53 protein-coding genes and 1 pseudogene (1 of these 54 running past the window's edge) are annotated in these 57,671 nt (G+C 64.3%); 20 read left to right on the top strand and 34 right to left on the bottom strand.

Annotation, left to right across the window (positions count from 1 at the left end):
* On the bottom strand, positions 1–1,152 hold the 5' end (the start) of the coding sequence (locus tag CFR72_RS06125; protein WP_110913112.1) for a 2-oxoglutarate dehydrogenase E1 component. 1,713 nt of this gene lie to the left of the window's left edge; only the first 1,152 of its 2,865 coding nucleotides appear in the window; its start codon is at positions 1,150–1,152; the stop codon falls past the left edge of the window.
* A 379-nt stretch (positions 1,153–1,531) separates the two neighbouring features.
* Complete coding sequence (gene zapE / locus CFR72_RS06120; protein ID WP_110913111.1) at positions 1,532–2,743, bottom strand: cell division protein ZapE; 1,212 nt, start codon at positions 2,741–2,743, stop codon at positions 1,532–1,534.
* 284 nt (positions 2,744–3,027) lie between these two features.
* On the opposite strand from zapE, the gene CFR72_RS06115 reads away from it, so the two are divergent.
* The 3 genes from CFR72_RS06115 (at position 3,028) to CFR72_RS06105 (ending at position 4,710) form a co-directional block, all read left to right on the top strand.
* Complete coding sequence (locus tag CFR72_RS06115; protein WP_110913110.1) at positions 3,028–3,669, top strand: 2OG-Fe(II) oxygenase family protein; 642 nt, start codon at positions 3,028–3,030, stop codon at positions 3,667–3,669.
* 126 nt (positions 3,670–3,795) lie between these two features.
* Positions 3,796–4,137 carry a hypothetical protein gene (locus tag CFR72_RS06110; protein ID WP_110913109.1) on the top strand — a complete coding sequence of 114 codons (342 nt, stop codon included), beginning with the start codon at positions 3,796–3,798 and terminating at the stop codon, positions 4,135–4,137.
* Positions 4,138–4,197: 60 nt separating this feature from the next.
* Positions 4,198–4,710: a Spy/CpxP family protein refolding chaperone gene (locus CFR72_RS06105; RefSeq protein ID WP_110913108.1), complete on the top strand. Its 513-nt coding sequence runs from the start codon at positions 4,198–4,200 to the stop codon at positions 4,708–4,710.
* 228 nt (positions 4,711–4,938) lie between these two features.
* Here CFR72_RS06105 and zwf read toward each other — a convergent pair whose 3' ends face one another.
* On the bottom strand, positions 4,939–6,489 hold the full coding sequence (zwf, locus tag CFR72_RS06100) for a glucose-6-phosphate dehydrogenase (RefSeq protein WP_110913144.1): 1,551 nt from the start codon (positions 6,487–6,489) through the stop codon (positions 4,939–4,941).
* Positions 6,490–6,901: 412 nt separating this feature from the next.
* On the opposite strand from zwf, the gene CFR72_RS06095 reads away from it, so the two are divergent.
* The 6 genes from CFR72_RS06095 to CFR72_RS06070 all read left to right on the top strand — a co-directional run bounded on the left by CFR72_RS06095 (position 6,902) and on the right by CFR72_RS06070 (position 12,504).
* A complete protein-coding gene (locus CFR72_RS06095; protein ID WP_110913107.1) occupies positions 6,902–7,933 on the top strand; it encodes an aspartate-semialdehyde dehydrogenase in 1,032 nt (343 codons plus the stop codon).
* Between the two features lie 251 nt (positions 7,934–8,184).
* Entirely contained in the window at positions 8,185–8,577 is a 393-nt protein-coding gene (gene sdhC / locus CFR72_RS06090) for a succinate dehydrogenase, cytochrome b556 subunit (RefSeq protein WP_227744617.1), read from the top strand.
* Position 8,578: 1 nt separating this feature from the next.
* Entirely contained in the window at positions 8,579–9,007 is a 429-nt protein-coding gene (gene sdhD / locus CFR72_RS06085; RefSeq protein ID WP_110096199.1) for a succinate dehydrogenase, hydrophobic membrane anchor protein, read from the top strand.
* A gap of 100 nt (positions 9,008–9,107) precedes the next feature.
* Positions 9,108–10,919, top strand: a complete 1,812-nt coding sequence (gene sdhA, locus CFR72_RS06080) for a succinate dehydrogenase flavoprotein subunit (protein WP_110913106.1) — start codon at positions 9,108–9,110, stop codon at positions 10,917–10,919.
* A 26-nt stretch (positions 10,920–10,945) separates the two neighbouring features.
* A complete protein-coding gene (locus CFR72_RS06075) occupies positions 10,946–11,728 on the top strand; it encodes a succinate dehydrogenase iron-sulfur subunit (protein WP_110913105.1) in 783 nt (260 codons plus the stop codon).
* Between the two features lie 113 nt (positions 11,729–11,841).
* Complete coding sequence (locus CFR72_RS06070; RefSeq protein ID WP_110913104.1) at positions 11,842–12,504, top strand: tyrosine-protein phosphatase; 663 nt, start codon at positions 11,842–11,844, stop codon at positions 12,502–12,504.
* A 6-nt stretch (positions 12,505–12,510) separates the two neighbouring features.
* On the opposite strand, the gene CFR72_RS06065 is transcribed toward CFR72_RS06070, so the two are convergent.
* The 5 genes from CFR72_RS06065 to CFR72_RS06045 form a co-directional block, all read right to left on the bottom strand.
* Positions 12,511–12,996 (bottom strand): helix-turn-helix domain-containing protein, encoded by a 486-nt coding sequence (locus CFR72_RS06065; RefSeq protein ID WP_110913103.1) that lies wholly within the window; start codon positions 12,994–12,996, stop codon positions 12,511–12,513.
* Between the two features lie 307 nt (positions 12,997–13,303).
* Positions 13,304–14,869, bottom strand: a complete 1,566-nt coding sequence (lnt, locus tag CFR72_RS06060; RefSeq protein ID WP_110913102.1) for an apolipoprotein N-acyltransferase — start codon at positions 14,867–14,869, stop codon at positions 13,304–13,306.
* Positions 14,870–14,911: 42 nt separating this feature from the next.
* On the bottom strand, positions 14,912–15,757 hold the full coding sequence (locus CFR72_RS06055; RefSeq protein WP_110913101.1) for a GNAT family N-acetyltransferase: 846 nt from the start codon (positions 15,755–15,757) through the stop codon (positions 14,912–14,914).
* The gene (locus CFR72_RS06050) at positions 15,754–16,248 is read right to left on the bottom strand and encodes a Fur family transcriptional regulator (protein WP_227744618.1); all 495 of its coding nucleotides are present in this window, start codon (positions 16,246–16,248) and stop codon (positions 15,754–15,756) included. Before CFR72_RS06050 ends, CFR72_RS06055 begins: the two co-directional genes overlap by 4 nt.
* 53 nt (positions 16,249–16,301) lie before the next feature.
* Complete coding sequence (locus tag CFR72_RS06045; RefSeq protein WP_110913099.1) at positions 16,302–16,718, bottom strand: MucR family transcriptional regulator; 417 nt, start codon at positions 16,716–16,718, stop codon at positions 16,302–16,304.
* Positions 16,719–16,808: 90 nt separating this feature from the next.
* Between CFR72_RS06045 and CFR72_RS06040 the strand changes: the two genes are divergently transcribed.
* Positions 16,809–17,054, top strand: coding sequence for a sulfurtransferase TusA family protein (locus CFR72_RS06040; protein ID WP_110913098.1), 246 nt, complete (start codon positions 16,809–16,811; stop codon positions 17,052–17,054).
* Here CFR72_RS06040 and rimI read toward each other — a convergent pair.
* The 12 genes and pseudogenes from rimI to CFR72_RS05980 form a co-directional block, all read right to left on the bottom strand.
* Complete coding sequence (gene rimI / locus CFR72_RS06035) at positions 17,049–17,561, bottom strand: ribosomal protein S18-alanine N-acetyltransferase (protein WP_110913097.1); 513 nt, start codon at positions 17,559–17,561, stop codon at positions 17,049–17,051. The two genes, CFR72_RS06040 and rimI, sit on opposite strands and share 6 nt — an antisense overlap.
* Entirely contained in the window at positions 17,558–18,289 is a 732-nt protein-coding gene (gene tsaB / locus CFR72_RS06030) for a tRNA (adenosine(37)-N6)-threonylcarbamoyltransferase complex dimerization subunit type 1 TsaB (RefSeq protein WP_110913096.1), read from the bottom strand. Before tsaB ends, rimI begins: the two co-directional genes overlap by 4 nt.
* A gap of 3 nt (positions 18,290–18,292) precedes the next feature.
* Positions 18,293–18,877, bottom strand: coding sequence for a malonic semialdehyde reductase (locus CFR72_RS06025; RefSeq protein ID WP_110913095.1), 585 nt, complete (start codon positions 18,875–18,877; stop codon positions 18,293–18,295).
* A 22-nt stretch (positions 18,878–18,899) separates the two neighbouring features.
* Entirely contained in the window at positions 18,900–19,463 is a 564-nt protein-coding gene (locus CFR72_RS06020) for a NifU family protein (RefSeq protein WP_110913094.1), read from the bottom strand.
* A gap of 138 nt (positions 19,464–19,601) precedes the next feature.
* A complete protein-coding gene (locus CFR72_RS06015; protein ID WP_110913093.1) occupies positions 19,602–20,990 on the bottom strand; it encodes an ATP-binding protein in 1,389 nt (462 codons plus the stop codon).
* 174 nt (positions 20,991–21,164) lie between these two features.
* Complete coding sequence (locus CFR72_RS06010; RefSeq protein ID WP_110913092.1) at positions 21,165–21,854, bottom strand: response regulator transcription factor; 690 nt, start codon at positions 21,852–21,854, stop codon at positions 21,165–21,167.
* Positions 21,855–22,171: 317 nt separating this feature from the next.
* Positions 22,172–23,457, bottom strand: a pseudogene (locus tag CFR72_RS06005) (hypothetical protein).
* Positions 23,458–23,653: 196 nt separating this feature from the next.
* The gene (locus CFR72_RS06000; RefSeq protein ID WP_110913091.1) at positions 23,654–24,421 is read right to left on the bottom strand and encodes a MotA/TolQ/ExbB proton channel family protein; all 768 of its coding nucleotides are present in this window, start codon (positions 24,419–24,421) and stop codon (positions 23,654–23,656) included.
* Between the two features lie 103 nt (positions 24,422–24,524).
* On the bottom strand, positions 24,525–24,839 hold the full coding sequence (locus CFR72_RS05995; RefSeq protein WP_146220655.1) for a hypothetical protein: 315 nt from the start codon (positions 24,837–24,839) through the stop codon (positions 24,525–24,527).
* Between the two features lie 284 nt (positions 24,840–25,123).
* Positions 25,124–26,255 (bottom strand): peptide chain release factor 2 gene (gene prfB / locus CFR72_RS05990; RefSeq protein ID WP_110913089.1). Its coding sequence is split into 2 segments (ribosomal slippage): positions 25,124–26,185 and positions 26,187–26,255, totalling 1,131 coding nucleotides; the frame shifts between segments, so codons are not numbered across the junction.
* A gap of 80 nt (positions 26,256–26,335) precedes the next feature.
* The gene (locus CFR72_RS05985) at positions 26,336–29,017 is read right to left on the bottom strand and encodes a penicillin-binding protein 1A (RefSeq protein WP_110913088.1); all 2,682 of its coding nucleotides are present in this window, start codon (positions 29,015–29,017) and stop codon (positions 26,336–26,338) included.
* 105 nt (positions 29,018–29,122) lie between these two features.
* On the bottom strand, positions 29,123–30,007 hold the full coding sequence (locus CFR72_RS05980; protein WP_110913087.1) for an aldo/keto reductase: 885 nt from the start codon (positions 30,005–30,007) through the stop codon (positions 29,123–29,125).
* A gap of 83 nt (positions 30,008–30,090) precedes the next feature.
* Between CFR72_RS05980 and CFR72_RS18265 the strand changes: the two genes are divergently transcribed.
* On the top strand, positions 30,091–30,225 hold the full coding sequence (locus tag CFR72_RS18265) for a hypothetical protein (RefSeq protein WP_279629156.1): 135 nt from the start codon (positions 30,091–30,093) through the stop codon (positions 30,223–30,225).
* 2 nt (positions 30,226–30,227) lie between these two features.
* On the opposite strand, the gene hrcA is transcribed toward CFR72_RS18265, so the two are convergent.
* Entirely contained in the window at positions 30,228–31,298 is a 1,071-nt protein-coding gene (hrcA, locus tag CFR72_RS05970; protein WP_110913086.1) for a heat-inducible transcriptional repressor HrcA, read from the bottom strand.
* A 251-nt stretch (positions 31,299–31,549) separates the two neighbouring features.
* Between hrcA and rph the strand changes: the two genes are divergently transcribed.
* Together rph and rdgB are read left to right on the top strand one after the other, a co-directional pair.
* On the top strand, positions 31,550–32,278 hold the full coding sequence (gene rph / locus CFR72_RS05965) for a ribonuclease PH (RefSeq protein WP_110913085.1): 729 nt from the start codon (positions 31,550–31,552) through the stop codon (positions 32,276–32,278).
* The gene (gene rdgB, locus CFR72_RS05960) at positions 32,275–32,892 is read left to right on the top strand and encodes an RdgB/HAM1 family non-canonical purine NTP pyrophosphatase (RefSeq protein WP_110913084.1); all 618 of its coding nucleotides are present in this window, start codon (positions 32,275–32,277) and stop codon (positions 32,890–32,892) included. The genes rph and rdgB overlap by 4 nt, the downstream gene beginning before the upstream one ends.
* Positions 32,893–33,287: 395 nt before the next feature.
* On the opposite strand, the gene CFR72_RS05955 is transcribed toward rdgB, so the two are convergent.
* The 4 genes from CFR72_RS05955 to truB all read right to left on the bottom strand — a co-directional run bounded on the left by CFR72_RS05955 (position 33,288) and on the right by truB (position 38,482).
* Positions 33,288–34,706, bottom strand: coding sequence for an NAD(P)H-dependent flavin oxidoreductase (locus tag CFR72_RS05955; RefSeq protein WP_110913142.1), 1,419 nt, complete (start codon positions 34,704–34,706; stop codon positions 33,288–33,290).
* Positions 34,707–34,824: 118 nt separating this feature from the next.
* Complete coding sequence (gene pnp / locus CFR72_RS05950; protein ID WP_110913083.1) at positions 34,825–36,957, bottom strand: polyribonucleotide nucleotidyltransferase; 2,133 nt, start codon at positions 36,955–36,957, stop codon at positions 34,825–34,827.
* Positions 36,958–37,257: 300 nt separating this feature from the next.
* Entirely contained in the window at positions 37,258–37,527 is a 270-nt protein-coding gene (gene rpsO / locus CFR72_RS05945; protein WP_003617029.1) for a 30S ribosomal protein S15, read from the bottom strand.
* Between the two features lie 34 nt (positions 37,528–37,561).
* Entirely contained in the window at positions 37,562–38,482 is a 921-nt protein-coding gene (gene truB / locus CFR72_RS05940) for a tRNA pseudouridine(55) synthase TruB (RefSeq protein ID WP_110913141.1), read from the bottom strand.
* A 260-nt stretch (positions 38,483–38,742) separates the two neighbouring features.
* Between truB and CFR72_RS05935 the strand changes: the two genes are divergently transcribed.
* Complete coding sequence (locus CFR72_RS05935) at positions 38,743–39,711, top strand: MlaD family protein (RefSeq protein WP_110913082.1); 969 nt, start codon at positions 38,743–38,745, stop codon at positions 39,709–39,711.
* 239 nt (positions 39,712–39,950) lie between these two features.
* Here CFR72_RS05935 and rbfA read toward each other — a convergent pair whose 3' ends face one another.
* Genes rbfA through rimP form a run of 5 tightly spaced genes read right to left on the bottom strand, consistent with a single transcriptional unit; the run spans position 39,951 to position 45,933 of the window.
* Positions 39,951–40,391 carry a 30S ribosome-binding factor RbfA gene (gene rbfA, locus CFR72_RS05930; RefSeq protein ID WP_110913081.1) on the bottom strand — a complete coding sequence of 147 codons (441 nt, stop codon included), beginning with the start codon at positions 40,389–40,391 and terminating at the stop codon, positions 39,951–39,953.
* Positions 40,388–43,084, bottom strand: a complete 2,697-nt coding sequence (gene infB / locus CFR72_RS05925; protein ID WP_110913080.1) for a translation initiation factor IF-2 — start codon at positions 43,082–43,084, stop codon at positions 40,388–40,390. Before infB ends, rbfA begins: the two co-directional genes overlap by 4 nt.
* Positions 43,081–43,773 (bottom strand): RNA-binding protein, encoded by a 693-nt coding sequence (locus tag CFR72_RS05920; protein ID WP_244182188.1) that lies wholly within the window; start codon positions 43,771–43,773, stop codon positions 43,081–43,083. The genes infB and CFR72_RS05920 overlap by 4 nt, the downstream gene beginning before the upstream one ends.
* On the bottom strand, positions 43,736–45,286 hold the full coding sequence (gene nusA / locus CFR72_RS05915) for a transcription termination factor NusA (protein WP_110913079.1): 1,551 nt from the start codon (positions 45,284–45,286) through the stop codon (positions 43,736–43,738). Before nusA ends, CFR72_RS05920 begins: the two co-directional genes overlap by 38 nt.
* A gap of 20 nt (positions 45,287–45,306) precedes the next feature.
* Positions 45,307–45,933, bottom strand: a complete 627-nt coding sequence (gene rimP, locus CFR72_RS05910; RefSeq protein ID WP_110913078.1) for a ribosome maturation factor RimP — start codon at positions 45,931–45,933, stop codon at positions 45,307–45,309.
* 229 nt (positions 45,934–46,162) lie between these two features.
* Between rimP and CFR72_RS05905 the strand changes: the two genes are divergently transcribed.
* The 3 genes from CFR72_RS05905 to CFR72_RS05895 all read left to right on the top strand — a co-directional run bounded on the left by CFR72_RS05905 (position 46,163) and on the right by CFR72_RS05895 (position 49,166).
* Positions 46,163–46,801, top strand: a complete 639-nt coding sequence (locus CFR72_RS05905) for a hypothetical protein (RefSeq protein WP_110913077.1) — start codon at positions 46,163–46,165, stop codon at positions 46,799–46,801.
* The gene (locus CFR72_RS05900) at positions 46,798–48,066 is read left to right on the top strand and encodes an AAA family ATPase (RefSeq protein ID WP_110913076.1); all 1,269 of its coding nucleotides are present in this window, start codon (positions 46,798–46,800) and stop codon (positions 48,064–48,066) included. Before CFR72_RS05905 ends, CFR72_RS05900 begins: the two co-directional genes overlap by 4 nt.
* Before the next feature lie 161 nt (positions 48,067–48,227).
* Complete coding sequence (locus CFR72_RS05895; protein WP_208629973.1) at positions 48,228–49,166, top strand: hypothetical protein; 939 nt, start codon at positions 48,228–48,230, stop codon at positions 49,164–49,166.
* A 247-nt stretch (positions 49,167–49,413) separates the two neighbouring features.
* On the opposite strand, the gene CFR72_RS05890 is transcribed toward CFR72_RS05895, so the two are convergent.
* Together CFR72_RS05890 and acnA are read right to left on the bottom strand one after the other, a co-directional pair.
* On the bottom strand, positions 49,414–50,307 hold the full coding sequence (locus CFR72_RS05890; RefSeq protein ID WP_110913075.1) for a LysR family transcriptional regulator: 894 nt from the start codon (positions 50,305–50,307) through the stop codon (positions 49,414–49,416).
* Positions 50,308–50,574: 267 nt separating this feature from the next.
* Positions 50,575–53,268: an aconitate hydratase AcnA gene (acnA, locus tag CFR72_RS05885; RefSeq protein ID WP_110913074.1), complete on the bottom strand. Its 2,694-nt coding sequence runs from the start codon at positions 53,266–53,268 to the stop codon at positions 50,575–50,577.
* Between the two features lie 218 nt (positions 53,269–53,486).
* Here acnA and ccmA point away from each other — a divergent pair, with 218 nt between their 5' ends.
* Both ccmA and ccmB read left to right on the top strand, forming a co-directional pair.
* Entirely contained in the window at positions 53,487–54,185 is a 699-nt protein-coding gene (ccmA, locus tag CFR72_RS05880) for a heme ABC exporter ATP-binding protein CcmA (RefSeq protein WP_456303977.1), read from the top strand.
* Positions 54,182–54,862 (top strand): heme exporter protein CcmB, encoded by a 681-nt coding sequence (gene ccmB, locus CFR72_RS05875; protein WP_110095662.1) that lies wholly within the window; start codon positions 54,182–54,184, stop codon positions 54,860–54,862. The genes ccmA and ccmB overlap by 4 nt, the downstream gene beginning before the upstream one ends.
* Positions 54,863–55,045: 183 nt before the next feature.
* On the opposite strand, the gene CFR72_RS05870 is transcribed toward ccmB, so the two are convergent.
* A complete protein-coding gene (locus CFR72_RS05870) occupies positions 55,046–55,432 on the bottom strand; it encodes a copper resistance CopC family protein (RefSeq protein ID WP_110913073.1) in 387 nt (128 codons plus the stop codon).
* 226 nt (positions 55,433–55,658) lie between these two features.
* Entirely contained in the window at positions 55,659–56,789 is a 1,131-nt protein-coding gene (locus CFR72_RS05865) for a type III PLP-dependent enzyme (RefSeq protein WP_110913072.1), read from the bottom strand.
* A gap of 333 nt (positions 56,790–57,122) precedes the next feature.
* Between CFR72_RS05865 and CFR72_RS05855 the strand changes: the two genes are divergently transcribed.
* Positions 57,123–57,671, top strand: a 549-nt coding sequence (locus tag CFR72_RS05855; RefSeq protein WP_110913137.1) for an IS5 family transposase, incomplete at its 3' end; no start/stop codon positions are given.

Here is a 57,671-nt window from a genome sequence, read left to right as displayed (position 1 = left end):
CATCGCCAGCGTCTCGTAGACGATGCCCTGCCCCGCGAACGCCGCGTCGCCATGCAGCAGGATGCCCATGTGGCGGCCGCGCTGGTGCGGGTCGTCATCGTCCTGCGTCGCGCGCACCTTGCCGATCACCACGGGATCGACCGCCTCGAGGTGGGAGGGGTTGGGCTGGAGCGAGATGTGGACCGGCGTGCCGCCGATTTCCACATCGGTGGAGGTGCCCAGATGGTATTTCACATCCACCGATCCCTGCACGTCGTCCGGCTTGAACGACGCGCCGGCGAATTCGCTGAAGATCGCGGTATAGGGCTTGCGCACGATGTTGACGAGCGTGTTCAGGCGCCCGCGATGCGGCATGCCGATCGCAACCGAACGCACGCCGCCGCTGGCGGCCTGGTCGATCACGGCATGCAGCGCGGGGATGGTGACGTCCTCACCCTCAATCCCGAAGCGCTTGGTGCCGACATAGCGTTTCTGACAGAAAGATTCGAAACCTTCGGCCTGCGTCAGGTGTTCAAGGATGACCTTCTTTTCCTGCGCGCTGGCACCTTGGCGCCAGTTGTCGCCTTCCAGGCGGGCCTGCACCCACATCCGCTGTTCGGGATCCTGGATATGCATGTATTCCGTGCCGATCGGCCCGCAATAGACCGCGCGCAACGCATCAAGCACCTGGTTGATGGTGGCGGTTTCCGCCCCGATCAGGCTGGCGACGATGCGGCCGAGATAGATCGGGCGGTCACGGTCGTTGGGACCGAAGCCATAGGTCGCGGGGTCAAGGTCGGCATGGGGCTTGGGCACCTGCAGGCCAAGCGGGTCAAGCCGCGCCTCGAGATGGCCACGCACACGGTACGCCCGGATCAACTGCGTCGCGCGCAGGCTGTCATCCGCCGCCGCGTGCAGGCTTTCGGCGGAAACCGTGCCGCCCGCGGGGACGGTCTCGGCTTCCTCGCCGGTGATCATGGGTGCACGTGGCGCCCACGACGCGCCTTCGGCATCGTGTTCGATTTCCGCGCTCTGCTCATCCATGTCGGAGAACAGGGACGCAAAGGAAGGATCGACACTTTTGGGGTCTACCGCCCAGCGTGCATACAATTCGGCCAGATAGGCCGTATTGGAGCCGCTGAATGCGGTCGAAAGAATATCTACGCCCGCCATCTTGAAGACATCTCCTCACTGACGACCTTGTCGGCCGCGTTATTTGTCCGGTCCCGCATCCGTGGCGCCATGTGATGGCCCCTGCCCGCAGGCCGGCTTATGGCCCTTACCCTAACGGCACCCGGCCATGGGTACCGCCATCATTCATCAAGGTCAGGATTGCTGTGGACGCATGCTGACATTTTCGTATGTCCCCCGGAGAACGGGGAAAACGCGGTGAAAATGCAGCCCTGCGTGGCACAATTCCGGCCCTGGGAACTTCCTCGACTACCCAAGCAAAGACCGGCCCCTTTGCCTACCGCCCCACCAGTCACAGGCGCGCCATGGGCGTCACGATGGCGTGACCCTCCGCCCATGGCGCGCGGCGTTGTCACAACAGCTATGCCGACAGGTGGGGCAACTGCGCGTAGGAGGCGCTCTGCATCTCCTCGAGGCGCGAGGCGGTGCGTTCGAACGCCTTTGCCCCCTGCCCGCGTTCATACAGGGAATCGGGCTGGTCCCCGGCGGAGGCGAACAACTTGACGTTCTGTTCGTACAGCGCGTCGATCAGGACGATGAAGCGCCGGGCCTCGTCGAAATTGTCCGGCCCCATGCGTGGCACGTTGTCGATGATGAGGTTGGGAAAGCGCGTCGCAAGCGCGAGATAGTCCCCCGCCCCGAGGAAGCGCCCGCACAGTTCGGAAAAATAGAAGCGCGCGACCGGTCCCGCCTCACGGGCGACATGCAGGATGCGGCCCATGATGTCGAGGTCCACCTCCTGCACCGGCGCGCCCGCGGCAAGGTGGGTGAAGATGGTGTCGAGTTCCGCCTTCGCCGCCGCATCGGCGGGCACGATCCATGTGCGCATGCCGCGCACGCCGCCACGGCGGTAATCGCGCGGGGAATCGAGGATGACGGTATCGACCTCGCGCATGATGATATCGATGAAGGGCTTGAACGCATCCGCGCCGGGACGGTCCTGGAACAGGTCTTCGGGCCTGGTGTTGGAGGTCGCGACCACCACCACCCCGTCGGCGAACAGGTATTCGAACAGACGCCCGAGGATCATGGCGTCGGCGATGTCGTTGACCTGGAATTCGTCAAAGCACAGCAGCCACGCCTCCTGCGCGATCTGGCGCGCCAGCGGCGGGATGGGATCGGCAAGGTCAGGCTGCGCCACCTTCATGTCATGCAGGCGCTGGTGGACGTCCTGCATGAAGCGGTGGAAATGCACCCGGCGCTTGTGCTCCACCGGGGCGAGGTCGAAGAACAGGTCCATCAGCATCGTCTTGCCGCGCCCGACCTGCCCGACCATGTAGACCCCGCGCGGCCGCGCTGGCCCCGCCTGCGCCCCGCGCCCACCACCAAGCCCCAGCCGCGCGCGCAGGCCGCCGAACAGGCCGGGACGCGCGGCGGCACGCTGCATGACCACCGGGTGGTAGTCGCGCAGTTCGCGCCACAACCGGTCAAGGCGACGCGCCGCCTTTTCCTGTTCCGGGTCGCGGTCGAGCGTGCCTGCGGCGACACGGGCCTCGTACACGGCGAAGGGGCCGGCATCGCCTTGCGGAACCGGCTGTGAAGGGGCGGAAGCGGTGCGAATTTCGGTATCCATACCCAACGCCGATAATCCCTCCCCGACCCTTCGGCAAGGGCACAAAACCGCCATATACGGCCGTTACGGGCGTTCTCTCCATCTGGTGAACGCAAAGGGCGGGAAATGGAGCATTTGTGATGGACCCGCCCACCCTGCCGCGACGTTCACCACGCATCATGCCCCACACCGCGCACCACATCCCCCATGCCCCGTCCCGCACGCCCGTGACGACAGCCTTGCGACGTGCGGCGCGGCCCCCTAATCTCGGGCACGCACCCCTTGCCGTGGCCCTACAGGATCGCATGACCATACCCATCATTCCCGACTATGCCGCGCTGCAAAACGCCGCTGTCGCCACCGATCCGTTCCCCCATGCCATCGTGCCCCATTTCATCGGGCCGCAGGACCTGCGCGCGGCGGTGGCCTCCCTGCCGGTCTTTGCCTCCGGCGGGTCCTATCCGCCGAGCGCGCTGCGGCTGTCGCCACTGATCCGCGACCTCGTTGCGGAACTGGAGGGGCCGAGGCTGCGCGACATCATCGCGGCGAAATTCGGGCTGGACCTGCATGGCGCGCCGACCATGCTGACGCTGCGCGGGCGCACGCGGGCGCAGGACGGGCGCATCCACCGCGACTCGGTGTGCAAGCGGGTGACGGTGCTGCTTTACCTCAATGTGGACGACACGACATGGACCCGGCACGAAGGCTGCCTGCGGCTGCTGCGCGGGGAACATGACATCGAGGACTACGCCACCGAGGTCGCGCCCGTGAACGGGACGCTGCTGGTCTTTCCCAACGGCACGAACACATGGCACGGGCATCGCCGCTATGTCGGCGCGCGCAACACCATACAGCTCAACTACATGACCGATGATTCGCGCGCGCGCGGCGAACTGCGCCGCCACCGCCTGTCGGCATTGACGAAACGCCTCAGGATTGCGGCATAACGGAGGCCGCGACCGTCATGATTTCGACATGGCGGGCACTATGATGGTGACTGCTTAACGACCATGACCGGTTGACGTATCATCCACCCCTTCCTTTTAACGCACCATTGGACAAGGGCCCTCGCATTGAAGCGGTTTTCACGATTTCCCAAGTTCCTGGCCGTCGCGGGCGCAGCACTGACGCTGGCGACAGCCACCCTGCCCGCCGCCTCCGCCCTGGCGCAGCCATGGGGTGGACGTGGCGGCCCGCCGCCGCCGCGCGGTGGCTGGCATGGCGGTCGCGGCCACGGTGGCGGAGGCGCAGGCCTTGCGGTTGGCAGCGGCATCGCGGGCCTTGCGATCGGCACGATGCTCGGCAGCACGTTGGCGGACCGCGCCGTGGCCCCGCCGCCTGCGTACTACCCGCCGCAGCCCGTGCCGCCGCCCCCGCCGCCGTCCTATTATTCCCCTTATGGTTACGGGTACTGAAACCGGGTCATCCGACGCCGCGTTTCCCGCCCGCCCGAACAGATCTGAAGGTATCCAGTCATGAGTCTTCGCCGTATCCTTCCTGCCGCCGCCCTCTTGCTGCTGCCGGGCATGGCCATGGCCGCCGTCCCCCCGACGCAGGCCGCGCCTCCCGCCGCGACGGCACCGCTTGCGCATACGCCGCATGATCCCTCGCCCGAGCAGCTTGAGGAGCACATCACCGCCCTGCATACGCAACTGCACATCACCAAGGCGCAGGAAAAGCTGTGGGCGCCGTTCGCGCAGGACATGCGTGACAATGCAAGCCGCCTGCATGACGCGATCGAAAAGCGCCGCACCGACCTGCCGACGATGAGTGCGACGGACAACATGCAGTCCTATGCAACGCTGGTCGCGCAGCGCGCGCAGGACATGCAGACGCTGAACCAGGCCTTCACGCCGCTCTATGCCGCGTTCTCCAAGAAGCAGAAGAAGAACGCCGACGCGCTGTTCCGCCAGGGTGACGAGGAACATGCCGAACGTCAGGCCGATGCGGGTCAGGCTGCCGCATCCGACAGCACCGCCGCAAAATAAGCCGTACCCGACAGGGCACGGCGGAAATGTCGCCTGATGGGGGCGTGGCCAGTGAATGGCCACGCCACTTTTTCATTGAGGGACCACAGCCCCCCGCACCCCAATCCATTGGGTAAGTCATGGTTTCCAAAGGGCAATGCCCTTTGGCGGGTTTCAGGGTAGAGCCCTGAGGATCGCCCTCACCGGGAAATTTCCGGATGAGGGCTGTTTTCAAAAAGCCGACGCCCTTCAGACCCCGTCGAGCGGATACCAAGCCCGCCCGTCACGTTCGAGCAGTTCGTCCGCGCCCTTCGGCCCGGTCGCCCCGGCGGGATAGAGTTCCAGCCCATCCGCATTGCCCGCCCATGCCTTCAGCACGGGATCGACAGCACGCCATGCGGCCTCGATATTATCCGCGCGCTGGAACAGGGTCGCATCCCCCGTCAGGCAGTCATACAGCAGCGTTTCATACCCGACATTTGGCGACTGCGCGAAGACGTCCTCGTAACGGAAGCGCACCTGCACCTCCGCAAGGTCCATCTTCGGTCCCGGCCGCTTGGCCCCCATTTCCACCGTCAGTCCCTGCGCGGGCTGGATGTTGAGGATGATGCGGTTGGGCGGCAGTTCCTGCGTTTCGGTATCGCGGAACATCATCATCGGCGGTTTCTTGAACTGCACCACCACCTCCGTCCGGCGGCCGCCCAGCGACTTTCCGGTGCGCAGGTAGAACGGCACCCCGGCCCAGCGCCAGTTATCGACATGCAGTTTCAGCGCGACATAGGTTTCGGTATGGCTGTCGGGCGCGACACCCGGGCTTTCGCGATAGGCGATGACGGGCTTGCCCTCCACCGTGCCTGCGCCGTACTGCCCGCGCACCGCATCGGTAGGGGGGATGGGGCGCACCGCCTCGAACAACTGCTCCTTGCTGGTGCGCACGGTGTCGGCGGAAAACGAATTCGGCGGCTCCATAGCCACCATGCCGAATAGCTGGAACAGGTGGTTGGGGATCATGTCACGCAGCGCGCCGGTGGGTTCATAGAACGCGCCACGCTGCTCCACGCCGATCGTCTCGGCCGCGGTGATCTGCACATGGTCGATGAACTCGTTGCGCCACAGCGGTTCGAACAGAAGGTTGCCAAAGCGCATGGCCAGGATGTTCTGCACCGTTTCCTTCCCGAGGAAATGGTCGATGCGATAGACCTGGCTTTCATCAAGCACCGCAAGGATGCGGCGGTTGAGTTCGCGCGCGCTGGCAAGGTCCGCGCCGAACGGCTTTTCGATGACCACGCGGCGGAAATGCCCGTCCGTCTGCGTCACCAGCCCCGCCCTGCCCAGCATTTCCACCACGGGGGCGAAGAAACGCGACGACACGGCAAGGTAGAAGATCGCGTTGCCGGGGATCTTCTCGCCCAGCGCGCGGACCTGCGCGAGGTCGCCGAAATCGGCCTGCACGTATTCCAGCCGTTCACACACCCATCCCCACTGCTTCGAATCGATGCTCGGCGCGTGGAACTCCGCATTGGGGTCATGGGTGAAGGACTGCATCATCGCCGTCAGGCCGTCGCGCCACTGCGCGGTGGTGCTGGCGACGCGGTCCACGCCGATGATGCGGAATCCGGGATAAAGGAGGCCGCTGCCGGCAAGGTTGTACAGCGCTGGCATCAGCAGGCGCTTGGTCAGGTCGCCATGCGCGCCGAAGATCACCAGCGTGCAGGCCGGGGCAGGACGCGCGCCAGCGGGCGCGCGCGGCGTTGCAGGGGCGGGAGTGGCGTCAGTTGGGGGGGCGTCAGGTAATGACATGGTCCGTGACAGTCCTTTGGCTGTGCTTTTACGCACGGCGGGGCTGCCGGGGCGGCCCACGCACGCAAAAATCCGTCCCGGCATGCGCATATGCTGCCGGGCATGCAAAGCCATAGCACCATATACGGACAACAGGCTTTGCGTCTGCTCAAACGGTGTTACGCCCGCAGGGCGGGTATGTCGGGGGGATATGCCCTGACGGATGCGCCGGGCCAGATGTGAAAAGCCGGAGGGGACTTCCGGGCAACAGATAAAAACATTCGGGAAAAATATCGTGTTGCTTGCACCGCCTGCACGCAGGCTCTACGTGTCGGGACGCTTAGTGGCGCCAGGTGCCACTGTCTGCCAATCCGCGCCGGCATGGCCCGTTCTTTCGCGGGGGCCGGCGCCTCATCATTCAGGGGATTATCCAATGGGTTACCGCGTTGCGGTGGTGGGTGCCACCGGCGCCGTCGGGCGTGAAATACTCAAGACACTGGCCGAGCGCCAGTTCCCGGTGGACGACATCGTGGCGCTGGCCTCCGCCCGGTCGGCGGGACAGGAAGTGTCATTCGGGGAAAAGCGCGTGCTGAAGGTGCGCAACCTCGAACATTTCGACTTCACGGGCTGGGACGTCGCCCTGTTCTCGCCCGGCGGGTCAGTATCGGCCAAGTATGCCCCGCGCGCGGCAAAGGCCGGGTGCATCGTGATCGACAACACGTCGCACTTCCGCATGGAACCCGACGTCCCGCTCGTGGTGCCGGAGGTCAATCCCAATGATGTGAAGAAGGCGAAGCGCGGCATCATTGCCAACCCCAACTGTTCCACCATCCAGATGGTCGTGGCGCTGAAGCCGCTGCATGACCTGTTCACGATCCGGCGCGTGGTCGTCGCGACGTACCAGGCCGTTGCCGGCGCGGGCAAGAGCGGGATGGACGAACTGTTTACCCAGACGCGCGGCAGCTTTGTCGGCGACCCGGCCGAAGCGCAGCAGTTCACCAAGCAGATCGCCTTCAACTGCATCCCCCACATCGACCGCTTCATGGATGACGGCGCGACCAAGGAGGAGTGGAAGATGGCGGTGGAGACGCGCAAGATCCTCGACCCCGACATCTCCGTCTTCGCCACATGCGTGCGCGTGCCGGTGTTCATCGGCCATGCCGAGGCCGTCAGCGTGGAATTCGAGGAACCCGTGGACCTCGAACGCGCGCGCAGGGCCCTGCGTGACGCCCCCGGAGTCGTGCTGCATGACAAGCGCGAGGATGGCGGGTACGTCACCCCCGTCGAGGCGGTGGGCGAGGATGCGACCTATGTCTCGCGCCTGCGGATCGACCCGACCGTACCGAACGGACTCGGCTTCTGGTGCGTGTCCGACAACCTGCGCAAGGGGGCCGCGCTCAACGCCGTTCAGATCGCGGAAACAATGATCGCGCTTGACCTGCTGGGCCATCACTGGCAGGGCTGAATACATGCCTTTTTGGCGCGGATCAGCCATGCGTCCGCGCCAATGCTTGGATCAATACATTCGGGGCGTCTCTCAACCTCGTGTTCCGGGCCTGAGTTGACCACACCCACCGGGGGGCGTAGGACCGAATAATACAAGGCAACGGAACAAACCGAAGCCATAACAGGGAAATTGACGAGACGACCATGCAGGATGTCCGTGATGCGCTCTATGTAGGGCACCGAAGCGACGGAACTCTGACCAGGCGGCCAATGTCCCCGCACCTCCAGGTCTACCGCTTCCGTCTTTCCATGTTCCTTTCGATCGCGAACCGCGCGGCGGGTGTTGCCGCCGCTGCCGGTTCCGCGCTTGGCATCTGCTGGATCAGCGCTGCCGCAAAGGGACCGAAATCATTTGCCAAGGTCCAGAAAGTGACCGGCCACCCGCTGGGCAAGCTTGCCCTCGCGGGCTGGGCGCTCGCGCTGGTCTATCACTTCGTGGCGGGGATTCGCCACCTGATGTGGGACAGCGGCGCCCGCTTCGACAAGAAGGAAATCAACGAGGACGGCCCCATCGCCGCGGGCGTGACCGTCGGCGTCACGCTGGCACTGGTTGTCAGCATCCTTGGCGTCGCCGCCTGCCGTTCCAAGAAGAGGGCCTCCTGACATGAGTACTTCGCACAAACCGCACATCACCGTCATGCGTTCGCAGCTGTCGCGCGCGCGCGGGCTGGGTTCGGGCAAGAGCGGCGTCGCCCACTGGTGGGCCGAACGCATGTCCGCCGTGGCGCTGGTGCCGCTGTCGGGGTGGTTCGTCATCCAGGTCTTCCGCCTTGCGGGCGCGTCCCAGCCGGAAGTCGCGCAGTGGGGCGGCAGGCCCGTCAACGCCACCATGATGATGGCGCTGGTGATCCTGACCTTCTACCACACGCAGCTGGGCCTGCAGGTCATCATCGATGACTATGTGCATGGCAAGGCGCATGTCCCGGCAAGCCTGCTGATGAAAAGCGTGGTTTTCCTGCTGGGTGTGTTCGGCGCGATTTCCGTTCTGAAGCTGGCGCTTGTCGCGACGCGCGGGCGAATCGCCGCGAACTGACGCGCGCGCCACGCCACCGGCAAGACAGAGACATTCGCGGACTGGCGGTCCGGACAAACCCGCCCGGCAGTCCGAACGAGCATCGGGACACGTCCAAACAATGAATGCGATCACATCCCCAATCCCCGGCAATTACAAGATCGTCGATCACGCCTATGACGTGGTCGTGGTCGGTGCCGGCGGTTCCGGCCTCCGGGCCACGCTTGGCATGGGTGCCGCCGGTCTGAAGACCGCCTGCGTCACCAAGGTTTTCCCCACACGCAGCCACACCGTCGCGGCCCAGGGCGGCATCGGTGCGTCGCTTGGCAACATGGCCGAGGACAACTGGCGCTGGCACATGTACGACACCGTCAAGGGGTCGGACTGGCTCGGTGACCAGGACGCCATCGAATATATGTGCCGCGAGGCCGTGCCCGCCGTGCAGGAACTCGAACACATGGGTGTTCCGTTCTCCCGCACCGAGGACGGCAAGATCTACCAGCGCCCGTTCGGCGGGCACATGCGCAACTATGGCGAGGCCCCGGTGCCCCGCGCCTGCGCCGCTGCCGACCGCACGGGCCATGCCATCCTGCACACGCTGTACCAGCAGTGCCTGAAGCATAACGTCGAATTCTTCGTCGAATATTTCGCCATCGACCTGATCATGGACGAAAAGGGCGCATGCAAGGGCGTTGTCGCCTGGTGCCTTGATGACGGCACGCTGCACCGCTTCCGCGCGCAGATGGTCGTTCTGGCGACGGGTGGCTATGGCCGCGCCTACCACTCCTGCACCTCCGCCCATACCTGCACCGGCGACGGTGGCGGCATGGCGGTGCGCGCGGGCATCCCGCTGCAGGACATGGAATTCGTGCAGTTCCACCCCACCGGCATCTTCCCCGCAGGCTGCCTGCTGACCGAAGGCTGCCGTGGCGAGGGCGGGTACCTGACCAACTCCGAAGGCGAGCGGTTCATGGAACGCTATGCGCCGACGGCCAAGGACCTCGCCTCACGCGATGTCGTCTCGCGCGCCATGACGATCGAGATCAACGAAGGGCGTGGCTGTGGTCCGAACAAGGATTACATGCTGCTGCACCTTGAACATCTTGGCGCGGACCTGCTGCATGAACGCCTGCCGGGCATTTCGGAAACGGCCCGCATCTTTGCCGGTGTGGACGTGACGAAGGAACCGGTGCCGGTGCTGCCGACGGTGCATTACAACATGGGCGGCATCCCCACCAATTACCATGGCGAGGTCATCCGCCCCACCGCCGACGATGTCGATGCGGTCGTGCCCGGCCTGATGGCCGTGGGCGAGGCCGCGTGCGTGTCCGTGCATGGCGCGAACCGCCTGGGCACGAACTCCCTGCTTGACCTGGTCGTGTTCGGCCGTGCCGCGGCGCAGCGTGCAGCCCAGATCATCAAGAGCGCGGAAACCATCCCGCCGCTGCCCCCCGGTGCGGGCGACAAGGCGATCGAGCGTTTCGACCGCCTGCGCAACGCCAAGGGCAAGACCCATGTCGCCGCGATGCGTTCGAACCTGCAGCGCACGATGCAGAAGCATGCCGCCGTATTCCGCAACACCAAGAGCCTGGCCGAAGGTGTGGAGAAGATCGCGCAGATCTGGAAGGAAGTGGACGATATCTCCATCTCCGACCGTTCGCTGATCTGGAACAGCGACCTGATGGAAGCGCTGGAGTTCGAAAACCTGCTCGCCAACGCCACCGTCACGATGGCCGGGGCCGAGGCACGTCACGAAAGCCGCGGCGCGCAGGCGCATGACGACTATCCCGATCGTGACGACAAGAACTGGATGAAGCACACCGTCGCCCACATGGACGACAAGGGTGGGGTCACGCTGACCTATCGCCCCGTGCACATGAAGACGCTGACCGATGACGTTCAGGTCTTCCCCCCCAAGAAACGCGTCTACTGAGCGCGCGGCGGAAAGGGAACGAGACGATGGTCGAATTCAAACTGCCAAGAAACAGCACGGTGGGCACGGGGCGGACATTCACCGCCCCCCCCGGTGCGACGAACGTCAAGTCATTCCGGATCTATCGCTGGAGCCCGGATAACAACGACAACCCCGTGATCGATACGTACGAGATCGATCTGGACCGTATCGGTCCGATGGTCCTTGATGCGTTGATCCACATCAAGAACGACATCGACCCCACCCTGACCTTCCGGCGGTCCTGCCGCGAGGGGATCTGCGGATCGTGCGCGATGAACATAGCGGGCGAAAACACGCTGGCGTGCCTCAAGCCGATCCGCGACCTGCAGGGTGATGTGCCGATCTATCCGCTGCCGCACATGCCGATCGTCAAGGATCTGGTGCCCAACCTCGACGGGGCCTATGCGCAGTTGCGCTCCATCGACCCGTGGCTGAAGTCCGACACGCTGCCGCCGCCCGACAGCGAACGGCTGCAGAGCATCGAGGAACGTGCCGAACTTGACGGCATGTGGGAATGCATCCTGTGCTTCTGCTGCTCCACCTCGTGCCCGTCGTACTGGTGGAACGGGGATCGCTACCTCGGCCCGGCCACGCTGCTTGCGGCGTATCGCTGGATCGCAGACAGCCGCGACGAATATGCGGGTGACCGCCTCGACGCGCTGGAAGACCCGATGAAGCTGTATGCCTGCCGCACGATCATGAACTGCACCCAGACCTGCCCCAAGGGTCTGAACCCGGCCAAGGCCATCGGGCGTCTGAAGGAACTTCAGATGGAACGCAAGGGCTGATCCCCCGAGACATGGTCCCACGGCGCATCCTGCCGTGACGGATTGACGAACGAAGCGCCGGATGGGACATTCCGGCGCTTTTTTCGTCTCTGCACCCATGAAAGGATGCGCCCGTGTTCGATGGAACCCTGTCCAGCGCGTCAGGGCGTGGACGCGCCTGGATCGACAGCCTGTTCGTCGATCATGCGATCCTGCGCATGACATGGACGAACTTCCGCACCGTCATCCCCGGCCGGGTCTATCGCTGCAACCATCCCACCCCATGGCGCCTGGCCATGGCGACGCGGCGGCTGCACCTCAAGACACTGGTCAACCTGCGCGGCCACCGGCAATGCGGATCCGATGCGCTGTCGCGTGATGCGGCACGCCGCCTGGGGCTGCGGCATATCGACATGGCGTTCGAAAGCCGCAACGCCCCGCACCGCGACCGGATCGAACGGTTCGAGAAGATCTACCGCTCGCTCACCTTCCCCATGCTGATGCACTGCAAGTCCGGGGCGGACCGCACCGGCCTTGCCGCGGGCCTTGTGCTGCTGTTCGAAGGGGGGACGGCGCGTGACGCGCTGCGCCAGCTTTCGTGGAAGAACGGGCATTTCAACAGTTCGCGCACCGGCGTGCTCGACGCGTTCTTCCTGCGCTACCAGGCCGAAGCCGAAGGGCGCATCCCGTTCATGCAATGGGTGCGCACCGAATATGACGAAGACCGCCTGCGCCACGATTTCCGCGCCGGCAAAATCGCGGCCTTCCTCAATGACAGCGTGCTGCGCCGCGAATAGGGGGCTTCAGGCCGTCGTCGCCATCGAACGCACGAGGTCCAGCACACGCCGGCGCACCGCAGGGTCGCTGATGCGGTAATAGGACCTCACGAGGTCGATCGTCTCCCGCCGCGACAGCAGCGCGAGTTCGTTGCTGGCGAACCGGTCGTCCCCACCCTCTGGCTGGGCCGGGGCGGGCGTGCCGCCAAACGCGCCCCGTGCCTCGGCAAACGATTCGACGGGCATGGACGATGCCTGCGGGAGGGCGGCCTCATCCGGCATGCCGTCGAAAAAGAATGCAATCGGCACATCCAGAACCCGCGCCAGGTCATACAGGCGCGACGCACCGACGCGGTTGGCCCCACGTTCATATTTCTGCACCTGCTGGAATGTCAGCCCCAGCGCCGTTCCCAGACGTTCCTGCGACATGCCGAGCAACGTCCGGCGCAGCCGGATCCGGCTGCCTACATATACGTCAACGGGACTGGGAGTACTAGACAACTTGTTATTCACTACAGATGCCCTATGCCAGAAATACGATTTTCTGATAAATCATCACTTAGTTATATATTAAACAAAACAGTTATAGGATTCATTATTAACCTTTTGTAAAGGGCGAAATTATATCCTCACCGCGGCACGTCGAATAACCCCCTGTGATTCAATCTGTTATGACTGCCGCATAAAAGGTGCTTTTTGGTACCTTTTTGTTGCAGTCTATTTCAGCATCCAATAGATCGGATTTTTACAGATTGTCAGGCGTGGCGATCCTAACGGCACGCATTACGAATCGTTCCTGAACCCATATGTTACAGCTATGTCAGGAACGCCCGGATGCCGGCCTGTTGCGCCATCCGGCCGTCATCCCCGCCGCCAGCAGCCCGAACGCCAGCAGCACCGGGACCAGTCGGCCCCAGCGCGCGAAAAAGGGCGGCAACAGCGCATCAGGCATCGCCCGGACGATCACCCCCGTCCGGTCCCATCCCAGTCGCACCACCTCATGCCCGTACCCATCGAATATGGCGGAAATGCCCGTGTTCGCGGCCCGTGCGATGGGCAATCCTTCTTCCACCGCGCGCATCCTGACCGCCGCCAGATGCTGGCGTGGGCCGGCACTGTTTCCGTACCAGCCATCATTCGTGCTGTTGAGCAGCCATGAAGGCCGGTCATGCGCATCGACCGTCTGGCCTGAAAAGATGACCTCGTAACAGATCAGCGGACCAACGGGGGCGATGCCCGGCACGTGCCATGTCCGCACGCCACTGCCCGCCGCCATGCCATCACCCGGCACCACATGAAAGGGCAGCAGGGCGGGCTGGTATTCCCCGAACGGTACCAGGTGCGATTTGTCATACAGTCCGCCCACCTGCCCGTCGGGGGGCAGCAGTACGGCCATGCTGTTGCGCCAGCGGTCCTGCTCATCCTGCCGCAGGGTGCCAATCACACCGGCCACCGCCCCCCGCCCGGCCTGCATGATCATGCGCCGGGCGATCGCGTCCTCCAGCAGCAGGCCGGGAAATGCGGATTCCGGCCAGGCGAACACGACGGGCCGCCCCTGTGTTCCCTGCGACAGGGCCTGCCCCACGCCATCATGGGTCAGGGTGAGGTAGCGGCGGAAAATAGCGACATCCTCGTTCCCGGCCATCTTTTCCGCTTCGGGCACATTCCCCTGCACCAGCACAACCACGGGATTGCGGCCCACGTCACGCCCCCGCACCCCGGATGAAAGGCGGGCCGCCCCCGCCCCCACCCACAGCATCAGGGTCGCGGCGATAACCATCCATCCCCGCCGTCCCCACAGGGGGGCAAGCGCCAGCACCACCGTCAGCAGCGTCAGGCCATCGACCCCGATCCATGCCGCAGGCTGGATCATCACATCGCCCGCCACGCCGGGAAATTCCCAGACACTGCCCGGCGGGTTCCATGGAAAGCCGCTGAAGATGAAGACACGCATCATGTCGGCCAGCGTCCATGTCGCCGCCAGCACAAGGCCACGCGCCACGCCCGCAGGCACGATCCGCGACAGGGCGGCTGGAATCGCGGTGGTCGGGGTCAGGATCAGCGCGCATCCCGGCGAGGCCAGCGGCACCAGCCACCAGAACGCATCGGCGCGCAGCATGATCGCATCGGTCAGCCAGTACAGCCCCGCCGTATGCATCCCCAGCCCGAACATGAAGCCGCGCCGCGCCGCCACGCGCCAGTCGGGGGCGGCGTCGATCATGCGCATCAGGATCGGGAAACACAGCGCCAGAACCGGCACCAGATGGACCGGCGGCAACGCCAGCGCCCCCAGCGCCCCGACCAGCAGCATCGCAACATCCGCGCGCCAGCCAGCAAGGCGGGGCAGTGCGTCATGCCATGTGCGCAAAACGGTGGGAAGCTTCATTCCGGCGCAGGGATATATGGCAAACCGCCCTGCCCCGGCGCGTCAGTCAAGGGCGTCACGCAGGCGACGTTCGTAATGGCGGTAATACTTGTCCGCCAGCAGTTCGCTTTTGACCAGCACGGCAACATCGGTCGTGTTGAACTGCGTATCGATCACCGCGCCATCGCCAACATACCCACCCAGCCGCAGATATCCCTTGATCAGCGGCGGCAGTCCGGCAAGGCAGCGCCGGTGGTCAAGCGCCTGCGGATCACGGCGCAGCATTTCCACCCGCCGTTCAGGCAGCGCGCGCACGCGCAGCGCGGGCGGGGCAAGGTGGTTGTGGTAGAGATAGGTCAGTTCGTTGCTCAGCGGTTCGGGATCCGTCCCCGGCAGGCTGGCGCAACCGAACAGCACGTCGATACGGTGCAGGAAGATGTAGGACGCAATCCCGCGCCACAGCAACTGCATCGCCGCGCGCCCGCGATAGGCCTGATCCACGCAGGAACGCCCGACCTCCAGCAACCGGCCGGGAAATTCCGTCAGCGGCGAGATGTCATATTCATTCGAGGAATAGAAACGTCCCAGCTTCTGCGCCGCATCGCCCTGCATCAGGCGATAGGTGCCCACGACCCCCTTCGCGCCAGAGGAAATCGCATGGTCGATCACCAGCAGGTGGTCGGCATATTCATCGAATTCGTCGATGTCACGCCGCAGCCGCCGCGTCCGTTCATCAGGCTGGGCGCCCATTTCTTCATAGAATACGCGATAGCGCAGGGCCTGGGCTGCATCGCGTTCCTCATCCGTGCAGGCGATCCGCACCCCGAGGTTGCCGCCACGCAGTTCGGGAAAGCCGTTGCGCTCCAGATCCAGCGTGGACAGGGAGTGCATGATTTTCTCGGCGCTCATCGTTTTGACCTGCCTCCCGTGCGTGCCGGCGGCGACGGCGCGGCGGTATCCTGTCCGGCGTCGGCAGGCCGCTTGCGCGCGAAAAGCTCCAGCCGGTGGGAAACGAGGTCGAAGCCGAGGTCACGCGCAATGCGACGGATCAGTTCGGCATGCTCCCTGTCCTCGAACTCGATCACCTTTCCGGTCTCGACATCGATCAGATGATAATGGTCGCCTTCCTCGGTCGCCTCGTAACGGGCACGGCCACCGCCAAAATCGCGGCGTTCAAGGATGCCCTTTTCCTCCAGCAGACGCACGGTGCGATAGACCGTGGCCACCGAAATGCGCGAATCCAGCTGGGCTGCGCGCCGGTACAGCTCTTCCACGTCGGGATGGTCCTGCGCTTCCGACAGGACGCGTGCGATGACACGCCGCTGCCCCGTCATTTTCAGGCCCCGCTCGATACACATGCGCCCGATGCGCGATTCCATTACATCACTACCTGCTGCCATGGTTACAGGCGTAGCCCATCATCAGATCGATTGTCCAACGACACCGTCATCCTTCACGCCTGGTCCGCGCCCCGATCCTTGGTTCCCAGCCCGATCTTGCGTGCAAGCTTGGAGCGGTGGCTGGCGTAGCTGGGTGCGACCATGGGATAATCGTGCGGCAGGCCCCAGCGTTCGCGATATTCTTCCGGCGTCATGTTATAGGCCGTCTTGAGGTGACGCTTGAGCATCTTCAGCTTCTTCCCGTCCTCAAGGCAGACGATGTAATCGGGGAAGACCGATTTTTTCAGCGGCACCGCCGGAACCGGCTTTTCAGGCACGGCCTCGACCTTGCCGAGCGAGGACATCGTTTCATATACCTGATGAATCAGGTCCGGCAGCGTCTCGGCATCGAGTGTATTGCGTGCAACATACGCGGACACGATTTCGGCGGTCAGTTCCCGCAATTCCACATCCGCTGTTTCGTCAGCCATCAACTTGGTCCTGTCAGTAGAAATACATGCATCTTATATAAATAATCCGGACAAGACCGCAACCATACCCATGAAGGAATATCAGGTAACATGCCCGGTATTGATGTTGAGGAAATAGATATCACCCGCGACGTCTGTCCCATGACATTCGTGCGCACGCGACTTGCACTCGACCGGCTTGCGCCGGGGGGACGATTACAGGTGCGCCTGCGTGGTGACGAACCGCTGGACAATGTCAGTCGCAGCGTCAGGCTGCTCGGCCATGAAGTCGCCATGCATGAGGCGCAGGACGACGGACTGACCCATGTCCTGCTGATCATCAAAAAAATGTCATAACGTCGGCCATGCGCCCGACTCCGCATCCCGTGCGGGCATCACGTCGCGCGCCATGACCTGCGCATCGGACCCGTCGGGGTAATAGCCACGCCGACGCCCCACCCCGTCAAAGCCCGCATCACGGTACAGGGCCAGCGCGGCGGTGTTGTCCACGCCCACCTCCAGAAACAGGCGCGCGGCCCCCTGCCCCGCCGCCATGTCCACCATCCATGACAGCAGCGCACGCGCCAGTCCGCGCCGCCGGAATGCGGGATCGACCGCAAGCGTCAGGATTTCCGCTTCGTCAAGGACGGTGCGCACCATGATGAAGCCGGCCACCACCTGCCGTCCCCCGTCCTGCGCCACGGCCACGCCCAGCGCCACGCCGGGCATCGCCAACAGGGTTTCAAGCGCCGGGGCATCCCATTGCTGGTCCGGGGCAAAGGACGCCGCATGGACCTGCGCCAGCGCCGGCAGGTCCGCCATCGCGGCAGGCACGGCCACGACCGGGCCCGTGGCGACATTCATGCGTTGTCGTCTGCCTTGCGCGGCGGTGGGCGCAATCCCGCCGCGGGCAGCTTCGCCTCCGGCGGGTCAACATACAGTGGCAGCACCGCACGCGGCGCCAGCACCCCCTCACGCCGCAACAGTGCCGCGCGCGCAATGGCGCAGGCGTCGGGCCGCGACAGCGGGGCAATGGTCACATTCGCCCGTCCCCGCGCACAGGTGGCCGCCACGTCGGCAGCGGCACTCCCGCCCAGCAGAAGCGGGCCAGACGGCAGGGCGGCGGGATCATCGAGCATCACGGCACGGACCTCCCCGTCCCCCCGTCCAGCCTGCGCCGGAATGGATTCGACAAAGGCCCGGCCGCGCCGCGCAACGGAGCAGCACAGGATCCGCGTCCCCGGCGCAGCGACCTGCGCGCGCAGGGAATCGGCCAGGGCCTCGCCCGTCGTCACCCCCACGACCTCACATCCCAGCCCCAGCGCCAGTCCCTGCGCAAAGGCAATGGAGGCACGCAGGCCGGTGAACGATCCCGGCCCGACCACCACGGCCACCATGTCCAGCATCGGCATGGTCCAGCCACATTCGGCCATCAGGTCACGCGCCAGCAGGGGAAACCCTTCCGACCCGCCGCGTCCCTCGGCCTCGTGCCGATGTTCGGTCACGCACCCTTCGGGCGTGATGCGCACGCAGGCTACAATGGCACGCGCCTGTGCCCCGGCCTGCGCGCCATCCAGAACCAGCACCCGCATGCGTCAGGCCATCACGCAGGCATCGTCGAAAGCAAGGCGCGGCGCGCGCGGCGTATCGAACCCATGATCGGCGTAACCAAGGTTGACAAGGAAATTGGCCCGCCAGCCATGGGCATGCAGGAATGTTTCCTCCACCATCATGGCGTCGAACCCCGACATCGGCAGCGCATCCAGCCCCAGCGCACGGGCCGCCATGATCAGGTACGCCCCCTGCAGCGTGCTGTTGCGTATCGCCGTCTCCTCCGCCAGGCCCACATCGGCGGCGAACCACGACCGCACGCCCGGTTCGGGGTTGAGGACATCCATACGGTCGAAAAACAGCGGGTCCCACGCCACGATTACCGTGACCGGCGCGCTCATCACACGTGCGACGTTACCTTCCGACAGGGCGGGACGCAGGCGTTCGCGGCTGTCATGCGTGCGCAGGAAGACGAATCGCGCGGGACAGCAGTTGCCCGATGTCGGCCCAAGCCGCACCAGGTCATACAACTGGTGCAGCGTCTCTTCCGTTACGGGACTTTCGTTCCATGCCGCGGGCGTCCGCGCGGCACGGAACAGGATGTCCAGCCCGGCATCATCAAGAACCATGAAACTTTCCCACCCCGGCGTATCAGGCTTCGACCTGTTCGACCGATACCACTTCGGGGACGTAATGGCGCAGCATGTTTTCCACCCCATGCTTCAGCGTCGCGCGCGATGACGGGCAGCCCGAACACGCCCCCTGCATCGTCAGGCGCACGATCCCGTCGCGATAGCCGCGAAAGACGATGTCGCCGCCATCGCCAGCCACGGCCGGACGCACGCGCGTATCCAGCAATTCCTTGATCTGCTTGACGATTTCCTCGTCCCCCGGCGCGATCGCGTCTTCCACCACCACGGCTTCCTGCTCGACCGGGGCCTGCCCGGTGGCGAGATAGTCGGCAATGGCGGACAGCACCTGCGGCTTCAGGTCATCCCAGTCCACGGCGTCGGCCTTGGTCACGGCCACGAAATCGCCACCGAAAAACACCCGTGACACGCCCTCAAGGTCGAACAGGACCTCTGCCAGGCGGGAACGGCCCGCCACGGAATCCGCGTCAATGAAGTCCGCCGTCGCGCCATTGGGCATGATCTCGCGCCCGGGCAGGAACTTCAGGGTGGCGGGATTGGGGGTATCTTCGGTTTCTATGAACATGCTGCGGTCTTTCCCGACAGATAGAGGAAGGCGGATATCTCTGGTCCTGTTAGCATCCAGATGTACCGTGGTCCACGCCAGCACAACCCCCGGTCACACGATAAAGGCCGCGGCATCCCCTCCGGGCGTGCCGTCACGTCAGGACGCCGCCACCTTGCGCTCGGTTGCGGGCAACGTCCCCTGCCCCGCACGCGGCAGGATGATTTCCGCGCACAGGCCGCCACTGTCACGGTTATAGAGGCGCAGGCTCACGCCCTCGCGCATGATTTCACGATTGACGATCGCAAGGCCCAGCCCCATGCCGCCGGTGGCGCGCGAACGTGATCCCTCCACGCGGTAGAACGGCGTGGAAACACGCGAAAGCTCCGCCTCCGGCAGGCCGGGGCCGTCATCCTCCACCCGGATGCGGATGCTGTGCGCCTCGACCTGCAGCACGACATGCGCGTTGCCCCCGTAATTCAGGGCGTTGTCGATCAGGTTGCCGATCACCCGCTTCATCGCCAGCGGCCGCACCACCGCCAGCGCCTGATGTGGTCCTTCATAGGTGACGGGCCTGCCCTGGTCGGCATCATCATCCACGCGCGTCGCGATGATGGAGGCAAGGTTGACCGAACGCGCCGGTTCGGGATCATTCTCCCCCGCCAGATAGGCGAGGACGCCTGCAATCATGGCCTCCATCTCAGTCACGTCGGCCTCGATTTCCGCCTGCGCCGCCGCGTCCTCCAGAAACCCCGCCCGCAACCGCAGGCGCGCCAGTGGCGTGCGCAGGTCATGCGACACAGCGGCCAGAGCCTCCGTCCGGTCGGCGATCAGGCGGCCTATACGCTCCTGCATCGCATTGATGGCGCGCGCGAGGTAGCGGACCTCCCGCGGGCCCTTGTCCTCCAGCGGGACCCACCGGCCCGAACCCACCGTATCGGCCACCTGCGCCAGTGCCCGCAGCGGCATGCTGAGCGCGCGCACCAGCATGCCCGCCGCCAGCAGCACCGCACCGGCCAGCACGGCGGCGGAGACGATGCCCCGGCGCATATGATGTGGCTGCAGCAGGTCCGGCGCACTGAAGCCCATGAAGCTGCCATCGGGCAGGCGCAGCACGCCACGGATGTCGGATGTGGCCGTCACCGTGCCCGCAAGGTTGAGCACATCGCCCTGAAACGCCGGCACGCTGCCGGCCACACGTTCATGAAGGCCGCGCAGGGCCCCCGGTTCGGGACGGACCACGCCTTCCTGCGCGCTGGTGCGCCAGTCGATGGTCAGGTCGGGGGTGGACAGCATGGCCGCCAGCACCATGCGTTGCGATGTGGGCGTCGCCGCCAGCACGCGCGCATCGATGACCAGCCGTTCGCTGACCTGATCCAATTGCGCGTCGTCGATGGTGTAGGTCTCGGCCTCCTCATAGAAGACCGAACTGCCAACGAACACCAGCGCGACCGCCGCAAGCAGGACGAACATCACCCGCCACACCAGTCCACGCGGCCAGAGCGTGATGCGACGCGACGCGGGCGCGTCGGACAGGGCCTCTTTCATGCCTGCCTGCCGCGATTACCCGGAGACTGTTCCAAAAACCCGCCCAAGAAACATCCTGCAAATTTTCAAAAGTTTTTGGTGAAGCTTTTTCCAAAAAGCTTCAAAGAACACCGCCTTTTTTGAAAAAAGCCGGCACCCAAAAACTTTTATTCGTTTTATCGAGAGGCCGTCTTTTCAGACACGCTCCACCTCGGACGTGAAGATATAGCCCATGCCGCGCACGGTGCGGATCAGGTTGTCGGCATCCGCGCCCAGCTTGCGCCGCAGGCGGCTGACGAGCACGTCCACGCTGCGGTCCGACACATCGCCCAGGCGCGTGCGCGACAGTTCCAGCAGCCGGTCACGCCCGATCACACGCTGCGGATTGTCGAGAAAACTGGTCAGCAGGTCGTGCTCCGCACCGGAAATCTCCACCGCCGCCCCCGACGGGTCCGTCAGTTCACGGCGGCGCAGGACCGCACGCACACGCGCCAGCAGTTCCTTCTGCCCGAACGGCTTGGGCACATAATCATCGGCGCCGAGTTCAAGCCCCAGCACACGGTCGAGTTCCTCCCCCCGGGCGGAGACCATGATGATCGGGACCTCGCTGACATCCGCGCCCCCGGCCGGGACCGTCCCCTCGCCCGAGCGCAGGGCGCGGCACAGGTCCAGCCCGTTCGTGCCGGGCAGCATGACATCAAGGATGATCAGGTCGGCAGGCTGCGCCACCAGGGCGTCCCACATTTCCGATGCATCCTGCACACCGCGCACGCGATAGCCGTCGCCCTGCAACGCCCGCACGATCAGGGTACGCATGCCCGCGTCGTCCTCGACAACCACGATACGGGCGGGAAGATCAGGATCAACAGATGGATGTGTGGTCATGCCTGGCAGTATTTCCCTGAAATTCGAACAATGATCGCTGAATGTGCAGCTTTCACCTTATCCAACGTGCGGATGGGGCAAAAGGGTGCGTCATATGTCATAAAATGTCAGGAACCGACGGCCCATGTCCGCAAACGACAACGGCGGGAGGAGGCTGTCATGCCCCCTCCCGCCGTCTGGGAAGCCTGCCCGGAAAAATCATGAAAGTTCTGGGGGCCGCCTTTTCTTTACAAGGCGGCGTTCCCTGAAGCTTTCTGGGAAAAGCTTCACCAAAAACTTTTATGCGTTTTATCAGGCGGTTATTTCACAATCCGTCTTCAGGCCGGTGCGCCAAGCTTCACCACCCAGAACTGCGCGATGTCCTGCGCGCCATTGTCGCCACCCACGCTCTTCAGCGTCGTGATCGCGGCTGCCTTCTGTCCGGCGGCAGCCTGCGCCAGACCCAGATGCAGCTTGGCGATGTTGATGTCGGTCGGGCCCTTGGCGATGCCCGCGTTCATCAGTTGCAGGCCCTTGTCCGCCTGCCCGAACGTCACGTAGTTGTAGCCGGTCGTCAGCAGCGCATTGCCGTTGGGGACCTGCTGGGCCTGCGTTTCCGCCGTGGCGATGTTCGCCTTGCGGTCCGCCACCGTCTGGACGATCATCTGCTTCAGCCGGTCTTCACGCGCTGCACCCGCGTCATGACCCAGGACGTTGGTGCTGTAGCACTCGTTCATCACGTCAAGCGCGATCTGCGGCAGGCCCGCCTGCATCGCCAGTTCGGCAATGTCGATATATTCCGCCGGGGTCTTCACCAGGCCCGCCGCTAAGCGGACGCGATCGACATCCAGCCGCAGCGCCGGGGACATGTGCGGGTTGCTCAGCGCCGAATGCACCACCTGCGCCCAGTAGTCGGGCTTGGGGTAATAGGTCGCAAGCGCCACATAGGTCTTCATCAGCGCCGCCTGGTCATGCGTCTGCGCCTGACACGCGGCAAGAAGCTGAAGCTGGTTTTCCGTCGGCTTGGTGCCGGCCTTCATCTCCGCATCGATCTGCGCCTGCTGCGCGCGGGCGGCGTTGGCGTAATCCTTGCCCACGTAATAGGCCTGGATCAGGATCGTGTACATCTGCGGATTCTTGCCACCCGCCTTGATATATTTGTCGGCCACCTGTGCCGCGCGGGGATAATCCTTCGCGGTGTAGGCCATCGACGCCTCGGCCAGCGCCATCTGTTCCTTGGTGGCCGCAGGCGTGCGGTTCGAGGCGATCAGCTTGTCATAGGCGGAGATGGCCGCCGTGACATCGCCCGACTGCGCCGCGACGGCCGCGCGCATCTGCTCGATGGTATAGGATTCGTATTCGGTCTTGCCAGACACGGCGTCGGCCGCGTTCACGGCGGCCATCGCCTCTGGGTATTTATGGGCGGCAAGGGCCGTCTGCGCGGTCTGGAGGTTCTTGCCCACCTTCTCGCCCAGTACGTCGGCGGCCTGCGCGGGCTGGACCATCAGGAACACGGACAACGGCAATGCCGTCACCGCACCGGCCAGCAGCATGGCACGCGCCCGGAACGACGATTTCAGATTAGTGGTTTTCAACGTGAGTGTCCTTTCCATGAATCGGTCATGACCCGTAATCGCGGACCGCGCCGCGCATGGCCAGAATGACAGCGCAATATTCACCGCTCTGCAAGGAAGAAGGGCCGCGCGGGCACATGCGTCCCCGGCCCAGAAACGGCACGGGCCGACGTCATGACCAACGTCGGCCCTGCCAGTACGGATACACGGCGCGCGGGCATGTTGCCGCCGCGCGCCAGTGATGCCTCAGCTATTGGGGTCGAGGTGACGGTAACCACCCAGCAGCACCGACTGCACGTCGGCGGCGAAGTTGCGGACCTCGTCCATCGCGCCCTTGTTACGACGCACCAGCAGGTTGTAGCCCAGAACCGCCGGCACCGCAGTGCCGAGGCCGATGGCCGTCATGATCAGCGATTCACCGACCGGGCCCGCGACCTTGTCGATTGAGGCGTTACCGGCAATGCCGATGGCCGTCAGCGCGTGATAGATGCCCCAGACCGTGCCGAACAGGCCGACGAACGGAGAGGTCGAACCCACGGTCCCGAGGAACGCAAGCCCACCATGCAGGCGCGTCTGCACCAGTTCGACCGAACGCAGGATCGACATCGTCGTCCAGGTATGCAGGTCGATCGCTTCCTGCATCGTGCCTTCGTGATGTTCGGCTGCAGTGATGCCGGTCTGCGCGATGTAGCGGAAGGGCGAGCTTTCGGGCATCGCGTCCGCACCGGCCTGGATGGTCGGCTTGCTCCAGAATTCGCTCTTCATGATCTTCGCATCCTTGAGGATGCGCGCCTGTTCCAGGAACTTGCTGATCATGATGTACCAGGTGCCGACCGACATGACGACCATGATCAGCAGGACGGTGCGGGCGATGAAGTCACCGTTCGACCACAGGGCGCCCAGACCATACGGGTTGGCCTCCGCCCCTCCTCCGCCTGCGGCGAAAGCCATGGCCGGTGCGGCCGTCATCAGCACTACGGCCGCGGTAAGAAGGATACGATGCTGTCGGGTCATTGTAATCAAGATCCTCTGACGGGAAAGAAACGGTGCGGGGTTCCAGCAATACAAGGAACCGGCAGACGACAGGGCCGGGACCGGCCCGCCATGGGGTAAGCGGTCATTTGTCATGACCCGGATGGTCATGCCCATGCAGCATCCGCGCGATATCGGGCGGCGCGATCGGTGGGGCGACCGGAATGGTGGAAAGGACGGGCCCATGTTGTGGCGCGGTGGCGGCGGGCAGGAAGGCGGGCGCATCCCTGACGATCCGCAACGGGATCAACTGCGCCCGGGGCGGAGAGGGAAACATGTTCCACGATTTGGGATGCAGGCCATAGGCAAGGACGCCAACGGCAATGACATGCAGTGCCGCAACACCCGCAATTACCCGCCCGAATGGGGTCTGCCGACGTTGCAGTCTTACATAATCCATCCCGGAACCATCCCTTATCCCAAACCAGCGCCATGGCATCGCCACGCATGCCTGTCCGCCCGACGGGACATGGCATGATGCATGATGGATGCCTGTTATGGGATTGGGCGGTTTCCGCCGTCGCATGTCAAGGCGGTTATGCACCGGAAACGGAACAATTTTCCCGCAAGCGCCTCATACCCGGCCTTAAAAGGCGGCACGGGCGCGCATCCATGCCCGCCTGTAACAGGCATGGATGCAAAAACACGATCCTGCGCGTGCGCCTGCGACGGGGCGCAGGCCGGTCACTGCGCCTGTGCGCTGGCCTCCGACCGGGTGGCCCCGACCTGTGCGGCAAGGGAGGCGGCCATGAAATCATCCAGGTCGCCATCGAGGACGGCCCCCGGATTCGTCTTTTCCACGTTGGTCCGCAGGTCCTTGACCAACTGGTAGGGGGCAAGGACGTAGGAACGGATCTGGTGGCCCCAGCCGATATCGGTCTTCGCCGCCTCGGTCTGTGCCGCCGCGGCTTCGCGCCGCTGCAGTTCCTGTTCGTACATCCGCGCCTTGAGCATCGCCATCGCGGTCGCGCGGTTGCGGTGCTGCGACCGGTCGGTCTGGCACGCCACCACGATCCCGGTGGGGATATGGGTGATGCGGATGGCCGATTCCGTCTTGTTGACGTGCTGCCCGCCCGCGCCGGATGCGCGGAAGGTATCGACACGCAGGTCGGCCTCGTTGATGTCGATCTCGATGGAATCGTCGATCACGGGATAGACCCACACCGACGCGAACGAGGTCTGCCGCCGCGCCGCCGCGTCGAAGGGGGAGATGCGCACAAGCCGGTGGACCCCGGCCTCCGTCTTCAGCCAGCCATAGGCGTTGGGGCCGCTGATGAGGATGGTGGCGGATTTCAGCCCGGCCTGCTCCCCTTCGGAGCTTTCCATCATCGTCACCTTGTAGCCATGCTGCTCCGCCCAGCGGGTGTACATGCGCAGGAGCATTTCAGCCCAGTCCTGCGCCTCCGTCCCGCCGGCGCCGGCATTGACCTCAAGGTAGCAGTCATTGCCGTCCGCCTCGCCCGAGAGCAGGCTTTCGGTCTCGCGCCGCTTCGCCTCGTCGGCCAGCGCGCGCAGGGCCTGCACCCCTTCGGCGACGACATCGCCGTCGCCTTCCATCTCCGCCAGTTCGACGAGTTCGAGCGTATCGCGCACATCGCCTTCCAGCTTCTGCACGCCCTCGATCTGGTTCGCCAGCAGGGTGCGCTCACGCATCAGCTTCTGCGCGGCTTCGGCGTCATTCCACAGGTCGGGGTCTTCGACGCGGTTGTTCAGCTCCGCGAGGCGTTCGATTGCGACATCCCAGTCAAAGATGCCTCCTCAGCAGCGCCACCGACTGCTTGATCTGGTCATTCAGGGCCTCGGTCTCGGCAGACATCGGGGCTTACTCCTAAGCTCATCGTGATAAGGACACGCGGGTCCGGCCGCCCGCGCACGGGCATGCCGTCCTGTCAGGCGTCAATACAGGCCACCCATGCCGATGTCACCCCCGGACGGCGGTGGTGGCGCGGAAGTCCCGGGTGATACCGCCCCCGGCACGCCATTGCCCACCGGGCCATGGCCGGGCATCGTCGCCATGTCGCTTTCGGAATCGGGCATGTTCTCCGCCCCCGTATCGGCCGCCGTCAGGGTGCCGATCGCGCCCGCGCCCATGTCAACGCTGATGCCGGGCTGCTGGTCGGGCTTGAAGGCGTCGATCGCCATGCCCATGCCGGTATTGTACTGCGCAAGGCGCATGTCCGGCGGTGCGCGGAAATCAAGCCGCGGCCGGTCGGCAAGTGCCGCCTTCATCACCTGGTTCCAGATCGGCCCGGCGATCACGCCACCGGTTTCGTTGCGGCCAAGGCTCTGCGGCGTGTCAAAGCCGATCCACACCACCGTCACAAGGTCGGGGGAGAAGCCCGCGAACCACGCATCGTTGAAATCCTGGCTGGTGCCGGTCTTGCCCGCCACGGGGCGGTCGATACCCACGCCCGCGCGCACGCCGGTGCCACGACGGATCACGTCACGCAGCATGGTCACCACCTGGTACGCGCTGTCGGCGGAGACGACCTGCGGGCGCGTATCCACCAGCACCGGGCCGGTGTCGGACGGCGTGGCGGCGGCATCGGCGGCAGGCGCGGCATCCGGGGCCGAAGCCGGAGCCGGGGTCGGCACGTCGGAACCGGCCGCTGGCGTCGCCGATGGCACGGGGCCAAGCTGCAGGCCTGGCGCGCGCCATATGACGTTACCGTTGCGGTCCTTCACATCGTCGATCAGCGTCGGCGTCACCAGATGTCCACCCGCCGCCAGCGTGGCATAGGCCACGGCCTCCCGCATCACGGTGGTTTCCACCGCGCCAAGGGCGGCAGGCAGGACGAGCGGCATGGAATGCACGAGGTCAAGCTTCTGCGCCATGTCGGCCACCGACTTCATGCCGATCTGCGCCGCAAGGCGGATGGTGACAAGGTTGCGCGACTCCCGCAGGGCGTCGTGCAGCATGGTCGGCCCCCAGAAATCCTTTTCATAGTTGTTGGGATGCCATTCACCATAGGACACCGGTGAATCATCGAATTTCTGCGACGGCGAGATCCCCTGCTCCATCGCGGCGAGGTAGACGAACGGCTTAAACGATGATCCCGGCTGGCGCGCGGCCTGTGTCACGCGGTTGAACTGCGACGCACGGAACGACCATCCCCCCACCATCGCCAGCACGCGGCCGGTACGCACGTCGATGGTCGTCAGCGCCCCCTCCACGCGCGGCACCTGCCGCAGGGCGACACCGGAACTGTCGGCCATCGGTTCGACCATCACGACATCGCCGGTCGCGATCCCCTTGCCCGCGCGCATCCACGAACTGTCCCGCGCCGGCAGTTCCCCGGTATGCGGGATGGCGGGCGACGTCCCCTCCAGCCAGCCAACCTGCCCCGTCGTGGCCGACAGCACGACCGCAAGGCGCCACGTCGTCAGCATGGAGGGCGGCGCGCTGACCCGCGCCAGCGCATTGGCCCAGTCCCCCTGCGGGTCCACACCGTCCAGATGCGTCACCGGCCCGCGCCAGCCGCCATGCGCACGGTCATAGCGCATAAGCCCCTCATGCAGGGCGACGGTGGCCACCTGCTGCAGGTGCGGGTCCATGCTGGTATGGACCGAAAGCCCGCCTTCCATGGTGGAATTGACGCCATATTTCTCGATCAACTGGCGGCGCACCTCCTCCGAAAACCATTCGGAACCGGGCACCGGGCCGGGGCGTGTGAAGGAGGAGGGAATCAGGGGTTCCTGCTCCGCCGCGCGGGCGTCCTGCGGGGTGATGGCGTGCAGTTCCGCCATGCGTTCAAGCACCCAGTTGCGCCGGCCGGTCGCGGCCTGCGGGAAGCGGACGGGGTTGTAGTTGGTGGGCGACTTTGGCAGCGCGCCAAGGAACGCGGCCTCGGCATTGTCCAACTGGTCCAGCGGCTTGTTGAAATAGGTCTGCGCCGCCGCCCCGATGCCGTACGCCCCGTTGCCGAGGTAGATTTCATTGAGGTAGATCTCAAGGATCTGCTGCTTGGAGAGCGTCTGCTCCAGCCGCATCGCCAGCAGCGCTTCCTTGGCCTTGCGCTCCATCGACACGGCGTTGGAGCCGAGCAGCATGATGCGCGCCACCTGCTGCGTGATGGTGGACGCCCCGATCGGCCGGTGCTTGGAGCCATGCATCATCAGGTCCGTCAGGCCCGCGCGGATGATCGCCAGCGGGTCCACGCCGCCATGGCTGAAGAACTTCTGGTCCTCCGCCGCAAGGAAGGCGTTGCGCACACGTTCGGGAATCGCGTTGTAGGGAACGAAGATCCGCCGCTCCGCCGCCAGTTCCGCCATGATCTGGTCATCGCCGGAATAAAGGCGGCTCATCACCGGTGGCTGGTAGGTGCGCAGGCCGTCAACGGTCGGCAGCCCTTCGGACAGGCGGGCATATTCCTGCCACGCGACGACACCGCCAATCCCGCCGACAAGCAGCACGGCACCCAGCGCCCCGCCCGCCAGCCTGCGCACCAGGCGATAGCGCGGGCGCGGGCCACCGGTGGGTGGGCGTGGACGGCGGCCGCCCGCACGCCCGTCATCGCGCGTGGCGTCAGAAGTTCCATCCACCCGGCCATCGCGGCCCGATCCGTCAGCAAGCGTCATCCGGTATCCAATAGGGAATATAGGGACTGTGTGCCCCTGTCCTAGCACCGTCCGGCGTCCACGTCGCCCCCGATCCGCAGGACACGCATGACAGCCTGTTCAGGATCAGGCGCGCAGGCGGTCCCATTCCGCGCGGCCGTCACGATCGAGGGCGTCGAATTCCGCATCCGTCAGCGACAGGGTCGCGGCCTGCGCATTGGCGCGGGCATGGTCGGGGCTGGAGGTTCCGGGGATGGGCAGCATGACCGGCGAACGCCGCAGCAGCCACGCCAGCGCCACCTGCCCCGTGGTCGCCCCCCGCGCCTGCGCCACGCGGGTCAGCACGTTGTCCCCACGCGCAAGCCCCCCGGCCGCCAGCGGCGCCCACGGGATGAAGCCGATATTTTCGCGCGTGCAGTAGTCCAGCACCTCCTCCGAATACCGGTTGACGAGGTTGAAGCGGTTCTGCACCGTCGCGACCGGGAAATACAGCCGTGCGCGTTCGATCATCTCCACCGTGACTTCCGACAGGCCGACATGGCGGATCAGTCCCTGCGCGCGCATCGCCGCGATCGCCTCGAACTGCCGTTCCGGCGTGGTGTCGGGGCCGACGCGGTGCAACTGCCACAGGTCGATGCGCTCCACCCCGAGGCGACGCATGCTCATCAGCACGCATTGCTGGAGGTAGTCCGGGTTCCCCACCGGGCACCAGATGTCGGGACCATGGCGGGTGTGCCCGCCCTTGGTCGCGATCACCATACCCTTGTACGGCGACAGGGCCTCGTGGATCAGGTCCTCGCTGACGAAGGGGCCATAGGCGTCGGCGGTATCGACGAAATTGACGCCGAGTTCGGGCAGCAGGCGCAACGTGGCAAGTGCGGCGTCACGGTCGGCGGGTTCCCCCCATATGCCCGGCCCGGTAATGCGCATCGCCCCGAAGCCGAGACGCGCGACCTCGAGTTCGCCGCCAATCCTGAAGGTCCCGCCGGGACGTGATGCAGATACGGTCATGGCCTTGCTCCTTACCTGTGCTGTACGACAGCCTACCGCCTGATGACGGACGGGCGCACGACAGGTTGCACGGAACCTGCCCTGTGGCCCACGCAGGACACGGCGGATCGGGCAAAAGAGTTCAGAAGTTTTTGGGTGCCGCCTTTTTCCAAAAAGGCGGCGTCTTCGAAGCTTTTTGGAAAAAAGCTTCACCAAAAACTTCTATTATTTATCAGTGATTTTACCCCAGCATGCGCCCGATCACGCGCGCGGTGTAATCCACCACGGGAATGATGCGCCCGTAATTGATCCGTGTCGGGCCGATGACACCGATCGCACCGACGATGCGGTTGGAATCGGTGCGCGCGGGCGCCATCACCACCGACATCCCCGCCATCCCGAACAGGCCGCTTTCCGCGCCGATGAAGATACGCACCCCTTCGGATTCGCACGCAAGGTCGAGCAGGCGCAGCATCGTCTCCTGCGTTTCCAGCCGGTCGAACAGCATCTGTATGGTCGAAAGCCGCTCGATCTCCGTCACGTCCGACAGAAGCCGCCCCTGCCCCCGGATGAACAGCGTGCCGCCGCGTTCCTCCGCATCGCTCCATGTGGCGAGGCCGCTGGCCACCACCTCCGTCGTCAACTGGTCGAGTTCGGTGCGGTTGGCCGCGATGTCGCCGCTCACCTTCTCACGCAGGATGTCGAGCGTGCGGCCCGACAGGTGCGCATTGAGGTAGTTCCCGGCCTCCACCAGCGCCGAGGGCGGAAGGCCGGGCGGGATCTCGATCACGCGGTTTTCCACCTGCCCGTCGGAGCCGACAAGGATGACCAGCGCGCGCCCCGGCCCGAGGGCGACGAATTCGATATGCTTGATCGTGCCATCGCTCTTGGGCGCCAGCACCAGTCCCGCGGCCGAGGACAGGCCCGAAAGCATCAGCGACGCCTCCCCCAGCATGTCCTGCAGCGAACGCCCCCGCACCTCCAGCGCGCTGGTGATCGTCTCGCGCTCCTCCTCGCTCAGGCTGCCGAACTGCAACAGGCCATCGACAAACAGCCGCACGCCCTTTTCAGTCGGCAGGCGCCAGGCCGAGGTATGGGGCGAAAACAGCAGCCCGGCCTCCGTCAGGTCGGCCATGATGTTGCGGATCGTCGCGGGCGACAGCGACAGCGGCAGGCGCTGCGACAGGGTGCGCGACCCCACCGGGTCGCCGGTTTCCACATACTGTTCGACGATTTCGCGCAGGATGGCGGCGGATCGCGCATCCAGCCCCGGCGGCAGGGCAGGACGCGAAGACAGTGCCACGATATCCATGTCGTTCTCCCTCCTCCCCTTCACATCCATGAGTATCCGGATGGACCGCCATATGGCGGCCTTCCCCGATGGACGTGGCGTGGCCATGGCCCTGGAACAAGGATAGGGACAACGTCGTGTTGCGACAATCACATGATACGGGCCACCCCCACAATTCCACCGTCCCATGACACACCCTCCGGGGACGGGACTGGAAAGAGCGGGGGTTGCGCGCTATGCCGCGAGGCAGGTTTTCATCGGGAGTTTCCTTCATGCGCCCATCCGGCCGCGCCATCGACGCCCTTCGCCCTGTTTCCATCCAGACCGGATTTGCCCGCCATGCCGAAGGGTCCGCGCTGATCCGCATGGGCGGGACAGAGGTGCTGTGCGCCGCCAGTGTCGAATCCCGCGTCCCCCCTTTCCTGCGTGGCAAGGGACAGGGCTGGGTCACCGCAGAATACGGCATGCTGCCGCGTGCGACCCACAGCCGTGGCCCGCGTGAGGCGGCAAAGGGGAAACAGGGTGGCCGGACGCACGAAATCCAGCGCCTGATCGCGCGCGCGCTGCGTGCGGGCATCGACCTCAGGGCATTGGGGGAAATCTCCATCACGGTGGATTGCGACGTGCTCAACGCCGATGGGGGCACGCGCTGCGCCGCCATCACCGGCGCATGGGTGGCGCTGCGCCTCGCGCTGGAAAAACTGGTGCGGACGAACGTGATCCCTGCCCTGCCGGTCACGGCGCAGGTGGCGGCCGTGTCCTGCGGCCTGACACAGGCGGGCGCGGTGCTGGACCTGGATTACGCCGAAGACAGCAACGCCGCGGCGGACGCCAATTTCGTGCTGACCGAAACCGGCGGCATCATTGAAATCCAGGGCACGGCGGAACAGGCCCCCTTCTCGCAGGAGCAGTTCAATGAACTGATGCGCCTGGCGCAGGCGGGCACGGCGCGCCTGTTCGAAATCCAGCGCGACGCCGTGGCGCAGGCGGTGGCGGCATGAGCGGCGAACAGACACGCAGGCTGCAACGGGGGGATACCCTCGTCCTTGCCAGCCACAATGCCGGAAAGCTGGCCGAATTCTCCTCCCTGCTGTCGGGCTATGGCATCAGGGTCGTCTCCGCCGGGACGCTGGGCCTGCCGGAGCCGGAGGAAACCGCCACCACCTTCGCCGGCAATGCCGAAATCAAGTCGCTGGCGGCGGCAAGGGCTGCGGGCCTGCCCGCGCTGGCTGATGATTCGGGGTTCTGCGTCAGTGCGCTCAATGGCGATCCGGGGGTCCTTTCGGCACGCTGGGCCGGGCCGGACAAGGATTTTCCCGCCGTCATGCGCCGCATCCATGACCTGATGGGGGACAATCCGGACCGGGGGGCATGGTTCATCTCCGTCCTGTGCCTGGCATGGCCCGACGGGCAGACCGCAACCTTCGAAGGCCGCATCGACGGGCAGGTCGTCTGGCCGCCGCGCGGGGACCACGGCCATGGCTATGACCCGATCTTCGCCCCCAACGGCAGCACGCTGACCTTCGCGCAGATGACGGAGGAGCAGAAGAACGCCATCAGCCACCGGGGCCTCGCCTTCCGCCTTTTCCGTGACGGATGCCTGCAACCCGCATGACGCCCGCGCGTCATCGCATAAAAAACCTTGGGTCGTGACGGAAAATTCCGAAATCAACCCACTGTTAAATAAAGGAAGTTTCTGGGTGCTGCCCTTTTTGAAAAAGGGCGGCGTTCTTTTTACAGGCTGCTTTCTCAGGGCGCTGCCCTGAAACCCGCCAAAGGGCATTGCCCTTTGGAAACCGTGACTTGGGGGCTGTTTGGGAAAGCGGGTTCTATAACACCCTGAAATTATAAAAGTTTTTGGTGAAGCTTTTTTCAAAAAGCTTCAAAAGGCGATGTCCGAAACCTTTCTGTTATTTTCCATCTGGATGACCACAAAAAAACCCCGCCACGATCCCGTGACGGGGTTTTGCAATTCCGGGCCATGCCCCGCAACAGCGCGGCACAGTCCCATCAGCGTCCGGTCATGATCCGTTCGACAAGCTGTGCCACGGTCGGCACGAACCCGTTGGCATAGAAGGGATCGGTCGCGAAGCGCCACGCATTGGTGCCACCGAACATCAGGTTGTGTTCCATGACATCACCCGCATCGGGACCATGGGCATGCGCCACCGTCTGCAACGTCTTCTGGATGCAGTAGGAACGCGGGTCGGCCTTGTGCCCGTTGGAATAGGACGGGCCGCGCTGGCTCCAGTTGGAGAAGCGGCATTCCGACAGGCACCCCATGCATGCAGCCTGATCCGACAGGATCTCGCGCGCCTTTTCCGGCGTCACGAACACCAGCGTGTTGTCCGGCGTGCGCAACCCTTCGGTATAGCCTTCACGCTGCCACAGGGCGGCGCGTTCGCTGTCGGGATGGGTCACATAGACGACGCGCCCACGCGCACCCACGCTGAAGGGTGTCGCATGTTCGCCCACCGCCTCGGTCGAGAAGGCGATCTGGCGTTCGGAACGCGCCCGCAGTTCACGCAGGAAGTCATTATTGACCGCCGAGGAATAGAACCCCGTGGGCGAGAAGCGGTTGAGGAACACATCGCCCTTCTTCAGCGTCATCAGGCGCTGCTTCCACACCTCGGGAATGGGGCTTTCACGCGTCAGCAGCGGACGCGTGCCGAACTGGAACGCCACCGGCCCGAGTTCGGGATTGTCGATCCAGTCCTGCCATTCCTCCAGCCACCAGACGCCACCCGCCATGATGATGGGCGTTTCATCAAGGCCAAAGGCGCGCATCTGCTTGCGCAGCGCCAGCACGCGCGGCAGCGGGTCTTCGGGGGCGAGGGGATTTTCCGTGTTCGACAGGCCGTTATGACCGCCCGCGCGCCACGGATCCTCGTACACCACGCCACCAAGCAGTTCGCCGCTCTTGTGATATGACCGCCGCCACAGCGCATTGAACGCACGTGCCGACGACACGATGGGGTAATAGTACACCCCGTGTTCGGTGGCGATGTCCGACAGGCGGTAGGGCATGCCCGCCCCGCATGTCAGGCCGTTGATCAGGCCCTTCGTGCCTTCGAGCACACCGCGGATCACACGTTCGGCACCCCCCATTTCCCACAGGATGTTGGCATGGATGCGTCCCCTGCCGCCTGCGATCTCATGGGCGATGCGCACCTGGTCGATGCCGCCACGGATGGCGTAATCGATCAGTTCCTCATGCTTTTCCAGACGGGTCCGCCCCCGGTAGGTCTGGGGGACGATGTTCCCGTCTGCATCGTACGAATCGGCATTCACGATCGATACCGTTCCCGCGCCGCCCGCCGCGGCCCAATGCCCGGACGAGGCCCCGGTGGAGATCGAAACCCCTTTTCCGCCCTCGACCAGGGGCAGGATATCCACCCCACCCATCCGGATCGTGTTGATCGCCTTCATCGTCATTCCATCGTCATCTGTAAAACCGGTCCACACCGGCCATGTCGCCGGGACGGTGGGTACGGGGGGCATTTCCCCGTACCCGGCCCCTCATGTCGGTCGTGTCCGCGATCCGTGTTCAGCGCGCGCCGCGACCGGCCTTCGCGCCAACCGCATCACCGATATCGGCACCGGTTTCCTGATCGACAACCCGCATGGACAACTTAACCTTGCCACGGTCGTCGAACCCGAGGACCTTCACCTTCACTTCATCGCCCTGCTTGACGACATCGGTGGTCTTGGCAACGCGGCCCTGCGCCAGTTCGGAGATGTGGACAAGCCCGTCACGCGGGCCAAGGAAGTTCACGAACGCGCCGAAATCGGCCGTCTTGACCACCTTGCCGTTGTAGATCTTGCCAACCTCCGGCTCCGCCACGATGCCACGGATGCGCTCGATCGCCTTTTCCGCCTGCTCGTCGGACGAGGCCGCGATCATGATCGTGCCATCGTCGTTGATGTCGATCTTCGCACCCGAATATTCCACGATCTCGCGGATGACCTTGCCACCCTGGCCGATCACGTCGCGGATCTTTTCCTTCGGCACGGAGATCGTCGTGATCTTCGGCGCGGAAGCGGACACGTCCGAACGGCCTTCGGTCAGCGCCTTGGCCATCTCGCCAAGGATGTGCATGCGGCCGCCGCGCGCCTGGTCCAGCGCGATTTCCATGATCTCGGGCGTGATGGACGTGATCTTGATGTCCATCTGCAGGGCGGTGATGCCCTTTTCCGTGCCCGCGACCTTGAAGTCCATGTCGCCGAGGTGGTCTTCGTCACCAAGGATGTCGGACAGGACCGCGAACTCTTCCTCTTCCTTGATCAGGCCCATGGCGATGCCCGCGACCGGACGCTTCAGCGGGACGCCCGCATCCATCAGCGCCAGCGACGTGCCGCACACCGTGGCCATGGAGGAGGAACCGTTGCTTTCCGTGATCTCGGAGACGACACGCATCGTATACGGGAACGTATCCTTGCCCGGCAGCAGCGGATGCACCGCGCTCCACGCCAGCTTGCCATGGCCGATCTCACGACGGCCGGGCGAACCCATGCGGCCACATTCCCCGACCGAGAACGGGGGGAAGTTGTAGTGCAGCATGAAGTTGGTGCGGTATTCGCCCTCAAGCGCGTCGATCACCTGCTCGTCCTGCCCGGTGCCAAGCGTGGCGATGACCAGGGCCTGCGTCTCCCCACGGGTGAACAGGGCGGAACCATGCGCGCGCGGCAGGATGCCGACTTCGGAGACGATCGGGCGGATCGTCTTGAGGTCGCGTCCGTCGATGCGGTGCCCCGTCTCCAGCACGGCGGAGCGCACGACGTTGGCCTCAAGCTCCTTGAGCAGTGGCTTCGCGGCCTCGGCCTCTGCCGGGTCGAGCTTGGCGAGGATCGCGTCCTTCGCTGCGGCGACCTTCTTGTAACGCGCCTGCTTGACGCGCTCCTGGTACGCTTCGGCGATCGCCTTGCGGCCCAGCTTGTCGATCTTCTTGCGCAGCTTGATCTCTTCGGCGGTCGGCTCAACCAGATCCCACGGCGCCTTGGCCGCATGTTCGGCGAGGTCGATGATCGCGTCGATCACTTCCTGGAACGCCTCGTGCCCGAACGTCACCGCGCCGAGCATGATCTTCTCGCTCAGTTCGACGGCCTCGGACTCGACCATCAGCACGCCTTCTTCCGTGCCGGCGACGACGAGGTCAAGCTCGCTTTCCTTCATCTGCGGGATGGTCGGGTTCAGGACGTACTTGCCGTCGATATAGCCGACGCGGCACGCGCCGACCGGGCCGAAGAACGGAACGCCCGACAGCGTCAGCGCGGCCGAGCAGCCAATCAGGGCGACGACCGCCGGGTCGTTTTCCATATCATGGCTCAGCACCGTGGCGACGACCTGCACCTCGTTGCGGAAGTTGTCGGGGAACAGCGGGCGGATCGGGCGGTCGATCAGGCGCGAATTGAGGACTTCGGCCTCGGACGGGCGGCCTTCGCGCTTGAAGAAGCCACCGGGGATCTTGCCCGCGGCATAGGCCTTTTCCTGGTAGTTGACCGTCAGCGGGAAGAAATCCTGCCCCGGCTTGACGCTCTTTGCGCCAACGGCGGTGCACAGCACGACCGTGTCGCCATAGGTGACGACGACCGCGCCGTCGGCCTGACGGGCGATCTTGCCCGTTTCAAGGATGAGGGGACGGCCGCCCCACTCGATTTCAGTACGGAAATAGTCAAACATGCAGACAGTTCCTGTCCGTTGGCTACCGCAAACGGAACAGAGCGGACCGAACATTGGGATATCGATGGCAGCGCCTCGGACGGCATGGAGCGATGACGGACCGACCGTCAATACACCATGTGGCCTGAAACGCTGCGACCCTGTCCGGGTGTCTCCGCCGTCATGTCGGCAGCGTGTTTGCGGCATTCACGATTGAATGCCACGAAATGCGGGGTCACGCGGGGTTACAGGGCGTTACCGTCCCACCGCCGCGCGACCCACGGCGGGCGCATTATGAATGCGATCCCGCCATGCCGCAAATCAGCGACGCAGGCCCAGACGCTTGATCAGCGTTTCGTAGCGGGTCTGGCTCTTGCGCTTGACGTAATCAAGCAGGCGACGGCGGCGGCCGACAAGCATCAGCAGGCCACGACGCGAATGGAAGTCCTTCGCGTGGGTCTTCAGGTGCTCGGTCAGGTTGACGATCCGTTCCGTCAGCAGCGCAACCTGCACTTCCGGCGAACCGGTGTCCTTGGCTGCGGTCTGGTATTCATCAATCAGCGCCGTACGGCGTTCCGGGGTAATCGACATCGGGTTGCTCCGTGTATCTTCAAAGAGGTTCTGGCTACAGCATGCGCACGGGCCGCAGCCATCCCTCAGCAGGACGGCACAGGCCCACGACACGCGCCCCGTCCATCGCACGCACGACCCCGCTGCGGGGATCGACGGCATCCGGAATCCGGCCCATCAGGTCAAGCAGGCTGAGCGCCTGCCCGTGCGACAGGGAATCCGCTTCTTCGGGGGTCAGGGCCAGCGCCGGGATGTCGTCCAGCGCGGTCGCGACCGGAAGCAGCAGATCCGGCGAGGCAGGCGCGTTGTCGGCGCTGGCGACGATTTTGTCCAGCATAATCGCATCGGACTCACCAAAAGGCCCCACCTGCAACCGCCGCAGCGCCGCGACATGGCCCACCGTCCCGCAGGCCCGCGCGATATCACGCGCAAGCGAGCGCATGTACACCCCCTTGCCGGATTCCACCTCAAAGATCGCGGTATCCGCGTCGGGACGCGCGATCAGTTCGAAACGGTCGATACGCGCCGGACGCGGCGGCAGTTCGGGCGGGCGTCCCTCCCGCGCCATGTCATAGGACCGCTTCCCCCCGACCTTGAGCGCCGAAAAGACCGGCGGCACCTGCATGATGTCCCCGCGAAACGCCGCCAGCGCCGCCTCGAACGCCGCATTGTCGGGCCGCACGTCCGATGTTTCGGTCACCGTGCCATCGGCGTCATCACTATTGCGTGCCTCGCCGATGCGCAGGGTAAAGTGGTACCGCTTGGTCCCGTCCATCACATAGGGGACGGTTTTCGTGGCCGCGCCGAACGCGATCGGCAGAAGCCCTGTCGCCAGTGGGTCAAGCGTGCCGCCATGCCCGGCCTTGCACGCATCGAACAGGTATCGGACACGGCCGACCACCTGCGTTGACGTCATGCCTGACGGCTTGTCCACAATCAGCCAGCCATCGATCGGGCGTCCACGCCTGCGTCGCATCAGCACAAGAACCTTTTTTGCCAAAGAACCAAGGCCCGTGCGTGTAAACGACGCGCCGGGGCGGGGCAATGGCCTAATTCTTGTGCCATGGGGATGGCCGTTGCGCCCGCGTATGATAAAACGCCCCGGCGGGAACATGCCAGCCATCCGGCGGCCCCGCTTTCGCGACAGGCATTCTGGTGTCATCCTTGATGACCGGTCGCGTAAGGCGGATTGGACTGAAACCTCTTTAATATTGCGTCGTAGGGAGACCTGAACACATGGCAGAACGGCAGACCACGGTCGGCGCTTTCGTGTTGGGTGGTGCGCTGCTGGGGGTCGCGGCAGTCGTCCTGTTCGGCAAATTCCACCCGTTTTCCGCCACCAACAACGCCGTCGTGATCTTCGACGGGGCCATCAACGGGCTGGGAATTGGTGCCCCCGTCACGCTGGAAGGCGTGCAGGTCGGCACGGTGGAAAAGATCGGGATCAAGTTCGATCCCGCCTCCCACAAGGCATATATCCCCGTCACGGTCCAGTTGCGCGCAGACCGCACCAAATCCACCGAACATAGTCAGGGCCTGACCGCCGAAGGACTGCCGGACCTGATCCGCCACGGCCTGCGCGCGGAACTGCATATGCAGAGCTTCGTGACCGGGCAGGAGGAAATCGACCTGTCCTTTGACCCCGCGACGCCCGCGCAACTGCATCCGGGCATTTCGGACCTGACGGAAATCCCGGTGCGCGAATCGGAAATGCAGAAGCTGACCGATACGCTGACGACGCTGCCGCTGAAGACGATCGCGACCAACGCCGATGAAATGCTGGTCAGCATCCGCAGCCTGGCCGACCGGCTGGACAAGGACCTGCCCCCGCTGGTCACCAGCGTGAAGGAAACATCCGACCGCAGCCGCGTGACCGTCGATACCGCGACCGACACGATCCGCGACCTCGACAAGCGGCTTGACGTGACGCTGGCCTCGATCGACCGGCTGGCCAACAGCGGCACACAGCAGTTGGATTCGCGCGGGGCGGAACTGCATGACCTGCTGCTCAATTCCAACAATACCGTGACCGAAGCGCGCCAGACCCTCGCAGGGTTGCATGACATCACGGCGCCGAGTTCGGCGGACCGCGCCAACCTCGATTCCTCGCTGCGTGACCTTGCGGCTGCGGCCTCGGCCCTGCGCGGTTTCGCCACCGATGTGGAACGCAATCCCCAGCTTCTGCTGATGGGCCGCCGCAACTGATTGCAGCCCTGCTTCATGATATGGAGCAGGCTGGCTTTCTGCCTGTTTTCCCCGATGAGGGGTAATCGCAAAAGGTAGAATCCGGGCGCTGCCCGGACCCGGCAGGGATCGCGATCCCTGCACCCTGATTCCTAAAGAAGTTTTTGGTGAAGCTTTTTTCAAAAAGCTTCAAAAAAGAATGCCGCCCCCTAGACCAGAGAGCGGCATTTCACCCAAAGGACAATCCTGAAAACGCGCCCTCAGTCTTCCAGATCGCGCGCCACGGACGGATCCCGCAGCAGGTCATCCACATGCATCGCATAATCCAGTGCCGTATCGGGCTGGAAATGCAGTTCCGGCACACCACGCAGGCGCACCATGTGCGACAGGCGCGAACGCAGGAAGGATGAAACCCGCTTGAGCGCCGGCAGAAGGGCCTCGATATCGCTGCGGCCCAGACGTGCGACAAAGACGGTCGCATGTTTGAGGTCGGGCGAAATCCGCACTTCGGTTACGGTAATACGGGCATCGACCAGTTCCGGGTCACGGAATTCGACACGCGCGAAAATATCCGCCAGCACGCGACGGATCTCCTCGGCCACGCGCAACTGGCGCTGCGAGGGTCCAGACACACCATGACCGGCAAGTTTCCCTGCCGGTCCGGTGGTCTTTACCTTGTCCCGTGAAGAATGGCGGCTCATGCCGGGACCAGTTCCATTTCAAAGCACTCGACCACGTCGCCTTCACGCAGGTCATTGTAGCCGGCAAAGGACAGGCCGCATTCGTAACCGCGCGCCACTTCCTTCACATCGTCCTTGAAGCGCTTGAGCTGGCTCAGCTCACCCTCATGGATGACGACGTTGTCACGCAGCAGGCGTACGCCACAGCCACGCTTGACCACGCCTTCGGTGACATAGCAGCCGGCGACCTTGCCCACGCGGGTAATGTCGAACACCTGACGGATCTCGGCATAGCCCAGGAACTTCTCGCGGTGCTTGGGCGCGATCTTGCCGCGCACCAACTGCTCCACATCGTCGGCCACCTGATAGATGATCGAGTAGTAGCGGATATCCACGCCCTCGCGCTGCGCAAGCTCACGGGCCTGGGCCGTGGCACGCACGTTGAAGGCGATGATGACCGCACCCGACGCCTTGGCAAGCTGCACGTCGCTTTCGGTGATCTGGCCAACACCCGCGTTAAGGACGCGGATCTTGACTTCCTCATGCTCCAGCTTCTGCACCGTGATCTGCAGGGCTTCGGCAGATCCCTGCACGTCGGCCTTGATAAGGACCGCGACTTCCTTCTGCGCACCGGCCTGGATCCGGGCCAGCATCTGGTCAAGGGTGCCACGCGCGGCCGTCTGGCCCGCTGCGGTGCGTTCCTTGATCACGCGCTGACGGAACTCCGAAATCTCACGGGCACGGTTTTCATTGTCAACGACAACGAACTGCTCACCCGCGCCGGGAACCCCGGCAATGCCCAGCACCTCGACCGGCATGGACGGGCCTGCGGCCTGCACCTGACGGTTGCGATCGTCGATCATCGCACGCACCCGGCCCCATTCGGCGCCAGCCACCACGATGTCACCACGGCGCAGCGTGCCCTTCTGGACCAGGACGGTGGCCACGGGGCCACGTCCACGATCCAGACGGCTTTCGATGACCGCACCTTCGGCCATGCGATCGGGATTCGCCTTGAGGTCTAGCATTTCGGCCTGCAGCAGGATCGCTTCTTCCAGCTTGTCGAGGCCCGTGCGCTTGAGGGCGGAGACCTCGATATCCTGCGTGTCGCCACCCATGCTTTCGACGACGATCTCGTGCGACAGCAGTTCCTGACGGACACGGTCGGGGTTCGCACCCGGCTTGTCGCACTTGTTGATCGCGACGATGATCGGGGCATCCGCCGCCTTGGCGTGCTTGATGGCCTCGATCGTCTGCGGCATGACACCGTCATCCGCCGCCACGACCAGCACGACGACATCCGTCACCGACGCGCCACGGGCACGCATGGCCGTAAAGGCCTCATGACCCGGGGTGTCGATGAAGGTGATCTTCGCACCCGACGCCAGCGTGACCTGATACGCACCGATATGCTGCGTGATGCCGCCCGCTTCGCCATTGGCGACATCGGTCGTGCGCAGCGCATCGAGAAGCGAGGTCTTGCCGTGATCGACATGGCCCATGACCGTGACGACCGGCGGACGCGGCCGCAGGTCCTCAGGCTTGTCCTCGATACCCTCGATGCCCAGTTCCACGTCGCTGTCGGCGACGCGACGGACACGATGGCCGAATTCCTGCACGATCAGTTCGGCGGTATCCGCATCCAGCGACTGCGTGACGGTCGCCATGACGCCCATCTTCATCAGCGCCTTGATGACCTCACCCTGACGGGCGGCCATGCGGTTGGCGAGTTCCTGCACCGTGATCGTCTCGGGCAGCACGACATCACGCACCACGCGGACCTGATCCGAACGCAGGCGTTCCAGTTCCGCCTGACGGCGCTCACGCTCACGCTGGCGACGGACCGATGCGAGCGAACGCGTCTTGTCATCGTCACCCTCGATCGCGGCCTGCACATCAATGCGGCCCGAACGGCGACTGTCATTCTTCTTCGACCCGCCCGAAGGACGGCGTCCCGGCGCGACATTGCCACCGGGGCGACGGCTGGGACGACGTTCTTCCTCGCCCCCGTCGGCCAGGCCGGAGCGCAGACGCAGGGTTTCCGCGGGTGCCGCAGCCGAATTGGCACGCGACGGCGCGGGCCGCGACGGCGTGACCGGCTTGGACGGCATGATCGCGCGTTCAGCCAGCGGACGCAGACGTTCCATCGGCGGCGCAAGCGTCACCTCGCCGGGGATCGGCGTGGCCGACACGACGGGACCCGGGGGTTCCGGCGTCGGCGCTGCGGCAGGACCCTTGGACTGCGGGGCGCTTGCGGCACGGGCCTGCTTTTCCTCACGCTCGCGCGCTTCGGCCTCGGCCTTGGCGCGTGCGCTTTCCTCGGCCTCGCGGCGGGCGTCCTCTTCCTTGCGCCGCGCTTCCTCGGCAGCCGACAGGATCGTGATCTTTTCCTGTTCGCGCCGTTCCTTCTCACGCTGGATCGCGGCCTTGCGCTGCTCTTCGAGCACGCGCTGGCGCGTGGCCAGTTCGGCCGCCGTCAGCGCCCGTCCGGCACCGGCGCGGCCACCGGAACGGCCACCCGACGGACCGGATCCGCTGCCTGGAGTCCCGGCGCCGCGCTTCTTGCGCACCTCCACCTGGACTACCTTTGAACGACCATGGCTGAAGCTCTGCCTGACGGAACCGGCATCGACCGTCCGTCCGACCTCCCTCCGGCCCGCCGGCCGCAGGGACAAGCGTCCCTTACCCTGATCCTGATCGTTGCCTTCGCTCATGTACCCGCCTGTTCACACCGTCCGACGGACTTATCCGCCGAATTCGGTTCCATCCTGCCGGACAGTCCCGCAAAACGTTCATTCTCGACACGGAAACGGCGCGCCAGTTCGCCATGCAGCATCGCTGCATGAACGACATGGTCACGGCCGAATGCCGCACCCAGTGCCGATGCCGTAGGAACAACCGCAACCGGAAGATCCCGTGCACCGGACAAAACTCTCATCCTCTCGTCCGGGCTCCCGTCCGCCGCCTGGATAACCAGCGCGGCGCGACCGCCCACGACCCATTCCCGCACCTTGGCAAAGCCACAGACAACCTGTCCGGCCCGCCGTGCGAGTCCCAGGACATCCATCATCCTGCGTTCAAGCCCGTCCGTTACCAGATGGGCCAGATCAGGCGGAATGACAACCTGTCCGCGCGCGGCACGTGCAAACACGCCACGTGTCTGTGCTGTTTCTAGCACATCCCGCCGTGCGCTCAACCAAATTCCCCGTCCGGGCAGACGCGCGGAAAGATCGGGGGTCACGATCCGGTCAGGTGAAATAACAAACCGGACCATCGTTTCACGTGGCAGGCGCTCCCGCGTGACCGCGCAACGGCGCAGCGGCCCGCGTTCTTCCTGCGTCTCGTGATCGTCTATGGGATATTCCTCAGACGTCGGAATTCTCCTGCTGTTCAGGGGCCTCATCCGCCCCCGACTCGTCATCCTCGAACCAGTGCGCACGCGCGGCCATGATGATCTCGTTGGCCGCTTCCTCATCAATGGCATCGGCGCCAAGGATATCGACCAGTTCGTCACCCGCCAGGTCCGCAAGGTCGTCAAGCGTCTTGACGCCCTTCTCACCCAGCGTCACGAGCATCTGCACCGTGAATACACCAAGGTTGGCGATATCGTCCGACACGCCAAGCGCGCGGCGCTTTTCGTCCATTTCCTCTTCGCGACGGGCGAGGAAGCCTTCGGCGCGGCGCACCAGTTCGCTGGCGACATCCTCGTCAAAGCCCTCGATTCCCGCCAGTTCGTCCGCATCGGCGAAGGCCAGTTCCTCGATGGAATGGAACCCTTCGGTCACCAGCAGGCCGGCGATCACGTCGTCAACGTCGAGCGCCTCGACAAACAGGTTGCTGCGGCGGCGGAACTCTTCCTGGCGACGCTCCGATTCCTCGGCCTCGGTCAGGATGTCGATGTCCCAGCGCGTCAACTGGCTGGCAAGGCGCACGTTCTGGCCGCGACGGCCGATGGCAAGGCTCAACTGCTCGTCGGGGACGACCACCTCGACCCTGCCGGCTTCCTCGTCCATCACCACCTTGCTGACTTCCGCCGGCGCCAGCGCGTTGACCACGAAGGTCGCGGCCTGCGGGCTCCACGGGATGATGTCGATCTTCTCGCCCTGCAGTTCCTGCACCACCGCCTGCACGCGCGATCCGCGCATGCCGACGCACGCGCCGACCGGGTCGATGGAGGCATCGCGGGAGATCACCGCCATCTTGGCGCGCGAACCCGGATCACGGGCCACGGCCTTGATCTCGATGATGCCGTCATAGATTTCGGGCACTTCCTGCGCGAACAGCTTGGCAAGGAACGCCGGATGCGTGCGCGACAGGAAGATCTGCGGCCCGCGCGGCTCATCACGCACGTCATAGATATAGGCGCGCACGCGATCCGAATTGCGGAAGCTTTCGCGCGGGATCAGTTCGTCGCGGCGCAGCAGCGCCTCGGAACTGCCGATTTCCACCATCAGGTTGCCGTATTCGGTCCGCTTGACGGTGCCGTTGACGATCTCGCCCACGCGGTCCTTGAAATCGTTGTACTGGCGCTTGCGCTCGTATTCGCGCACGCGCTGGACGATCACCTGCTTGGCCGTCTGGGCGGCGATGCGGCCGAAATCGATGGGCGGCAGCGGGTCGATCAGGTGTTCGCCCAACTGGATTTCCTGGCGGAACTTGCGCGCGATGTGAAGCGGGATCTGGGTCTCCTCGTTCTCCACTTCCTCCACCGCCTCGGTCCAGCGCGACAGGCGCACGTCACCGGTCTTGCGGTCGATGGTGGCGCGAATGTCCTTTTCGTGGCCGTACTTGGCGCGGCCGGCCTTCTGGATGGCCTGCTCCATCGCCTCGAGCACTTCTTCGCGGTCGATCGACTTCTCACGCGCGACGGCATCCGCCACCAGCAACAGTTCAGGACGGGAAACGGACGTATCCATCAGGGTCTCCAGAGCGTCTTTCAGTGGGCCTTGCGCGACGGCTTGCCGCCGCGCCGACCGCGAGTCTGTTCCAACATCCCGTCCGGCGACTCGGCCGTCGGGTCCTCATCAGTCTGCGGCGCGTCACCGTCGGTACGCGCCATGCGGGCGCTCGCCTCGATCAGCGCATCGGTCAGCACCAGCCGCGCCTTGCGCATCTCCTCGAAAGGCAACGCCACCTCGACCCCGTCGTCAAGGCGCATCAACCCGTGCCCGTCGCGCGCGCCCAGCACGATGCCCGAAAACCGCTTGCGGCCATCGACGGGCATGTTCATCTCCGCCTTCGCAAGGTGGCCGGCATAACGGTCCCAGTCCTTGGGTCGCGTCAGCGGGCGGTCGATCCCGGCGGACGAGACCTCCAGCGTCCATTCACCCGGCAGCGGGTCCTCCACGTCGAGGATTGCGCCGACCGCGTGACTGATCTGCTCACAATCCTCAATGGTGATCTGCGAACCATCGGCGCGATCGGCCATGATCTGCACGGTCGGGGATTCCCGCCCCAGCACCGCGACGCGGACAAGCTCGAACCCCATGTCCACCAGCGCGGGGCCGATCATGTCGGCGATGCGGGCGTCGAGGCCGGTCAGGAAAGGCAGGTCTGCGTCCAATGCAAAAAAGGCGGCCCTGCGGCCACCCCCCAAATAATCGTAAATTGAAGGAATTGCCGCAATACTTAGGCCATGATCCGCCAGTTCGCAAGTTCTATATAGTGCACGCCGACAGTACGGGACGGGCAAATGCATATGTGAACGCTTTTTTAAGCCGCCGGTCACACTACGCGCCGCTTAAACGCTTGCCTCCCCCTTCCCGCCCCATCATTATAATAACATGACGCCGATGTCCGCCCCACCGACGGAACCATCCCGCCAGCCACAACGCCAGGGCGGCAGCCGCCGCATGGTCGTGGCGGGGCTGCTGGCGGCTGTCGTGGCGGGGGGCCTTGGCGTCCACAGCCTTGGCGGCGCGTCGGATGCCACCAGTGGCGCAGGCGGCGCTGCTGGGGCGCCCACCGCACTGGCGGGACAGGGCGGCAGCAGTGCCGGCGGGGGATTGCGCGCGGTGGTGGACCATACCCGCACGCATGCGGACCTTCTGGGTGAAATGCCCATGATCGCGCCGGACCGCGCAACCGACATGCTGCAGTTCACGTCATTCGACATCAACCAGAAGAATGCGATCCTCGCGGCGCTCAAGCGCCATGAGATCGTGCTGGCGGAAATGCCGCTGTATGACATGGGCACGGGCAGTTCGGTCGTCAGCGTGGAATCCATGGGCCTGACCCAGATCGTGCACCTGACGGGGCAGCCACGTACGGTTGTCCTGCCGATCCGCATCGCGGGCGAGGTCACAATCCGTCCCGTCAGCGACCCGGGCGCCACCGGACTGCATGCGGGGGCGATCTTCGTCCCCGGGCCGACGTCGCTGCCGGTGCTGTACAAGGATGGACAACTTGTTATCGGGGTCGTCGTTCAATGAAGGCGCTGTATCCGGCTTTTGAACGCATGCTGCCGGTCATCATGGTCATATTCCTGATACTGGGCAGCATACAGGCCGCTGCGGCCTTGCATCTTTCGCTCGCCAGCATACGGCATTTCATGGAATGGTGTGCGCCGGCCTATCCGGTCGCAGCCGTGGGTAGCGCATTTTTGACGCTGGCCGGACTCTGGTTCGAAAACCGTGCAGAGAAACTGGCCAGAAATGGACTCCGACGCAGACGGGGATGGATGATGGACGTACTGGCCAGACTGACCAATCGTAGTGCGCTGGAAGAAATGCTGGCGCGCGAGCAGAAAGAAACCATCATAGATGCCGAGGAACTGGCCGCGAGCCTGCGTGCGCGCGTCATCGGCCAGGACCAGGTGTGCGAGGACATCGCCGCCCAGCTACGCCGCAGGCTGGCGCTTCATGTCCGTGGCAAGCCCGTGGGCATCTTCCTGCTGGCCGGGCCGCCGGGCACTGGCAAGACCTACCTTGCCAAGCAGCTTGCGCGCCAGCTTGACCGGCCCCTGCTGAACTTCGACATGACGCAGATGAGTTCGCCGCACGCCGCGACGCAGCTTTTCGGTTCGCCCAAGGGGTATGTCGGATCCGACACGTACGGCAAGCTGACCGGGGGGCTGAAGGAAAAGCCCGACGCGGTGGTGCTGCTCGACGAGATCGAGAAGGCGCATCCCGATGTCTTCAAGAAGTTCCTGACGGCATGGAACGACGGCCATGTGACCGAGGCCTCCACGGGGCAGCACATCTCCACCGTGCGCTGCATCTTCATCCTGACCTCCAACATCGCGACGGATGAACTGTCGGAGATCGCCGACCGCCTGAGTGACGAGCCCGACAAGATGCGCGCCGAATCCGTCGAGGCCCTGCGCCAGGCGGGCTTCGCGCCGGAAGTGCTGAACCGTCTGGACCGGATCTTCGTGTTCCGTGCGCTCGAGGGGCTGGATATCGCCCGCGTCTCCGCGCTGGAGATCGAGGCGATGATCGACAGCTATGGCCTGAAGGTGGAAACCGGCGGCATCGACCCGTCGCTGCTGTTCCAGGTCATGCGCCGTCAGGACCGCATGGGCCCCGCCGCCAGCGCGCGCGACCTTGCCCGTTCGATCGAGGACATGATCAGCGACTCGCTCATCACCGCGCAGCAGCAGGGTGCGAAGCTGGTACGTATCGTGTCGAACGAGGATGGTGTCGTGGCGGAAATCGCCAATGACAGCGAAGCCCAGAAGGCACGCATCATCAAGTAATCCGCACCCTGTCCCATTGACGGGGCCGGGATCCCCCGTGATCGTGGCGTCATCAGTCGCCCTGTGGCTGCCCGGATGCGCGGCGTAAGGCGAAATGGTCTTTTCTGTCATCCGGTCCTGCGTTCCCGGCCGGATGTCGCGTCAGGATATGAAATCCCGGAATGTCTGCTTTTTCCCGTCTCTGGCATCGTGCCCCGGTATGGCGTCTGTGCCTGTATTCCATTTTCATCTTTTCGATCCTGATGCTGGTCTTTCCACCTGCGTATCTGGGGCGCCTGTGGCCCGGTGTGCAGAACATCACCCAGCGCATCCATCATGCACTGGGCATGAATGACGCCCCGCCCCCCAGCGACAATGCCGGCGGTGGTGATGATGGCGTCGTAACCATGATGCCGATCACCGATCGCCTGACCAAGGCGATCCCGTTCGCGGGCCGCATCCTGCCGCTGCCGGCAGGGGTGTGGCATCCGGTCATGAATGTCATCACCGGCCCGCATGGCGAGATTCTGGAAAATGTCCTTGTCCGGGTTCACGACCATGTCGTCACCGGCCTGATCGGGGCCGAGGCCAGCACGCAGGCCCTGCCGGAGACCGCCGCGCTGTCGATGGATTCCAGTTGCCATGACGACCGCAACCTTGCCGCCCATGTCATGCCGGCAAAACCGCCGGGTGTGGAATGCTGGTTCACGGCGGCGGTCTATCCCACCTACATCACGCGCACGGCCATCATTGCCAACCGCCTGAAGGAACTGGGCTTTACCCTGCCGAATGTCCTTTACAAGGCAAGCTGGACCCTCGCCTCCCCTTCACCTGACCATACGGTGAATATGGAAACGGTGACGATCTTCCTCAATCCGGTCGCCACCGACAAGACCTCCTCCCTGCAAAGCCCGGATGACTGGGCCAAGGAAACGCTGTCGCAGCATCCCGCCGCGCTGAATTTCGTGCAGAAAGGCAATAGCTGGATGGAAACGTGGGCGCATATCCTGCATGACGGCTTCAACAGCGACATGATGGCCTCCAGCGAGGAACAGCGCGCCCGTGCATCGCAGGATCCGGCGGCACCGACCGACAAGAATGCCAGCAGTTCGCTTGATTGAGGAAACATAACAGTTTTTGGATGTCGCCCCGTCTTTGAAAAGGCGACATTCTTTGAAGCTTTTTGAAAAAGCTTCACCAAAAACTTCTGAATGCTTTGGGTGCTGGATCTCGATCCCACACCCCAATGCCCTGAAAAGTCATGGTTTCCAAAGGGCAATGCCCTTTGGCGGGTTTCAGGGCAGAGCCCTGACCATCCCCCCCAGCACGAACCCTTTTGACAGGTTCCACGCGCCCCCTACGGACGGCTTACCCCTGCCGCAGCACGTCCGAAATATCGATCAGGAAATCCAGCACCGTGCGCGTGCGCAGCGGCAGGGTGCGCGGTCCGGTATGCACCGCATAGAACGGCATTTCCGGCACCGTCCATTCGGGAAACAGGTGGATCAACCGCCCGCTGGCGATATCTTCCTCCACCTGAAAGGACGGCAGCATGCCGATGCCCAGGCCGGAACGCACCGCCTGCAATACGGCCTCGCTGCTGTTGGCGCGGAAGGGGCCACTGGCGGCGACGACGTTCTCCTCCCCCTTGCACTCGAAATGCCAGTCATGGCGCGATCCGCCATAGCTGTAGGCAATGCAGGGATGGTTCAGCAGGTCGCGCGGATGCGCCGGCGTGCCACGCCGGGCCAGATAGTCGCTGGAAGCCACGACATACCGACGCACGGACCCGAGTCGCCGCGCAATCAGGGAACCTTCGGCAATGGACCCCACCCTGACCGCAAGGTCGAGTCCCTCCTCCACCAGGTCACCAAACCCGTCGCGCATGACGAGTTCGACCGACAGGTCGGGATGCTCCTCCAGCAGCTTGCCCAGCTTGCCCGTCAGATACAGGCCGAAAGCCGTCGTAACACCCAGCCGGACCAGTCCCGACACCGACGCCCGGCGACGTCCCAGCGCGGTTTCCGCCGTCTCCAGGATCTCCAGCACTTCATAGGCATGAGGAAGCAGGCTGCGCCCGTCCTCCGTCATCATCAGGCTGCGGGTTGTGCGCGCGAACAGGGTGGCGCCGTAATGGGCCTCCAGCAGTGCGATATGGCGCGAAATCGTCGGCTGGCTGGCCCCGGTTTCACGTGAAACGGCGGAGAACGAGCCAGTTGCAGCCACGCGAACGAAGCTGTGCAAGGCAGAGAGCAGATCCATGAGGCCCCGGTACGTGCAGCATGTTATTACATCATATATAGTTTTAAACGATGCCGTATTTATACACAATATAGCGTAAAAGCACCGCCGACATGTGTTTCTTGCAAGGTTCCGTATAACGGGGACGGAGGCATGGGCGAATCCGGCGGTTTTTCGCCATCGGCAGGACGGACCGCCATCATCGGGACATAAAAAAACGGCGGTCCGTGATACGGACCGCCGTCTTTCTTACCTATGCTGGCGAAACCACCAGCCGGCCTGTATGGATCAGGCGGCCTTGGTCATGCCACGCAGAACGGTCTGGAGAATGCCGCCATTGCGGAAATACTCGACCTCGTCCAGCGTATCGACACGGCACAGCAGGGGAACTTCCTGCTTGGAGCCATCGGCACGGGTGATGGTCATCGTCATCGTCATGCGCGGGGTGATGTTGTCCAGCCCCTTGATTTCGATGATTTCATCGCCCTTCAGGCCCAGCGTCTTGCGCGTCGTGCCGTCCTTGAACAGCAGCGGCAGCACGCCCATGCCCACCAGGTTGGAACGGTGGATGCGCTCGAAGCTTTCGGCGATCACCGCACGCACGCCCAGCAGCAGGGTGCCCTTCGCCGCCCAGTCGCGCGACGACCCCATGCCGTATTCCTTGCCGCCAAAGACGACCAGCGGCGTGCCTTCCTTCTTGTACTCCATCGCCACGTCGTAGATGGCGCCTTCCTTGACGTCGGGATAATGCTTGGAGAAGCCACCCTCGGTCCCAGGAACCATCTCGTTCTTGATGCGGATGTTGGCGAACGTGCCACGCACCATCACGCGGTCATTGCCACGACGCGAACCGTAGGAGTTGAAGTCCTTCTTCGCGACGCCATGGGCTTCAAGATACTTGCCCGCAGGGGAGCTTTCCTTGATCGCGCCGGCGGGCGAGATGTGGTCGGTCGTGATGTTGTCACCCAGCAGCGCAAGGATGCGCGCACCGATGATGTCGCCACGCGGCTTGGGCTCGGGCGTGATGTCCTGGAAGTACGGCGGATCCTGCACGTAGGTGGAGGACGGATCCCATGCATAGGTTTCCGAACCCGTCGCGACCTTCAGGTTCTGCCACTCCTTGGTGCCCTGGCTGACGTGCTTGTAGCGCTTGATGAACTCGTCACGCGTGATGGCCGAACCCATCAGGGCGGCGATCTCGTGGTTGGTGGGCCAGATGTCCTTCAGGTACACCGGCTTGCCATCCTTGGACGTGCCCAGCGACGCCGTCGTCAGGTCCTCGCGGATGGTGCCCAGCAGGGAGTAGGCGACCACCAGCGGCGGGCTGGCGAGGTAGTTGGCGCGCACGTTCGGGGAAATACGCCCCTCGAAGTTGCGGTTGCCCGACAGGACGGACACGGCCACGAGCTTGTTGTTCTCGATGGCATCGACAATGTGGTCCTCAAGCGGGCCGGAATTGCCGATACAGGTGGTGCAGCCATACCCGACGGTGTTGAAGCCCATCGCGTCCAGCTCTTCCTGCAGGCCCGCACGCGTCAGGTAGTCGGTGACAACCTGCGAACCCGGCGCCAGCGACGTCTTCACCCACGGCTTGGGCTTCAGGCCCAGCGCGCGCGCCTTCTTCGCCACTAGGCCCGCCGCGATCAGGACCGCCGGGTTGGAGGTGTTGGTGCACGAGGTGATCGCCGCGATCACGATATCGCCGTGACCCAGTTCATAGTTGGTGCCCGCGACAGGCGCCTTCTTGTTCTTGTCGGCTTCGGGCACGCCCAGGCTGCCGGTCAGTTCCGTCTCGAACGCCTTGTCGGCACCCTTGAGGACCACGCGGTCCTGCGGACGCTTCGGACCCGCGATCGACGGCACGATGGTCGCAAGGTCGAGTTCCAGCGTGTCGGTGAAGACGGGATGTTCCGAATGCGGGTGACGGAACATGCCCTGCGCCTTGAGGTATTCTTCCGTCAGCTTGATGCGGTGTTCCTCGCGGCCGGTCTGGCGCAGGTAATCCAGCGTCAGGTCATCGACGGGGAAGAAGCCGCAGGTCGCGCCGTATTCCGGGGCCATGTTGGCGATGGTCGCGCGGTCGGCCACCGGCAGGTGGTCAAGGGCGGGGCCAAAAAACTCGACGAACTTGCCGACGACGCCCTTCTTGCGCAGCATCTGCGTCACCGTCAGCACCAGGTCGGTGGCGGTCACGCCTTCGGGCAGCTTGCCGGTCATCTTGAACCCGATGACATCGGGGATCAGCATGGCGATCGGCTGGCCCAGCATCGCGGCCTCGGCCTCGATCCCGCCAACACCCCAGCCCAGCACGCCCATGCCGTTGACCATGGTCGTGTGACTGTCGGTGCCGAACAGGGTGTCGGGATAGGCATAGTCCTTGCCACCGACATGCGCCGTCCACACCGCCTGCGCGATATATTCCAGGTTCACCTGATGGCAGATACCCGTGCCCGGCGGCACGACCGAGAAGTTCTCGAACGCTTCCTGGCCCCAGCGCAGGAAGGCGTAACGTTCGCCGTTACGTTCGAACTCGATCGTGACGTTATCCTGCAGCGCTTCGGGCGAACCCGCGACATCCACCATGACCGAATGGTCGATCACGAGGTTGACGGGCACCAGCGGGTTGACCTTCTGCGGGTCACCCTTGAGCTTGAGGATGCCGTCGCGCATCGCGGCAAGGTCAACCACGGCGGGGACGCCGGTGAAGTCCTGCATCAGGATGCGCGCGGGCTTGAACTGCACTTCCTTGGTGGAACTGCCCTTGGGCAGCCAGCCGGCGATCGCCTTGGCGTCGTCAACCGTATAGGAATGTCCGTCCTCGAACCGCAGGACGTTTTCCAGCAGCACCTTCAGGCTGACCGGCAGTCGTGCGACGTCGCCGATTGTCTTCTCGGCTTCGGGGATGGAAAAATAATGGTAGGTCTTGCCGTCCACATTAAGTGTGCGGCCCGTTTTCAGTGAGTCGTGCCCAACCGTCTTCATTGGCTTTGTTTCCTCCGAGGCATCAGCCGTTAGCCATCCACCGAAGCCCTCCCGCCACGTGAACAGACAGGCGTGGCGTGACCTTTCAGTGGATAACCGGCTTGATCTCCCAACGGTGGTAGAACATACCCGGACGCGGGGCTGACACAAGCTAGCCCCGGTAACAAGAACGCGGGATCGGGTTTCGGCACGCCCTGTCCCACCCCGGTCACAATCATGTGGAGGACCCGGCCATCACTGCCTTTGCCCCCAGGAACACGCCCCTGCTGAAAGTGGAAAATATCTCGGTTTTTCGCGGGGAACGCCTTGTTCTGGACCAGGTTGGCCTGGCGCTCGACGCGGGTGACGCGCTGCTGCTGACCGGTCCGAACGGTGCTGGAAAGTCCACATTGCTGCGTGTGCTGGCCGGGCTGCGCAAACCGGAAGGCGGCCATGTGCTGTGGTCAGGCGTCGATGCGCTGGCGGACCGTTCGCGCCATGCCGAACGGGTGGCGTACCTGGGCCATCAGGATGCGCTCAAACCCGGGCTGACGCTGCGCGAAAACCTGACGCTGGCGGCGCGCGCTGGCGGCGGCGATCCGGATTCCTGCATGTCTGCACTCAATATTTCCGGACTGGCGGACCTGCCTGCACGCATGCTCTCGGCCGGGCAGAAACGCCGCGCCGCACTGGCGCGCGTCCTGCTGGCCCGTGCGCCGCTCTGGCTGCTGGATGAACCGAGCCTCGGCCTCGACAGCAACACGATGGGACTGCTGGAAACGCTTTTCCGCACCCATCGCGAAGCTGGCGGAATCGTGATCGCAACCACGCACGTTCCCCTGCCCCTGCCGGATGCAAAATCGCTGGCGCTGCCGGGACTGAACGAATCCGACATCCCCCAGGCGATGGAGGATTTCCCCGAGGATGACCTGTTTTGAAGCTTCAGACCCCCACCCTGATCCTCGCCATCCTTGAACGCGACCTGCGCCTGGCCCTGCGCCACGGGGCGGATACGCTGGGTTCCGTGCTGTTCTTCATCCTTGCGGGCGCGCTGTTCCCGCTCGCACTCGGCCCCTCGCCGGAACTGCTGCGCCACATGGCGCCGGGAATCGTCTGGGTCTGCGCGCTTCTGGCCGCCCTCCTGCCGCTCGACCGCCTGTTCGGGTCGGAACTGGAGGACGGATCGCTGGACCAGTTGATGATGACCGGCCTGCCGCCCGCGCTGATCGCACTGGCGAAGATGATGGCCCACTGGCTGACCACCGGCCTGCCGCTGCTGGCTGCCGCAGCACCCCTGGGCATCATGCTGGGCATGCCGTCGGACAGCCTGCCGATCCTGCTGATCGGACTGCTGCTGGGCACATTGATTCTCTCGCTGATCGGGGGGATGGCGGCCTCGGTCGTGCTGGGCGCGCGACGCGGCGGCGTGCTGCTGCCGCTGCTGGTGCTGCCGCTGACCACGCCCGCGCTGATTTTCGGCGCGGCGGCGCTGGATGCGGCACAGACGGGCCTGTCATGGGGGCCGGACCTTGAACTGCTCGCGGCGTTCCTGGCCGCAGCGATCCCGCTGTGCCCGCTGGCGGCGGGCGCCGGATTGCGCGCGGCCGTGGAATAACGCGGTCCGGCGTTTAACAGGCCAGTGGCGTCGCATGCCCGGGGGCTTTGCCCCCGAACCCCCACCCAAGGGTATTACCCTTGGGAAACCATGACTTCGTGAACGAATCAGGGTGCAGGGAGCGCGCGCCCTGCCGGGTCCGGGAAGCCGCCCGGATATTTCAGGCCTGCCCCCAGCAGGTCGTTACTTCTGTGGGGCGGCGACCACCTCGAACGGCACGTCGCCATGGCTGACGCCACTTCCCTTGCCGCCCGCGCGCCATTGCAGGACATATGCGCCCGGCGTGGACAGCGGCACATCGACCGAAATCACCTGCTGCTCGTCATCCTTGGGCGAGGCCAGCAGCAGTTGCGGCACCCCGCTTGGCCCGAGCAGGACGAGTCGCGTGTGAAACGGATCAATGACCGAATCGAAATCCAGCCGGATCGTCACCGTTCCCGCCCCCACGCTCTGTCGCGCGGCGGGCGTTGCATGCACCAGAGACGGATTCGCCCATGCCGGTCGCGCCAGTCCAAAGCACAGCAATGCGGTGGCAAGGCAGGCGGGCAGAAAGGAAAATGAATTACGCATGGCGCGCCCCCGACGGAAGATGACAGACGGGTGATGTTCTATCGCGCCCCACAAAATAGAAAAGGGACGGCCACGGATATCCCGCGCCGCCCCTCCCGAAAGACAGGTTTTTAAAAGTTTTTGGTGAAGCTTTTTTCAAAAAGCTTCAAAAGACGCCGCCTTTTTGAAAAAAGGCGGCACCCAAAAACTTTTATTACTTTTCAGTATTTTAGGCAGAAAGATCCACTCAGATATAATGCTCGGTCAACGGCGCCAGGCCATTGAACCCGGTCGAGCAGTAGGTCGAGACATACGCCCCGGTGGAGAGCAGTTCGACCCGGTCGCCCGATTCCAGACCCAGCGGCAGGTTATAGGGCGTCTTTTCATACATGATGTCCGCCCCGTCGCAGGTCGGACCGGCAATCGCCACCGGCCCTGTCGCCATGCCGTCATGCGGCGTGCAGATGCCATAGCGAATCGCCTCGCCCTCCGTCTCCGCCAGACCGCCGAAGCGACCGATGTCGAGATAGACCCACCGCACGCCATCATCAATGCCGCGACGGCTGACCAGCACGACCTCGGACGAGACCACGCCCGCGTCACCAACGATGAAACGTCCCGGCTCCACGATCATTTCCGGCAGGTCATTGCCGAAATGCTCCGTCATCGCGTGGCTGATCGCCAGCGCGAAACGGTCGATGCCCGGCACGTCATCGCGGTAACGGATCGGGAACCCGCCACCAAGGTTGACCATGCGCAGTTCAAGCCCTGCGGCCTTCAGGTCGGTGAACAGCATGCCGACCCGCGCGATCGCGGCTTCATACGCGTTGGTTTCGGTCTGCTGGCTGCCGACATGGAAGGACAGGCCATACGGGTCCAGCCCCATGTCACGCGCCCGCAGCATCAGGTCGCGCGCATTGTCCAGCGTCGTGCCGAACTTGCGCGACAGCGGCCAGTCCGCGCCCTCGTTCTCCACGATCAGGCGGCAGTAGACCCGCGCGCCCGGCGCATGGCGCGCCAGCTTTTCGAGTTCCTCGGCGCAGTCGAAGGCGAACATGTCGATGCCTGCCTCATGCGCGCGCGCAATGGCCGACACCTTCTTGACGGTATTGCCGAACGAGATGTCCTGCGGCGCGGCACCGGCGCGCAGGCACATCTGGATTTCTTCCCACGAGGCGGCATCGAAGGCAGAACCAAGGCCGACAAGGCGGTCGAGGATGGCCGGAGCCGGATTCGCCTTGACCGCGTAGTAGATGCGCGCAAGCGGCAACGCCTCGCGCAGGGCGCTATAGCGTTCCTCGACGCGATCGACGTCAACGACAAGGCATGGCGTCGCAGGGGACTGCTCGGCCAGATAACGGGCGATTTTGGGAGTCATCGCACCCAAATCCCTTCTGTTCTGCCGTCCGGATGCAAGTGGAAGTACTGAACAAACGGACAGATGTTGCGAAACGGTCTAACGGACCAGCGACCAGTGAGGAGCCCAAGCAGCAGGCTCCGATTGCCAGAACGCTTGACGTAGTTGCGTAACCTCAGAGGGCCAGTGGCACGTGCGTTGTTGCGTAGGGAGCGCATATGAGGACAATACGCCCATAACGCAATAGAAAAATTCGCCTCCTCGTGACCTTTTTCGTTTAAGAGCCCGATCCGAAAGTTTTTGAACAATACCAGCCTGTTGTGATTCATCCGTCTTTGCGAAGAGATGGAGTGAATGGTGACATGGACTGGTATTGCCCGACGTGAACATAGCCGGGAAGGAATGCGATATCCATCGGATACGACGGACGAAGAGTGGGCTCTGATCATGCCATTTATACCCCCGGCGAAACGGGGTGGTCGCCCCCGCACGACGGATATGCGCGAGGTGGTCAACGCGATGCTCTACATAGCCTCGGCCGGGTGTGCGTGGCGTTTGCTGCCGAAATGCTTTCCGCCGGTCTCGACCGTCAGGCGCTATTTTTACGCCTGGCGTGATGCCGGATTGTTCGAAGTCATGAATACGGTCCTGGTCATGAGCCTGCGCGAGATTGAGGGGCGTGAAGCCTCTCCAAGCGCGGGCGTGATTGATAGCCAGTCGGTAAAAACCACGGAAAGCGGCGGGCTTTCGGGCTATGACGCGGGTAAGAAGGTCAAGGGCCGCAAGCGCCATATCGTGACGGACACCTGCGGCTTCCTGATCTTTCTCCTCGTTCATGCCGCCGACATCCAGGACCGTGATGGGGCCGTTGATGTCCTGGCAGCGATACGCAGGCGCTTTCCC

It is taken from the genome of Gluconacetobacter entanii (assembly GCF_003206495.1).
Taxonomy (GTDB): Bacteria; Pseudomonadota; Alphaproteobacteria; order Acetobacterales; family Acetobacteraceae; genus Novacetimonas; species Novacetimonas entanii.
Note: the sequence above shows the minus strand (reverse complement) of the source record. Positions and strands in the feature narration are given on the sequence as shown.

Excerpts from the sequence above, each read along its gene's own strand:
- tsaB (WP_110913096.1), bottom strand. The coding sequence starts at position 18,289 with ATGCGGGTGCTGGTTCTGGATGGCGCGCAGGCCGGGGCACAGGCGCGT.
- CFR72_RS06050 (WP_227744618.1), bottom strand. The coding sequence starts at position 16,248 with ATGGCAGCAGGTAGTGATGTAATGGAATCGCGCATCGGGCGCATGTGT.
- CFR72_RS05980 (WP_110913087.1), bottom strand. The coding sequence starts at position 30,007 with ATGACCGTATCTGCATCACGTCCCGGCGGGACCTTCAGGATTGGCGGC.
- rdgB (WP_110913084.1), top strand. The coding sequence starts at position 32,275 with ATGAGCGGCGAACAGACACGCAGGCTGCAACGGGGGGATACCCTCGTC.
- sdhD (WP_110096199.1), top strand. The coding sequence starts at position 8,579 with ATGAGTACTTCGCACAAACCGCACATCACCGTCATGCGTTCGCAGCTG.
- sdhC (WP_227744617.1), top strand. The coding sequence starts at position 8,185 with ATGTCCCCGCACCTCCAGGTCTACCGCTTCCGTCTTTCCATGTTCCTT.
- rbfA (WP_110913081.1), bottom strand. The coding sequence starts at position 40,391 with ATGAGCCGCCATTCTTCACGGGACAAGGTAAAGACCACCGGACCGGCA.
- CFR72_RS05890 (WP_110913075.1), bottom strand. The coding sequence starts at position 50,307 with ATGGATCTGCTCTCTGCCTTGCACAGCTTCGTTCGCGTGGCTGCAACT.
- CFR72_RS06040 (WP_110913098.1), top strand. The coding sequence starts at position 16,809 with ATGCCCGGTATTGATGTTGAGGAAATAGATATCACCCGCGACGTCTGT.
- acnA (WP_110913074.1), bottom strand. The coding sequence starts at position 53,268 with ATGAAGACGGTTGGGCACGACTCACTGAAAACGGGCCGCACACTTAAT.
- CFR72_RS05995 (WP_146220655.1), bottom strand. The coding sequence starts at position 24,839 with ATGGATTATGTAAGACTGCAACGTCGGCAGACCCCATTCGGGCGGGTA.
- hrcA (WP_110913086.1), bottom strand. The coding sequence starts at position 31,298 with ATGGATATCGTGGCACTGTCTTCGCGTCCTGCCCTGCCGCCGGGGCTG.
- CFR72_RS06075 (WP_110913105.1), top strand. The coding sequence starts at position 10,946 with ATGGTCGAATTCAAACTGCCAAGAAACAGCACGGTGGGCACGGGGCGG.
- CFR72_RS06010 (WP_110913092.1), bottom strand. The coding sequence starts at position 21,854 with ATGACCACACATCCATCTGTTGATCCTGATCTTCCCGCCCGTATCGTG.
- CFR72_RS05920 (WP_244182188.1), bottom strand. The coding sequence starts at position 43,773 with ATGAGGCCCCTGAACAGCAGGAGAATTCCGACGTCTGAGGAATATCCC.
- CFR72_RS06045 (WP_110913099.1), bottom strand. The coding sequence starts at position 16,718 with ATGGCTGACGAAACAGCGGATGTGGAATTGCGGGAACTGACCGCCGAA.
- CFR72_RS05865 (WP_110913072.1), bottom strand. The coding sequence starts at position 56,789 with ATGACTCCCAAAATCGCCCGTTATCTGGCCGAGCAGTCCCCTGCGACG.
- CFR72_RS05935 (WP_110913082.1), top strand. The coding sequence starts at position 38,743 with ATGGCAGAACGGCAGACCACGGTCGGCGCTTTCGTGTTGGGTGGTGCG.
- zwf (WP_110913144.1), bottom strand. The coding sequence starts at position 6,489 with ATGTCATTACCTGACGCCCCCCCAACTGACGCCACTCCCGCCCCTGCA.
- sdhA (WP_110913106.1), top strand. The coding sequence starts at position 9,108 with ATGAATGCGATCACATCCCCAATCCCCGGCAATTACAAGATCGTCGAT.
- CFR72_RS06020 (WP_110913094.1), bottom strand. The coding sequence starts at position 19,463 with ATGTTCATAGAAACCGAAGATACCCCCAATCCCGCCACCCTGAAGTTC.
- lnt (WP_110913102.1), bottom strand. The coding sequence starts at position 14,869 with ATGAAGCTTCCCACCGTTTTGCGCACATGGCATGACGCACTGCCCCGC.
- CFR72_RS06015 (WP_110913093.1), bottom strand. The coding sequence starts at position 20,990 with ATGAAAGAGGCCCTGTCCGACGCGCCCGCGTCGCGTCGCATCACGCTC.
- CFR72_RS05870 (WP_110913073.1), bottom strand. The coding sequence starts at position 55,432 with ATGCGTAATTCATTTTCCTTTCTGCCCGCCTGCCTTGCCACCGCATTG.
- CFR72_RS05895 (WP_208629973.1), top strand. The coding sequence starts at position 48,228 with ATGTCTGCTTTTTCCCGTCTCTGGCATCGTGCCCCGGTATGGCGTCTG.
- CFR72_RS05955 (WP_110913142.1), bottom strand. The coding sequence starts at position 34,706 with ATGAAGGCGATCAACACGATCCGGATGGGTGGGGTGGATATCCTGCCC.
- zapE (WP_110913111.1), bottom strand. The coding sequence starts at position 2,743 with ATGGATACCGAAATTCGCACCGCTTCCGCCCCTTCACAGCCGGTTCCG.
- CFR72_RS06025 (WP_110913095.1), bottom strand. The coding sequence starts at position 18,877 with ATGGTTCTTGATGATGCCGGGCTGGACATCCTGTTCCGTGCCGCGCGG.
- truB (WP_110913141.1), bottom strand. The coding sequence starts at position 38,482 with ATGCGACGCAGGCGTGGACGCCCGATCGATGGCTGGCTGATTGTGGAC.
- CFR72_RS06055 (WP_110913101.1), bottom strand. The coding sequence starts at position 15,757 with ATGAGCGCCGAGAAAATCATGCACTCCCTGTCCACGCTGGATCTGGAG.
- pnp (WP_110913083.1), bottom strand. The coding sequence starts at position 36,957 with ATGTTTGACTATTTCCGTACTGAAATCGAGTGGGGCGGCCGTCCCCTC.
- CFR72_RS05900 (WP_110913076.1), top strand. The coding sequence starts at position 46,798 with ATGAAGGCGCTGTATCCGGCTTTTGAACGCATGCTGCCGGTCATCATG.
- rpsO (WP_003617029.1), bottom strand. The coding sequence starts at position 37,527 with ATGTCGATTACCCCGGAACGCCGTACGGCGCTGATTGATGAATACCAG.
- CFR72_RS05905 (WP_110913077.1), top strand. The coding sequence starts at position 46,163 with ATGTCCGCCCCACCGACGGAACCATCCCGCCAGCCACAACGCCAGGGC.
- CFR72_RS06095 (WP_110913107.1), top strand. The coding sequence starts at position 6,902 with ATGGGTTACCGCGTTGCGGTGGTGGGTGCCACCGGCGCCGTCGGGCGT.
- nusA (WP_110913079.1), bottom strand. The coding sequence starts at position 45,286 with ATGGATACGTCCGTTTCCCGTCCTGAACTGTTGCTGGTGGCGGATGCC.
- CFR72_RS06115 (WP_110913110.1), top strand. The coding sequence starts at position 3,028 with ATGACCATACCCATCATTCCCGACTATGCCGCGCTGCAAAACGCCGCT.
- rph (WP_110913085.1), top strand. The coding sequence starts at position 31,550 with ATGCGCCCATCCGGCCGCGCCATCGACGCCCTTCGCCCTGTTTCCATC.
- CFR72_RS06105 (WP_110913108.1), top strand. The coding sequence starts at position 4,198 with ATGAGTCTTCGCCGTATCCTTCCTGCCGCCGCCCTCTTGCTGCTGCCG.
- CFR72_RS06000 (WP_110913091.1), bottom strand. The coding sequence starts at position 24,421 with ATGACCCGACAGCATCGTATCCTTCTTACCGCGGCCGTAGTGCTGATG.
- rimI (WP_110913097.1), bottom strand. The coding sequence starts at position 17,561 with ATGAATGTCGCCACGGGCCCGGTCGTGGCCGTGCCTGCCGCGATGGCG.
- CFR72_RS05985 (WP_110913088.1), bottom strand. The coding sequence starts at position 29,017 with ATGACGCTTGCTGACGGATCGGGCCGCGATGGCCGGGTGGATGGAACT.
- infB (WP_110913080.1), bottom strand. The coding sequence starts at position 43,084 with ATGAGCGAAGGCAACGATCAGGATCAGGGTAAGGGACGCTTGTCCCTG.